This is a genomic window from Lentibacter sp. XHP0401, from assembly GCF_025751535.1.
Classification (GTDB): domain Bacteria; phylum Pseudomonadota; class Alphaproteobacteria; order Rhodobacterales; family Rhodobacteraceae; genus Lentibacter.
Genome location: NZ_JAOWLC010000008.1, coordinates 57,672 through 115,342, shown reverse-complemented (window position 1 = coordinate 115,342; position 57,671 = coordinate 57,672). Strand labels below are relative to the sequence as shown.

The following is a 57,671-nucleotide window of genomic DNA, read 5'->3' as shown; positions in this document are numbered from 1 at the left end:
CTTCCGAGCGCTTGAAGTAGGGCAGAACATCGTCCCAGCCCCAGCCCGTCAGGCCCATCTGCCGCCAGCCGTCATAGTCGGCCGCCTGACCGCGCACATAAAGCATCCCGTTGATCGAGGAGCACCCGCCAAGCACCTTGCCCCGTGGATACAGGAGCGAGCGCCCGTTCAGCCCCGCCTCTTCCTCGGTGCGAAAGCACCAGTCGGTGCGCGGATTGCCGATGCAGTAAAGATACCCCATCGGGATATGCACCCAGTGGTAATTGTCCTTACCGCCCGCCTCCAGCAGAAGCACCTTGCGCCCGCCGTCAGCCAGCCGCCGTGCCATAACACAGCCCGCACTGCCCGCCCCGATAACGATATGGTCCCAAGTCATTGGCGCCTCCCACCCTTGCTCCGGACGCTAACCCGCTTGCCGGGAACACGCAAACAGCGAGAGCGTTAAAGAGCAACCAGAGGGCTGGCCGCACGCACAGGGCGCATCTTGCCAAACAGCGTCAAGGCTTCTGCATAGCTCAAGACTGGGCGCGCCGCTTTGCACGAACACCCCGCCAGATGCGGCGGCGGTGTGACAAGCGCCCCCGCCTGTTCACCCATCAGCAAGGTCTCGCAATAGGCCCCGTCCGCCGTCACGATCCCGTGCTCGGCCAGAAGCAAATGGTAATACTGAACTTCAACACAAGGCGCGAGACGGATATCCCCGCCATTGACCAGCGCCTTTGCCGGCACAAAAACCTCGTCAGCCCCGAACAGAAGCTGCGCCGCCGCCGAAGCCACAAGCACCCGGTGCTGCTGGGAAAGGCGCAAAGGCGCATGATTGCCAATCGCACCGGGGCTAAACAAAACGGGCGCATTGCGCCCATATCCGCGCACCACTTTCGAACCGGTCCAAAGCACTGGCTGCTCCCCGTGATCCAGCGTCAAAAGCTTGTCTCCCGCCCAAATCTCGTCAACAGGGATCTCTCCCATCCGCGTGGCGATCCGCGTGCCGGCCTCAAAGCAGACAAACTTGTGATCATAGGTAGGCGAACTGTCGGTCACCCAAAAGTTCGGCTCCATCGACGGGTTGTAGTTGTCGCTATACCACTGCTCGAGGTTAAAGCCGGGCGTCCAGATAATGTGGGTCAGTTCGCCGTTTTCGTCGAGGCCCTCAAAGACAATGACTCCGCCGTCCCCACCGTCCGGCGCCACGTCCGAGCGCACAACAACGGCGTTGTCGATCGTTCCACCGCCGCCAAAGCCGCCCCAACTCAGATCATAGGTGTCGCCAAGCTCGAAAACACGCGGATCATCGTCGCCTTCATTCGAGGTGATGACCAGATCCATGAAGGCTCCGGGCGGGTTGTCAAAGCGGGTGCTGTCAGGCGTAACATAGACATTGCTGCCCGTTCCCGCGGCAAACTCCTCGTCTATGGCATAGAATGTAATTGGCATCCACACGGCCTCAGCTATCGGGCCGACCATAGAAAACGCGCTTTAAGAGAAGACTAAGTTTTCGCCGCTTCATGCGGATTTTTAGCTAAAATGGGAGAGAACGCTAAACAGGCAGCGCCGTTGTCTTGAACACAGTACGAAGCGCAAAACTGCTCTGCATCTGCGCAACGCCGGGCAAACGCGCCAGATGTTGACGGTGGATGCGCGCAAAATCATCGGTGTTTTCAGCCACAACCTTCAGCAAATAATCCGCAGAACCCGCCATCAAGTGGCACTCTAGCACATCAGGTATCCGCCCCACCGCCTTTTCAAAGGCGTCCAGCACTTCATCGGCTTGTGTTTGCAAGGTGATCTCGACAAACACTGTCGTCGGAACGCCCATCTTGCGCGCATTGAGAAGCGCGACATAATCCCGAATGTAGCCTTCTTTCTCAAGCCTCTGCACCCGCCTGTGGCAGGCACTCGGGCTTAAATTGGCCGCTTCGCTCAGCTCTGCATTCGAAATGCGCCCCTTGCGCTGAAGCACCTTCAGAATACGGCGATCTGTCTCATCAATCGACAATCTTGCACATCCCTTCGAATATTTAGGCAATTATGCGAAGATTCTCCCGATTAGTCCACATCTCGCGCTGCATTTCTCAAAGCACTTGCGCAGATGCTGCGACATTCTGGCACAATAGAGACTCAAAGCTCAGGGAGAGACGCTTATGAAGATCGGTTGCCCAACAGAAATCAAACCACAAGAATTCCGTGTCGGGATGACACCCAACGCCGCACGCGAAGCCATAGCGCGCGGCCATTCTGTCATCATCCAGAAAGGTGCAGGCCTCGGCGCGGGCTTCACCGATGAAGACTATACAGCCGCAGGCGCGGTTATCCTCGACACCGCCGAGGAGATCTTCGCCAAGGCCGATATGATCGTGAAGGTGAAAGAGCCTCAGGCCGTCGAGCGCAAGATGCTGCGCGAAGGCCAGTTGCTCTTTACCTACCTTCACCTCGCGCCCGACCCCGATCAAACGCACGATCTCCTCGCCTCAGGCTGCACAGCAATAGCCTATGAGACAGTAACAGACAGAAACGGCGGCCTGCCTCTGCTTGCCCCCATGTCGGAAGTTGCTGGCCGTCTTGCCCCGCAAAGCGGCGCATGGGCGTTGCAAAAGGCCAATGGCGGCAGCGGTGTTCTCATGGGCGGCGTGCCCGGTGTGCGCCCCGCGAACGTGGCAATCATCGGCGGTGGCGTTGTCGGCACAGCCGCAGCCCGTGTGGCTGTTGGTATGGGCGCAAATGTCACCGTGCTGGACCGCTCGGTCGCGCGTCTCAGCTACCTTGATGATATCTTCATGGGCCGCCTCACCACCCAGTATTCCGATGCAGGTGCCGTGCAAGAGCTGCTCCCACGCATGGATATGGTCGTTGGCGCGGTTCTCGTTCCGGGGGCCGCCGCACCCAAGCTCGTCAGCCGCGAACAGCTTGGCCTGATGAAGCCCGGCTCTGTGCTTGTCGATGTGGCAATCGACCAGGGCGGCTGCTTTGAAACCTCAAAAGCAACCACCCACCAAGACCCGATCTATGATGTCGACAGCATAATCCACTACTGCGTCGCCAACATGCCGGGTGCGGTTGCACGCACCTCGACAATCGCTCTTGGCAACGCGACCATGCCCTTCATGCTTGCCCTCGCAAGCAAAGGCTGGAAGCAAGCCTGTGCCGAAGATCCGCACCTGCTCGACGGCCTCAATGTCCATGCCGGTAAGCTCACCTACTACGCCGTCGGCGAAGCCCTCGGCCTTGATGTGATGTCGCCACAGCTGGCCATCAAATAAAAACCGACAGAAAGGCGGGCGCGCTGCGTATTAGGCTTATTCAAACCGGCCAATAAGGACGCTCCCGATGCTCTCCCGCCTTTCTCCCTATCTGCTCTGGCTCCTCCTCGCCCTTCCCGCCATCGGCATCATCAGCGATGTGCTCACTTCGGTTGACCCCAAAGCCTTAAAACATGCGCTGCACCCGTCAGGCGAGTTTGCCGCGCGGTTTATGATCATCTCGATGATGGCCACCCCGCTCGCCATGCTCTTCAAGGGCAAAAGCTTCCCGCGCTGGCTCAAGAAAAACCGCCGCTACTTCGGCGTTGCAGCCTTTGCCTATGCCACACTGCATCTTGTGTTTTATGTAATCTCCCGTGGTAGCCTCGAGAAAATTCTCGGCCAGATCACCCATTTTGACATTCTCACAGGCTGGCTCGCCTTCCTCATCTTCCTGCCGCTTGCCGCCACCTCGTTTGATGCCGCCGTGCGCGCGCTCGGCCCCCGCTGGAAAAGCGTGCAACGCTGGGTCTATGCCGCCGCAGTGCTCACACTTCTGCACTGGGCCGCCAAAGACGGATGGGAGGGCCTGCCCCCCGCTCTGGTGAACTTTGCCCCGCTGATAGCGCTGGAAGGCTACCGCATCTGGTATTGGTATATCCGCCCGCGTCCGGCCCGCGCCGCCTGACATACCCGCCCAAATCAAAAAGCCCCGAGCATCGCTCGGGGCTTTTTCGCATTGGTTTGTGGTAGCGTGAGGTGGACTTGAACCACCGACCCCAGCATTATGAGTGCTGTGCTCTAACCAACTGAGCTATCACGCCATTCACAACCAGTGTGGGCGAATTAGCCAAGCCGCGCGGCGGAGTCAAACACAAAACTCACCCCACCGCAGCTTGCGCCTGTTTTACCGCAGATATTTCTCAAAGGCCCAGCCTTTTGCGCCGCCTGAATGCTGCACGCGCACCCAACCGCCCTTGCGTTCAAGGATCCAGACACTCTCGCCGTTATACATTTCCTGCAGGATAGCAAAACTTGTGCCCGGCCCCGAGCGAAGGTTCAAAAAACCGTCACTTGGCGAGCTCACAATGCGCTCGGTGGTATAGGCAGGTATCGTGCGCATATGCTTGCGATAGGCCCAACCTGTCGCGCCGCTCTCATGGCGCACGCGCACCCAGTTGCCCGCGGTTTCAAGCGTATCAAGATAGCTGCCGTGGTCCATCTGCATAACGATGGCATAGCCCCCGCCCGGCCCTGTGCGCAGGTTCAGGAACCCGTCACCCGGCGCATGCACACGCAGCGTCTCGGCCTGTGCCGCAACGGCAAATCCGATCAACATAAAAGTTGCAATAAATCTCTTGAGCATCTCTCGCCCTCCCCAAAGCTTTCGCGCGCGAGTCAAGTTTACGCCCCCAAACGCAAAAGGCCCACTCAAAAGAGCGGGCCTTTCAACCGTCTGTCGCGAAAGCTTATTTCTTGGCAAGCGCGTCGCGAATTTCAGCCAGAAGCTCAAGCTCTGTTGGCCCCGCAGGCGCCTCTTCGACAACTTCGTCTTCTTTGTGGGCCGCATCCTTCACCTTGTTCACGTAGCGCACCAGCATAAACACCACAAAAGCGATGATCAAAAAGTTGATGATCGCCATGATGAAGCTACCATAGGCAAACACAGCCGCGCCGCTTTCGCGGGCCGCTTCAAGCGAGGCTCCCTCGGCAACCGTGCCTGACAGCACCGCATACATGTTGGTAAAGTCCACGCCACCCATGGCAAGCCCGATAATCGGGTTGATCAGATCAGCCACCAACGAGCTGACGATCGCGGTAAAGGCTGCACCGATGATGATACCAACAGCCATGTCCATAACATTGCCCTTGGCAATAAAATCTCTAAATTCGCTCAGCATAAATCTACTCGTCCCCATTTTCTTTTGACATTTGCGCTTTTCTGCGCAGCCAATAGTAACATAATATTGAAATACTCAATACTTCTTTAGCGGGAAACTGCGCGCTATCTTCCCCCCCCAATCAGGCCTTTAGCCTGGCAGTGTTCCTGTCAGCACATAACGCAGAATCTGCGCCACCTCTTCGGGTGCGCGTGCCACGGCCAGCGCCGCCGCATCCACCTCTTTCAAAGCGTGGTCATGCTCGAGCTGCTGCAAGACAATCAGGCTCTTGCCAAGCGCACTCGCATAGCCCGCATCAAACGCGGCGTTCCACTGCTTATATTGCTCGCCAAACCGCACAACAACAACATCCGCCGCGCCAATCGCATTCCGTGTGCGGATCGCGTTGACCATCGCACCCTTGCGATCATGCCAGAACTTGTCAGGCTCCGCCCCCAGAATAGCCACACCGCAATCATCACTCGCCGCATGGTCCGTCACAGGCGCACTGAATGTCACATCAAGCCCCTCACAAGCCGCAATGATCTGCTCGCGCCAATCAGTGTGAATTTCTCCTGAAAGGTAAACCTTCATATCGTTCTCCTAAGCCGTCTTGCGCGCCACAATGTAGCGCGAGATCGCAGGGAAGTTCCCCGCTTCAACCGTCTCAAAGCCCGCATCCGCAATCAGGCGGTCAACATGCTCAAGCCGCCAAAGCCGCACATCAGGCGCTTTGCCGATGAGCTTCATCAAAGGCAGGATAGCCTTCACCAAAAAGCGTTTCCAGCCAAAGGCCTTATCCGCCAGACAAGGTGTCTTGCTGATCAAAAGGCCACCGGGTTTCAGCCTTTTATAAACATCGTCAATCACGGCCTCAACATCAGGCACGAGATGGAACAGGTTATACCCCATCACCACATCAAACCCCTCGTCAAGCTGCGCACTCTCCGCCGCGCCAAGCACACGGAACTCGGCGTTGCCAATGCCCGCCTCCTCTGCCTTCTCGCGCGCAATGCGGATCATCTCGCTTGACTGGTCAGTGCCCACAAAAGCCAGCACATGCGGGGCAAGACGCAGCGCGGTTGTTCCCGTCCCACAGCCCATCTCAAGCACCCGCATATCAGGTGTAAGGTAGCTAAGCGTGCGCGCCAACGTGTGTTCGTAGTCTTCCACGCTGCGCATCTGGCTTGCCGCATATTTGGGCGCCATCTTGTCCCAAAACGTCTTGCTGTCCACCATCGCGCAACTCCAAAAGCTTACCCGCGCAGGCTCCCGCCTGTGGCCTTCGTGACTTTCTCGACAATCTTGGCCGCAACAGCCTCAATGTCTTCGTCCTTCAGCGTCTTGTCTTGAGGCTGCATCCGCACCGTAATCGCGAGGCTCTTCTTGCCCTCGCCAAGCGAGCCGCCGATGAACTCGTCAAAGACATGCACCTTTTCGATCAACGCCTTGTCAGCGCCTGCCGCCGCGTTGACCAGAGTCAAAGCTTCAACATTGGCATCCACAACAAAAGCAAAGTCACGCTCGACAGCCTGCAAATCACTCGCTTGCAGTGCTGGCCGCGTGGCACTCTTGTTGCGCGCTTCAGGCACCTCTTCGGGCCAAACCGTAAAGGCAACTGCCGGACCCTTCACACCCATTTCGCGCAGCACTTTCGGGTGCAGCTCGCCAAAAATCGCCAGGACCTTCTTTGGCCCAAGGCAAATCTTGCCGTGCCGCCCGGGATGCCACCAGCCCGGGCCGTCGCGCATCACCTGCACCTTGGCAGGCGCACCAATAGCAGCCAGCACGGCCTCGGCATCGGCCTTGGCGTCATACACATCAACCGCGCGGCTCTCGCCGTGCACATCTTTTGGCCCCGTCTTGCCCACAAGCAAACCGGACACTTGCAGCGCCTGCTCGCCCGGCTCGCCACCGCTAAACACAGGCCCGACCTCAAACAAGGCAAGGTCGGCAAACCCGCGCGCCTGATTGCGCGCAGCCGCCTGCAACAACCCGACCAAAAGATCGGGCCGCATATGGCTCATCTCGCTTGAAATCGGGTTCTCAAGCCGCGTGGTATCTTCCCCGCCACCAAACAAAGCCGCGCTCTTCTGGTCCACAAACGAATAGGTCACGCATTCGTTGTAGCCAAGGCCCGCCGCCATCCGCCGCGCCGCCTGCTCGCGCTTCTGGAGCGGCAGCAAGATCTGCTTCGGCACACCCGCGGTGGCCCGCGTCAAAGGCTTGCCCACAAGCTTTGTCAGGCTCGCAATCCGCGCCACTTCCTCAACTAAGTCAGCCTCGCCCAAAACATCGGGCCGCCAGCTTGGAACCTGCGCCATATTGCCCTCAAGCTTGAAGCCCAGCGCCGTCAGCGTCTGGCGCTGTTGGGTCTCGGGAATATCCATGCCCACAAGGCTCTGCACCCGCTTCGCATCCAGCTTGTAAGCGCGGCTCACGTCAGGCACTTCACCCGCTATCACCACATTGCTGGGCTCCCCGCCGCACAGTTCGAGTATCATCGCCGTCGCGTCTTCAATCGCCTGCATGTTGTAGCCCGGATCAATGCCGCGCTCGTTGCGATAACGCGCATCCGAGTTGATCTTGAGCGCCCGCCCCGTCATGGCAATCTGGATATGGTCCCAATACGCCGCCTCAAGAAACACATCTGTCGTCTCCATGGTGCAGCCCGTTTCCAGACCGCCCATGATCCCGGCAATGCTCTCGACGCCGTTCTCATCCGAGATCACAACCTGCCCCGCGCCGAGCGTATAGGTCTTCTCGTCAAGGCCCACAAATGCTTCACCGCCCTTGGCCCGATGCACCCGCAAATCACCGCTCACCTTGCCTGCGTCAAACACATGTAAAGGGCGGTTGCGATCGTAGGTGAAAAAATTGGTAATATCGACAAGCTTCGAAATCGGCCGCAAGCCAACAGCCTTGAGACGCTGCTGAAGCCACTCTGGGCTCGGCCCGTTTTCAACACCCTTGATGTAACAGCCCGCAAACACAAAACACCCGTTCTCGCGTGTGTCTTCGTCAATCGTCACCCCGATAGGCGAGCTGAATTTGCTCTCCGGCAGGTGCTTTTCCATCGGCTTGAGCTTGCCCAGCCCACGCGCCGCGAGGTCACGTGCAATGCCCCGCACGCCAAGCGCATCAGGGCGGTTCGGCGTAATGGCAATCTCGATGGTCGGGTCCACCTTCTCGGGCGCATTCTCGGCCAGCCAGTCAACAAACCGCTCACCAATCTCGCCCGAGGGCAGCTCGATAATCCCGTCATGCTCGTCGGACAGCTCAAGTTCGCGCTCGGAGGCCATCATCCCGTGGCTCTCCACCCCGCGAATTTTGCCAACAGACAGCGTCAAATCAATCCCCGGAACATAATCACCGGGTTTGCAGAGAACGATGGTAATCCCCGTTCGCGCATTCGGCGCGCCACAAACAATCTGCTTGCTGCCCTCATCGGTCTGCACCGTGCAGACACGCAAACGGTCCGCATCAGGATGCTGCTCCGCATGGGTCACCTTGCCCAGCGTAAACGCCTTGAGACGGTCGGCAGGGTTAAACACCTCCTCAACCTCAAGCCCGAGGTCTGTCAGTGCTTCGCAAATCTCGTCAACGCTGGCGCTGGTGTCGAGATGATCTTTCAGCCAAGAGAGTGTGAATTTCATGTGTTTAGGCCCTCGAATTCGTCTCCAGCGAGGTATCGGAATTGCGCGAGGTTGAAAAGGCCCATTAGAACCATGCCCGAGGCTCCAAGCCCGAAAATGGCCCGCACCCTCACGCAACCTCCTGTAGAAAGCGCTAGACGCTGATCCCTGTCTGCCCTTTCAGTCTCTCTTTCAAAAAGCCCAGCGCCAAAGACTTGACGATGCCCAGAGTAGCACCGCCGCCTGAAGCAACGACCGCCTTTTGCGTTTTCTCCCATGCAAGACCGTCGCGCACCGCTTCAAGATAGTCGTGCCCCTCCCAGGTAATCTCGAAGGTGGCAAGCCGCCGGGGGATCGCCAGATGGTCGATTGCCTCCGGGCGAAACTGATAAGGGCCGCTGGACGGGTTATCCAGATCAACCAAGCCAGCCTCCGCCATCATATTGATCTGGTAGCGATCCTGAATGCAGAAATCGGCCAGTATGTGTTTGGAAGCCGTTGCCGCTTCACATCTGAGCAAAATATGCCTTATCCGATCCAAATCGCGCCTCACCAATCCATCCCCCCAGTTGGAACCTCTCCCGCAGGCAGTGTTGCGCAAGCGCATGCACCTGTCGAGTTGACCAATTGGTATAGGTAACTGGGTTAGTTCTCTCGCCGCGCTATCCCGGCTTTGCCTTGTGTGGGTTTTGCCTTTCCCTGCCGCTTGTGAAGCCTGTTCGCGTTACCGCGACAAGCCCCCATGCAACGTCGGCACATCCAGGCTCGCAAACCCGTAATGCCGCAACCAGCGCAAATCCGAATCAAAGAACGCCCGCAAATCAGGGATGCCGTATTTCAACATGGCAATCCGGTCGATCCCCATGCCAAAGGCAAAGCCCTGATACTCGTTCGGGTCAATCCCGCCCGCTTTCAACACATTGGGGTGCACCATGCCCGACCCGAGAATCTCCAGCCAGTCGTCGCCCTCGCCAACCTTGAGCGTGCCGCCTTCCCATGAGCAGCGGATATCGACTTCGGCTGATGGCTCCGTAAACGGGAAGTGGCTCGCGCGGAAGCGCAGCTCTACGTTATCCACCTCAAAGAAAGCTTTCACAAACTCTTCCAGAACCCACTTGAGGTTCGCCATCGAGATATCCTTATCAAGCGCAAGTCCCTCGACCTGATGGAACATCGGCGTATGCGTCTGGTCATAATCCGCACGATAGACACCCCCCGGGCAGATCACGCGGATCGGCGCGCCCTGCTTTTCCATGCTTCGGATCTGCACAGGAGAGGTATGGGTGCGCAGCACATGCGGCGGGCGCTCGTCGCCCTCGGCGCGGTGCATATAAAACGTGTCCATTTCCGCGCGCGCCGGGTGGTGGCCGGGAATGTTCAGCGCGTCGAAATTATACCAGTCGGTGTCAATCCGCGGCCCCTCGGCCACAGCAAAGCCCATATCGGCGAAAATCGCAGTCACTTCTTCCGTCACCTGCGAAATCGGGTGAATACTCCCCTGCCCCCGCAAACGGCTCGGCAATGTCACATCAAGCCACTCGCTGCGCAGCCGCTCGTCCAGCGCCGCATCTTCCAAGCCGGCTTTCTTCGCCGCCAAGGCCGAGTTGATCTCGTCTTTCAGCGCGTTCAGCTTCGGGCCGGCAACCTGCCGCTCTTCCGCTGTCATCTTGCCAAGCTCGCGCATTTGCAGGCTCACTTCGCCCTTCTTGCCCACGGCCTGCAAGCGCAAGTCTTCCAGCGTGGCCTCGTCACTCGCCGCCGCAATCGCCGCGATGTATTTATCTCTTAGATCGTCCATGTCTCATACCTATCTGGCTCGCGCTTGACCTAGCGCGCCACGCGCCGTTTCGCAAGGCGCAAGCAATTTCTCTCAAAGCTTCACAAAAGGGCACTGTCCTGCCCTAATCGTGTCAAGTCTCTGCCCATAGCGCGGATCATCTTCATCCCAGATCAAATCTGGAGGATCTTGCCATGACCAACGCAACCAAATTTCTCGCCGCAGCCGCCCTTGCCGTGGCCTCAACCACAACTGTTACCGAAGCACAGACCCGCCCCTCGGCAGGCTATCAGGGCCAATGGTTCACAAGCTCCGATGGCTGCTCCTACTCGCGCACCCAAGCGCCGGGATATCCTGTCTCATGGGTTCTCATCCAGAACCCGCATCACATCAACAAGCCCGAAGTCAAAGATCACTGCGCGAATATGCTCTGAGTTTTCGAGGCTATCCAAAGCTCGGCAAACGAAGCCCGCCCGCGCACCCCTCCGCAGGCGGGCTTTTCCCATGCACAGGGCATTGACGGTGTCTGACGGGGCGCTCTCCCGCCGAACGGCGCATTTACTTAATTTCTGTTAACAAACAGCCGATTCACACGGTGCACGGGCTGTGCACGCAAGGTGCACGCATATCACCTCCCTGGAATCAGCAGATTTTGCCGCCGTTAACCCAGCGGTTCGCTGCCTTCACAAACACAGAAAAACGCCGCGAACCTTGCGGCTCACGGCGTCAATTCTTTAACTTTTCAAGCGTGGCTTAAGCAGCCAGCGCGCCTTGTGCTTGGGCAACAATCGCGCCAAACGCTTCAGGCTCGTGCACGGCCAGATCGGCGAGGACTTTACGGTCCACTTCGATACCTGCAAGGTTCAAGCCATTGATAAAGCGTGAATATGTCAGTGTCTCGTCGTGCGAGCGCACAGCCGCGTTGATCCGCTGGATCCAAAGCGCGCGGAAATTGCGCTTACGGTTCTTACGGTCACGGGTTGCATATTGGTTTGCTTTGTCCACCGCCTGGCGCGCAACCTTAAAGGTATTTTTACGACGGCCATAGTAACCTTTGGCTGCCTTAATAACCTTCTTGTGACGTGCGTGTGTGGTTGTTCCGCCTTTTACTCTCGACATATCTAACCCTCCTTATCGTGCGTATGGCATCATGGACTTGATGATTTTCGCATCAGGTTCAGACAGAGTTGTTGTGCCGCGAGCGTCGCGAATGAATTTGTTGGTGCGCTTGATCATGCCGTGCTGCTTGCCGGCCTGAGCTGCTTTGACTTTGCCAGAGGCTGTCATTTTGAACCGCTTTTTGCAGCTCGATTTGGTCTTCATCTTGGGCATTTCCGTCTCCTTGGTTTGGGTCGGTCTATAATGCGCGACTCGGCATGCCACTTCTGGCCGGTCCCGCAGACGAAAGCGGTGTTTAAGACGGCTTTGGCTTTATTGCAAGGGGTATTCGGCGCAAATTTCAGCCCAGATAACGGCCCACAACATTCACAATCACAGTGGGGATCTGATCAAGCGTGTAGCCCCCCGGTTTGGACGTCGCCGCCCAGGCCACAAGGCAGCCACTGATGATCAACACAACCGCCGCAACCCGCGGTGTGCGATTGTCAGACAAAGCCGACACAACCGCAGGCACCGAAAAAACAGCAATCACCAGTCCGATGGTGAGATAAAGATCATAGTCCAACGTCCGCACCTTTTATGAAATCACTAACTTTACCAAGTCTACTCTGGATCAGAAGCAAAAATCAAACGTTGGTCACAAGGCGCCACGCGCAGAATATTAGTGGTTCCGGGAACATTGAAAGGAACGCCCGCCGTCACAACAATCTGGTCTTCCGGTCCCGCATAGCCCGCGCTTTGGGCTGCGCGCGCCGCGTTGACCACAGCTTGCTTAAAGCGTTCCAGCTCGCCGGTCATAATACAGTTGGTCCCCCAGCTCAGCGCCAGCCGCCGCGCCGTGCCCCGCAGGCTGGTCATCGCAATAATAGGCACACGCGGACGCTCCCGCGCTGTCAGAAGCGCGGTTGTGCCCGATTGCGTGAAACAACAGATCGCCTTGATGTCGGTCGTCTCCGCAATCTCGCGCGCCGCCGCCACGATCCCGTCCGCCACGCTTTCACGCTTGGCCACGCGCGACGCTTCGATAATCTCGCGGTAGGTCGGGTCACTCTCAACTTCGATCGCCACATTATTCATCGTGGTCACAGCCTCAACAGGATACTGCCCCGCCGCGGATTCTGCCGAAAGCATGATCGCATCCGCGCCCTCGTAAATCGCCGTGGCAACATCGCTCACTTCCGCGCGTGTCGGCATCGGGCTTTCAATCATGCTCTCAAGCATCTGCGTCGCCACAATCACAGGCTTCGCCGCCGCACGGCAACGGCGCACTAGCCGCTTCTGGATGGGCGGCACGTTCTGCACAGGCAGTTCAACCCCAAGGTCGCCCCGCGCCACCATGATACCGTCCGAGGCCGCCAGAATTTCCTCAAAACTTGTCACAGCCGTGGGTTTTTCGATCTTGGAGAGCACCGCCGCCCTTCCGTCAATCAGCCCCTTGGCCTCCTCCACATCCGCTGCGCGCTGAACAAAAGACAAGGCAATCCAATCCACACCCAACTGGCAGACAAACTCCAGATCTTTGCGGTCTTTCTCGGAAAGCGCCGCCAACGGCAGCACCACTTCAGGCACGTTCACACCCTTACGGTTGGAAATCGTTCCTCCCGTGGTCACGACACAATCGGCAAAATCAGCACCGCATTTTTCAACTTTGAGGCGGATCTTGCCATCGTTCACCAGAAGCGAGGTGCCGTCTTCCAATGCTTTGAAAATTTCGGGGTGCGGCAGGCAAACCCGCGCGCTCGTGCCCTCGGTTTCATCCAGATCAAAGCGGAAGCTCTGGCCCTCAACGAGCTCTTCTTCCTCATTGGCAAACACGCCCACCCGCAGCTTCGGCCCCTGCAAATCAGCCAGAATAGCAATGGGGCTGTCAAGCTCGCGCTCGATTTCGCGGATGATCCTGTGGCGCTCGCGGATTTCTCCATGATCGCCGTGCGACATATTCAGACGAAACACATCCGCCCCCGCTTCATGCAGGCTCTTTATCATCTCGTAATCGTTTGAAGCAGGGCCCAGCGTGGCCACGATCTTTACATTTCTGAGCCGTCTCATATGTTCTGCCTCTTGATTGGGTCATGCACTTGCTGTCGCCTTTTTATCGCGCGTCTGTAACGCAGGCACAACAGGGCGTTTACCCGCAGAAAAGGAATTTCCAAGCAATGGATTATCAACCCTTCGAGGTTTCAGGCGCAGAGCGCAACGGCCCTTGGGTCATTGCCTGCGATCACGCAACCAACACGGTTCCGCCTTTCGTCAACGGCGGCAGCCTCGATCTGCCCGCAGGCGACATGGGCCGCCACATTGCCTACGATGTCGGCATCAAAGGCGTATCTCTCGCCTTGGGCGCGTTGCTGAACGCGCCGGTGATCTGTTCCAATTTCTCGCGGCTGGTGATTGATCCGAACCGCGGAGAGGATGATCCGACACTGCTCATGAAGCTCTATGATGGAACCATCATTCCCGCCAATCGCCACGCTGATGAGGCCGAGAAAACCCGCCGCCTTGAAGCTTGCTATCGCCCCTATCACGCCGCGTTGAAAGCCCTTATGGATGAGCGCACTGCCCCCGTTTTGCTCACCTTACACAGCTTCACGCCGCAGCTTGCAGGGCGGCCAAAGCGGCCTTGGCATGTGGGCGTTCTTCATGCAAGCGACACCCGCCTGAGCGACCCTCTGCTTGATTTGCTACGCCAGAATGAAGCCCTCTGCGTCGGCCGCAACCAACCCTACGGAGGCCACCTCCCCGGCGATACGATAGACAAACACGCCATCACCCAAGGCCGCCACAACACGCTGGTTGAAATCCGAAACGATCTTATCCAGACTGAAACGCAACAGAGCGAATGGGCCAAACGCCTTGCGCCCGTCTTGCAAGATGCCCTGCGCATCACCCTTCAAAAAGAGGCCTGAGACATGGATGACCAAACCAAACTCGAAGTCGAAGCCGCCGCCTTCCGAACCCTGCGCAAGCACCTGATGGAAGACCGGACCGATGTGCAAAACATCGACATGATGAACCTCACAGGCTTCTGCCGCAATTGTCTTGCCCGCTGGTATCAAGAGGCCGCCAACGAGCGCGGCATCGAGATGTCAAAAGACGAGGCGCGCGAAGCCTACTACGGGATGACTATGGCCGAATGGAAGGCCACCTACCAGACCGATGCCAGCCCCGAAAAGCAGGCCGAATTTGAGGTCGCCTTCAAAGAAAACGTCACTGACAAGCTCGCAGAAAAAGGCTAACTGCTCAGGGTCTTGCCCAACCCGCACCCGAATGCGCGGGCGTCATTCCGTTCTTTCTTATTGCTCGAAATATCCCGGGGGTCTTGGGGGCTGGCCCCCAGCTTGGTTGCGGTCTGGGGGCCAGCCCCCGGACGGGTCTGGTTTTGCTTTGCAAAACCAGAAGCTCGCTTCACGCCTCAGATCGCCTTTTTCAGGCTCTCATCAAGGTAAATCTCACGCAAGCGCTTGGCTACGGGGCCGGGTGTTCCCTTACCCATCATCACACCGTCAATCTCGACAACAGGCATCACAAAAGCACTGGCCGATGTGGTGAAAGCCTCATCCGCTGTCTGCGCTTCCTCAATGGTAAAGCTGCGCTCTTCCACGACCATTTGCGCCTCTTTCGCCATCCGCAAAACAGCAGCGCGGGTGATCCCGTGAAGAATGTCGTTTGACAGCCCGCGCGTGATGATTTTGTTGCCCTTCACGATATAGGCGTTGTTGGATGTGCCCTCGGTCACAAAACCGTCCTCAACCATCCACGCATCATCACAGCCCGCCTTCTTGGCCATCATCTTGCCCATCGACGGGTAAAGAAGCTGCACTGTCTTGATATCCCGACGGCCCCAGCGGATATCCTCGATCGAGATAACTTTCACCCCTTTTTTCGAGGCTTCACTGTTCATCATCCCGGGCTTGCTTTGGGTAAACATCACCAGCGTCGGCACTGTGGTTTCAGGGTCGGGAAACGCAAAGTCACGGTCGCCATCAGAGCCGCGGGTGATCTGCAAATAAACCAGCCCCTCGTCAATTTCATTTGCACGCACAAGCTCGCGGTGAATTTCCAGAAGCTCGTCCATCGTGCAAGGCATGCCCATGTCGAGCTCGTTCAATGAGCGCTCAAGGCGTACGGCATGGCCCTCAAAATCTATCAGCTTGCCGCCCAGAACCGACGTTACCTCGTAGACCCCATCCGCCATAAGAAATCCGCGATCAAAGATCGAAATTTGCGCTTCGTTCTCTGGCACATAGGCGCCGTTTACATAAACTGTGCGTGTCATGGCTGGTCTTATCCCCAAAGCTCTGGTTTCGGCGCGTGGACGCCTTGTTCGTCAAAATAAAGTGGCGTGTCGCGGTCTTCTGCCAGAAGCAGCGGACCGTCAAGGTCGGTCACTGTCGCACCTTGGGCAACCAGCGTTGCAGGCGCCATGGCAAGCGACGTGCCGACCATACAGCCCACCATCACGCCATACCCCTGCGCCAAAGCGGCCTCTTTCAAGCGTAAGGCTTCCGTCAAGCCACCGGTCTTGTCGAGCTTGATATTCACAATGTCATACTTGCCCTTAAGGTGCGGCAGGCTCGCACAATCATGCGCACTCTCGTCCGCACAAACAGGCACAAGCCGCTCAAGCCCGATCAGGCCCTCATCGTCACTCGCAGGCAAAGGCTGCTCCACAAGCGAAACCCCGAGGCGCTGCAAATGCGGCACCAGGTCGAGGTAAACCTCACGCGACCAGCCTTCATTGGCATCAATGATAATCCGCGATTTAGGCGCCCCCGCACGCACCGCCTCGAGGCGGGGCATATCATCGGGCGTGCCCAGCTTGATCTTCAGAAGCGGGCGAAACGCATTCTTCGCCGCCTGCTCCTGCATGCTCTCGGGCGTGCCCAGCGAAAGGGTATAAGCCGTAATCTCGGGCTGGGGCGCGGGCAGTCCCGCAAGCTCCCAAGCACGCTTTCCGGCAGCCTTGGCCTCCATGTCCCACAAGGCACAGTCAACCGCATTGCGCGCCGCCCCCGCAGGGAGCAGATCATACAGCGTCTCACGGTCAAACTGCTCTGGCAGGCCGTTGATTTCGGCGGTGACCGATTCAAGCGTTTCATCATAGCGCGCGTAGGGCACACACTCGCCCCAACCGTTGTTCTTGCCGTCAGACAAACGCACAGTCAGCACCTTGGCTTCGGTGCGCGACCCCCGCGAAATGGTGAAGACTTGCGCGAGTTTGAAGCTTTCGGGTGTGACTGTGATTTGCATATCTTGCCCCTAGCTCATGGCCGCAAGCGCATCAACCAGCTTACCAGCGCCATAGCGGTAAGGGTCTGTCGCCGGCAGGCCAAGCTTCACTTCAACATCCGCCAAATAGGCCCGCGCTGCGTCATCATCCATTTTCTGGGTGTTGATTGCGTAGCCGATCACTTCACAAGCCGGGTTCGCCACGCGAGCCAACTGAAGCGCCATGTCGCGCACGGCCTCGAGGCTGGGCAAGCTATAACCGGGCAGCCCGCGCATATGCTCTCGTGTTGGCTCGTGGCACACAACCAAAGCATCTGGCTGCCCGCCATGGATCAACGCCATTGTCACACCCGAGTAAGACACGTGAAACAGGCTGCCCTGCCCCTCGATGATATCCCAGTGATCTTCGTCATTGTCAGGCGTCAGCCACTCAATCGAGCCTGCCATAAAGTCGGCAATCACCGCATCCAGTGGCACGCCGCCACCGGTGATCAGAATACCGGTCTGGCCCGTGGCGCGGAAGGTTGATTTCATCCCGCGATCCTGCATCTCGCGGTCCACGCAAAGAGCGGTATACATCTTGCCCACTGAGCAATCTGTGCCGACAGCCAGCATTCGCTTGCCCTTGCGCGGCTCGCCGTTGGCGATGGGGTATTTCACTTCGGGAATACGCACATCATGCAGCGCACGGCCCGTGGCCTCGGCAACAGCCACAAGATCGGCCTCTTCGCGCAGAAGGTTGTGCAAGCCGGAGGCAAGGTCAAAGCCCTCTTCCAGCGCCGTCACCAAAACTTTCTTCCACTCCTGACTGATAATCCCGCCACGGTTGGCCACACCGATCACGAGTGTTTTCGCACCCGCGGCCTTGGCTTCTTCAAGCGTCATATCCGTGAGGCCCATATCGGCCTTGCAGCCCTCCATACGGAACTGGCCCACAGCGTTTTCGGGGCGCCAGTCTTTAATGCCCTGCGCCACTTTCGCAGCAAGAGGGTCTGGCGCGTCGCCGAGGAAGAGAAGGTAAGGTGTTTTGATCATGGCTAAGCCCTCATTGGTTTGGTGAAATACTAGCGAAGATCATGCGAAACGCTTCTCGTTTGCATTGCTCTTTGGTCATATTTTTCAAAATTCTCCCGATAATAAATATAATTTTCGAAGATTCTTCGAAACCCGCCCCAGAATCAATCCTATGTGCAGCGCAGCAAAGCTATGCCGCACCTGCAAACAGCCCTTGCAGCCAGGGCCGCAATTTAATATCCAATCGCCAAGCCCAAACGCAACATCATTACCTGAAAGGCCTCGATCATGAGTTTTCGCATCCAGCCCCAAGCCCCCAAACGGCCAAACCGCTGCCAGCTCTTCGGCCCGGGCTCAAACACCAAGCTGTTCGCCAAAATGGCCGCAAGCGATGCAGATGTAATCAACCTTGATCTGGAAGATTCCGTCGCCCCCTCCGATAAAGACGTGGCCCGCGCCAATGTGATCGAGGCCGTCAACACAATCGACTGGGGCAAAAAGCACCTCTCCGTGCGCATCAATGGCCTTGATACGCCCTACTGGTATCGCGATGTGGTCGATCTGATGGAGCAGGCAGGCGAGCGCCTCGACCAGATCATGATCCCCAAGGTTGGTTGCGCCGAAGATGTCTATGCAGTTGATGCTCTCGTCACAGCGATCGAGCGCGCCAAGGGCCGTAAAAAGCCTGTCGCCTTTGAAGTGATCATCGAGAGCGCCGCAGGCATTGCGCATGTCGAAGCCATCGCGGCCTCAAGCCCGCGCCTGCAAGCGATGAGCCTTGGTGCGGCCGATTTTGCCGCCTCGATGGGTATGCAAACAACAGGTATCGGCGGCACGCAGGAAAACTATTACATGCTCCGCGACGGCGCAAAGCACTGGTCCGATCCGTGGCACTGGGCGCAAGCCGCCATCGTTGCCGCCTGCCGCACTCATGGCGTTTTACCTGTCGATGGCCCCTTCGGTGACTTCTCCGATGATGAAGGCTACCGCGCTCAAGCCATGCGCTCTGCCACTCTGGGCATGGTTGGCAAATGGGCCATTCACCCCAAGCAAATCGCACTGGCCAACGAGGTCTTCACGCCCTCGGAAACTGCTGTGGCCGAAGCCCGCGAAATCCTCGCCGCTATGGAAGATGCGAAGGCCAAAGGCGAAGGCGCAACCGTCTACAAAGGCCGTCTGGTCGATATCGCCAGCATCAAACAGGCCGAAGTCGTCGTCGCCCAAGCCGAGCTCATCGCGGCAAGCTAACTCGAACCGATCCACACAAACACCACGGGCGCCCAATGGGCACCCAGAAAAACCATATTAGTGCGCAGCGTGTCCGGACGGTGAAGCGAATCAAAATAAAACAGCTAGACATCAACGTCTTACAGCCGGTCCGAAAAGTAGAAAACCATAAGCGTGCCCACGAAACCATAAACTTACGCAAATTGTTTAGATCCCAGACGATGGACCAAAGCCTAACTGGGCACAAAAAAACCGCGCCGAAGCGCGGTTCCTTATGAAGTTAGTTGTCGAAGAATTACAGGAGGGACACCTGGAAAGGTTTGTCCGGCCTGAACAACGTCTCGTATCCGTCCTGGGTGAAGGGCGTCGCGAGGACGTTGACGTTAGCTTTCTCAGCCCAGAAGTTCACATAGTGTTCCAGGGTCAAGCTAGTTGAGCCTGAATCGCGCGCCTTTCCGATCGAGGCGATTGTCATCTTAATAAGTGTTCCCCATCTCAAGGCAGCCGCTATCGCGAGACGCCTATAGAAATCTTCCGTCATCAGATCTTCGTCAACCTCCAGACCGTTTTCCATAGCATAGCTGCCGACGATCTCGTGGATCACACCCAAGTCCTCAGACAGGTCGATCCCCTCAAAATGGACATGGGTTACCTTGTTCTGGGTCTGGTCTAGAGAGCGGACATGATCTGCGAGTTCAGGAACTCCGGACATGATCAGCATCAAAGGCCATCCTCTTGATTTAAGGAGCGTCTTGAAGTTGTCGAGAACCATTTCCCGATCATTGTCAGACTTTCCGGCGAAAATATGCTGAACTTCATCGAAGTGGATACCAATGATACCCTGAGCCTTAGCCTGATACGTGACCCGCGACCAGATTTCATTCTGGGTGAGGCGGGCATTGTCGGAGAGTTCATACCCCATTGCATTCAGGGTTCTCCTCCCGAGGTCTTTCCATCCTCCTGCCCGGCTCAGATCGCACTGAACAATGCGCGCAGGGTCGCCATTCGGCAGCGGGACTTTCTCCGCGTGGAGCAGGTTTAGAACCTCGTTGGTTTCCCGCGTTTTCCCAGACTCGCTTTGACCAGTGATCAAAAGCAGTTCGCCCTCGAACCACACCTCACTATTCAGGTTCCCGATATGACGACTAAACAGTTCACTGAACGTGGTCCGGAGTTTCTCGCCGCGATGAAGGGGAAAATGCCGGGCGGTATTCCGAGCAGCCGTTTCGGCGATCTGTGGATTAAAGAGGGATTTCATAGCTTGCTCTTCTTTATTGGCTTGAAGGACATTCCGGCTGGCTGGGATTTACGAGAAGTTGATGTTGGCGGGGCAGTCGTATCGCTAACCTTGAAGACCGGAGCACCATCTTCGCGGTCCGTGACGTAGCCCGGCCGCGCAGTAGGTCCAGTCTCGCTATACGGACGCACCGAAACCTGCGCCAGCCCGTCTGCGCGGCGCCTCAGTTGATCGATGGTCTGGTAGTTGGATGGATCTCGCGTATCCGGGAAGTATCCAGAGCTCCGGGCCCGGCTTCTGCGCACGTCCCTCAAGTGAGCGTCGTGGAGCTCTGCTGCCTTCGGGTCGCGACTGCATGCCTCCTCCATCAGGCTGATTGCTTCTTCTAACGTCAAGTCGCTGAAAGCGGTCATGCTCAGATTAACCTCGATTTCCCCAGAACGACCGACAGCGGTCACGTATGCCGTTCGAAGATCATCCGGATCGAGGTGAACCGTCACCTTCCGAGAGCAGCCACCGGCAAACTTCTGAAGCTCGGTCGAGTTGAAGGGAATATTGAAGACCTTGACCCCTTCGGGGGTCGTGCTGACCTCGGTCTTGACCCCCAGGTGGAGGCAGCGTTCTTTCTGGGACGGAGGCTCGATTGTTCGGTAGGTCTCCCGAACTTCTTGATACTTTTCCCATGGCGTTGCAGAAAACATCCCGGTTCCCCGATGCGCCGTATGGGCATATTCGTCGACAAAGTATCGGGTGAGCGTCCCATAAATTTCGTCGTGGGTGACTTCCGTTGAGCCCTTGGGGTCATAGTCCTTCAGTTCGCCGGGGCGGCTACCAGTGTAACCCGGCAGGAAGTTCAGGACCTGCCACTGCATAGTCCCAAATAGGGTTTCTACGTGAGGCTTATCGGACGCGTGATACGTCCGCCCCGGAATAATTGTCATCCCCGCTCCGAGCTGTCTTCCATAGATCACGGCCGCCCGCGTCGCTGTTCCGTTATCCGCTTCGAATTTGCGGATCCGGACCGCTGGTGCAGGGTCCTTCTTGCAGCCGTAACGAATCTTTTCCCGTATCTTGTCGCGGGTCGCCATGCGCAGAAGGGCTTCTGTGTGGTCAGCATCAGCAGTTTTTGAGATAATCCAGGCAAGAGGAAGACGTGTCGCGATGTCAATCATAACATGGAGCCAAAGACGTCTTATCTCATCCTTTTCCAGATCTTCAGATACTTTCTTCGGGTCGATACGCTTGGCTTCAACGGTCCCATCGGTATTCGTGAAAATCGAAAGATAGACCTGATCAACCTGAACGTTTTCGCCATAAGAGAGCGCGCGAATGTCTGTCGAGCCTGCGTTTTTCCGGTTTCGCGCATGCCTGATTCCGTTTCGTCCAATCTCCAAGGCAACAGCTGACAGCGCTTTGATCCAGGCCCGGATGGTTGTGATCGATGGGAACTTAAATCCACTCGCCCGTTCGTGCGGAGGAACATGAAATTCAGCTTCAACAAGCCTCATAATTGGTGCCAACTTAGGTTTTCTTTTATCCTGCCACAGGGATACGACGTGCTCGATATAAGCCTCCTGACAGGCACTCATCCGCCTTGTCCGATTGCCTTTCATATGATCACGGTCCATTAGAACGATAGGATTTTCACCGTATTCGTGAAACGTGGCCTGATATTCCTTAAGCGTGCGCCCCTCTGGCACCGTGAAAACGAGCTTGACCCGCCCACCACGCGTAGGTCCCGAATAGTTTTCTTCTTTGTGGAACGTTGCGGCGCGCCTCAACAGGAGGCTGCGATACTCACCACCCTTACTGATATTTCGTTGAGTAATCTTGTACCCCTCTGCCTCAAGCGCGTCGATCGCAAGGACTATAGCCAAACGGAAACGGATGGTGTTCTGCTGCTCTTCAGAAAGCTGCTCCATCAGTTCAATGCCGCCAGTATAGCGAAGCAGCATATCGCGCTTCTCTGCATCCTTCGGTTTGATGACCTCGCAGTCCCGGTCCTTGATCGCCTGATCGACTCGATCGAACTTGAGGGTCATGCATTCGCTATCATCAACGCCCTCTACCGCATAGCCGTGCTCCTCACGCCCAGTGACAAGCCAGCTGCGCCCGTCAAGGACGAGCTGCGATCCGGTCATAACGTGATAGAGGGGCTCGTAATTCATGCTTTCAATTGCACCCGTGAGTGTATCCAGATGACCGAATACCAGTCGGCGGCGAGGTCGCCGCGACCGATCATGCGCAAGGCAGCGTCAAACCCACGAGGCGAAGGAAGCCCTGAATTTCTGATCAAATCTTTGAGCGACCAGAAGCTCGTCGAAAACGCCGCCCTTTCAATTGCCTTGTCGGCGTCGTTGTCGCTGATCTGAAATGCCTCATGAACTCGGAAAAGGTTATCCCGATACGCTCGAGTGTATAGGTCCCCATTCACGACTATTGCCTCATCGGCGAAGTCACAGGGAATTGCTGCGAAAATATCCTCAATTTCAGCCTTGGTCTCAGGCTTGGCCAAACTCGTGGCGTTCCGAACGAACACGGCGCGACGGAGGCCATCTTCGAAGGTGATACGCATGTCAAAATGATGTGGGAGCCATTCCTCTGTATAACGGCAGCGATACATTACCGGTGCAAGCTGGACCTCGATGCCATAAACTTTGGGATCAAGAAGCACATCGAGCGCGGTCGCATATTCAGCCAGGCTTTCGAAATGATATACTTCAGGGCTCCCTTTCGTGGCCCTCGTCCTGAAAGTTGTCGAAACCCGCCGGGCAACTTCGCTGCGAGTCAGGGGATTCCGAAAGCCGGAATAAGGCCGGACCCCGTGAATAGGCGGAACCGTGAGCGCAGGCTGCTTCTCGGTCGGTCTGCGTGCGAGTTCTTCCTCCAGGAAGATGGACATGACTTTCTCCTTTCCAGAAAGCTCCCCTTTCCGGATTATTAGGTTTTTTATTCTAAGCCTGGTGATCGCGCTTGCCGGGACCTTTGGCGGTCTCTATCGTGGCGGGTGTATTCGGGCGATCAGGCCCTCAACTAACGGGCGCGCCTCTGGCGTGCCCTTTTTTTCCGTTCTTCCGGTTTCGTTAAGCCTTTCATCAGCGATATTTTTTCTTTGAGGTGACCGCGCCTCTCCGTGGCAGACGGCCTAGCGGAAATAACGAGATTGAAGGGGCGGAGTCAAGCTATTGAAAAGTATGCGAAAAAATCTCTGATCTCTGCTTTCTAACAGCAATCAAAAGAGCTCAGCGAACCGACTTACATGACCTTCCTCCCATCTCAAGGTTGCACACAAAGCATAGCCTAGACTGGGGGTTGGAGGAACTACCGCAGGTGCGATAGTTGTGGACAGCCTGTAACGTTAAATAATCAGACAGCCTGTCACGGCCGTAATCAAAACACCGTTTGCGAAAACTTCGTAAACTATTCCTGAGGCGACCGATTCGGATCCCGAGATGAAGGACGCTCCTGCACGTATCGACACCGACCACAGTGTCATCGTGGACGTTGAAGGCACGCGGTCGATCCGACAGGCTGAAGTTGGGTCAGTGCGCACGATGCTGGATCGGATCAAGGTGCAGCATGGTATTGATCCGGAGCGATTGATCGCAGACAGCGCCTATGGATCAGGCCCAATGCTGGGATGGCTCGTGGGTCGCGACATCAAACCCCACATTCCTGTGCTTGATAAGGCAGGTCGAACAGACGGCACATGGTCCCGCACCGACTTTGAATGGGATCCAGAGAATAACCAATACATCTGCCCCGAAGGTGAACCGCTCAAGCAGTTCCGGCGCAACTACTCAGATCCGAACCGGAAACCCACAGGCAAGGGCGTTGCCAAATACCAGGCTCTGAAACACACCTGCCAAGCCTGCCCATCGAAGATGAAGTGCTGCCCGAAAGCCGATGCGCGAAAGATCACCCGTGAAGAACATGAAGATGCCCGACAGGTCGCCCGTGACATAGCCAAAACCAAACAGTACGTCATCTCGATGCGGCTGCGAAAGAAAGTCGAAATGCTCTTCGCGCATCTCAAACGCATCCTCAGGCTGGGACGATTGCGATTACGCTGTCCATGCGGCGCAAATGACGAATTCCTCCTCGCCGCAACCGCCCAAAACCTCCGCAAACTAGCCAAGATCTTTCCTGCACCGCAGCAATCGCGCAAAGCCTGAAAAGAAAGGCGCTCGTGTCCTGCTCAAGACGGGAATTTCTGCGCCAGCAACACGGTGTTTTTCCACAGAATCGGCAGGAAGCGGAAGTTCGCTGCAGCTGCAGCCGAACCTCTCACATGCAGAGAAAGCTGACGTAGCCAAGTCAGCAGCTTATTAACTCAAAGTTCCAAGTCTGTATGGAGCCGCCCGAAAAGGTTTCGCACGAACCAAAAATCCTCCCTTATTCAAATGCTCAAATCTGTCAAATGGGAGCTGACGTCAGACACTATTATTAAAGCAATTGAAAACGATACCTACAATATTGGGGTCGGGATTTCCCCCAAATTTATAATTGATTTCTGGGTGGCTAACGGTATCCGCATTCGGATATTTTTGTGCAGCTGAATCTCTTAATCTATTTTTAATCTCAGTAATTTGATCTTTTCTATCCCACTTACCAGATATATCTGCGTTAACTTCAACTCGCCCTAACATTTTGCATTGGCTCAAGTGTGTAGAGTCGAGGGGAACAATAAAGACTCTTTTCCCCTCTTGTAGTTCACCGGCGCACCCAGCTAGAAAAGTTACTCCCAAAAGCCCCGCAACTAACGATTTATGCATCTTATTCTCCCTTTTAATCTTTATTCATCTCTTACACTTAACGCGGTGTTTAACAACTCTCTATGCGACCAAACGCCGAGATTGCAAGGCCCCATTGAAATTCCTCAGGAGGCAATGAAACGATAAAGAAATCCTCAGATTGTCATGGTGGACAGTGGACAAGTTGCGATTCGACAGAGCTGCAAATAAAGTTACCGGTAACGCGGATATGGACCGCTGGCATCCAACTTCACATCACCTACAGATGACCTGTTTGCGTGCGGCAATCACGCCATTGTAACGCAAGCCAAGGTCCGCTCTAGGCCGTTCGCAACGCTTTGACAGTTCGGGCGGAGACCTGCCGTCGCTGCTCCTTGAAGAGATTTCCGTTCTGCGCAGGAGGCGGACCTTTCTGGAAGCTAGTATCTAACAGAGACTGGATGATCCTTGAGTGCCAATACTCCTGATTTCGAGATCATGTAAAAGCGTAGAGCCGACGTGAATACACCGCCCAAAAAGGGCGGCGTTTGGGTGTATTTAGGAGGGCTGGGTTGCAAGTCAGGCTCGGATTAACTTGACCTCATAGCAATACGGGGCGCACTCAAAAACCTCTACTGCGTCCCCTGCGCGAGCGGTATTACACTCGAAGAACGAACGCACCCAGGACCGATCACGGAAGATCTTCTTCGAGCCATCAATGTCCGTCATGACCGGCGTTGCTCCGCCATAAGAGATGGTAACATTGCGCGGGGCCGCAGTTGCCCTGTTGCCGCCGCCAATAACATCATCTGGGAAGGAAGACAGGAAACTCTTCAGGTAGAAATGGTTATTGTTCAAATTTCCCTGTGTCAGCGTGCTCCGTCCCAAAGGTTCGCCACGCGCGCGCCTGCAATTCAGGCAGTATTTCTTCGCTAGACCCTGATGGAGCATTCGCCAGGAATGGCCTGTCATCTTCGTCGTCGAGCACATCGAAACTATCGACCAAACCTTGAATTCCCTGTTCTGCAAACAATACTACCTGTGCTGCGGCGCGGGCATCCTCACCTGCATCATGGTGTTCAAACCGCAGCCCAAGATGCGTTTTCAGGGACGCCAGACCGTGACCACCGTTGCCCTTGAGCTCGGGCCACGCGGTTCGTGCGACACTCACGCTGTCCTGCCAGTGCCAATCCGGCTCAACGCGATCCAGCTCGTTACAAGCAGCACGGATGGCGCTACGATCAAAGCCGGAGTGTTGATAGATAGTGCGCTGTGTCAGCGCATCTTCCAGAAAAGTGATAACAGCACCGATAGTTGGAGCTCCTTCGACCATATCGCGAGTGATACCGTGGAGATCACTGAAAACCCAACGATCAGTCTTCGGGTCAACAAGTGTGACCCAAGTCTCGATGCTGTTGTCTTCGCGGACACATGCCAGACCCAACTGACAGATGCTGGAGCGGTCATAGTTTGCGGTCTCGACATCCAAAGCAAAGAACCGAAACGGCCCTTCAGGCAGAACCGGTAGGGAACCGGACGTGGCGCTAAGAGTCCTGTTAACGCTCGGAACCGAAATGACACCCCGAAAGCGGCTCTCCTGCCGTCCGATTGCAGCGCGCTCAAAGGGACTGAGCGACAAGCTCTCGATCAACGCGTCGACAAGTTCGACCGGCTCGTCATATGCGTCCATACCGCGCCTGTTCCAACCGATCATTTCGGCCGGCGCCAAGGCAATAACCTCAGCCTCGAGCTGTGCAATCGGGGCGTGATCCGGCAACGGAACCCAAACAGCTCCACAATAGCGCCCGATGAAGGCCTGCCTAAGGCGCCTTACGATCTTCATTTCCTGAACCGTATTGGGGTCTTTGCGATCCACCCACATCCTGCCTGTGTTGTACATACGCGCAAAATAATGACTGTGCGTTTCCGATCCCGTCCGATGGCGCTGATGGATCCGCTTGTAGAAGGTTTCGGCCTCTGAAGAAGTCGAACCAATATAGCGAAAGGCGCCGGTATGATCGAACAAGCCATAAATGCCACGGGCGTCACGCGGTGCGTCGGAAGTCGGGCGGGGCTTTGCCTGCTGCAACATCTGCAGGATCTCGGCGGCGGTAGGGATAATCATCTCTGTTCTCACTTCTTATCGATACGCTTCCAGTCGCGCTGGGAGACGATCCCCCAGTTTCCGGCTTCATTAGGACGCCGCCAACGCGGTGTCTCCATCTTGTTAAGTGCCAGCAACGCGGCATCGAAACTGTCATACTGAACTTCCTCGCCCTTAGCCCCGATCGTAAACTTGCCGTTCCGAACGAGATCAGGATTGAAGTAGCTGCCGTCAGATGCGACAGGAACAAAGGTGACATCACCCTCAAAATCAAGCGCTAGCGGTGCAGGGAGTTCTTCATCAGGCTGCTGCCAGATGGATGAAAAGTAGTCCTTCCGTCCCTTAAGCCATTCTGCAGCGCTGGTCGCTGTGATGCACTGTCCATTGCGCTCAGCCCAACCCGAGTGGTCCACTTTGAATGTTAGTGCATAATTAGCCTGGGTTCCATCGGGACGATGGTTTCCGGGGCCGGAGGGCGATAGCCTAGGGCACTATGTGGTCGTTTTGTGTTGTAGTGTTTCCTCCATTGTTCAATCAGGATTTGCGCTTTCCGTAAGCTATAGAAGATCTCTCCGTTCAGCTGCTCGTCCCTGAAGCGTGCATTGAAGCTTTCGCAGATCCGTTCTCCCAAGGTGATCCCAACTCGATGTAGGCCGTTTTGGCACCGACCGCTGCGATCCAATCGCGGACGGCCTGAGCAATGAACTCCGGACCGTAACACCTTCGGAATGACGCTGATTGAGAGGCTATGACCGAGATTGTTATCGCACAAGATGCACCAGTTTTGGTGGCCATCGACATCGCCAAAGCAGTCATTCATTTTGGCAAAAACAACAGATACATTAAGGGTGGCACATCTTCGTCGCCATAGCTCCCCTTGTTCGACAGCGGGTCATGCGCTCGATACCAGGCAGATAAGGGCTCTCCGCGCAGAAATTTGTCTGCGCGGCGCAGAAGGTCCCGATCGGACCGAATCTTGTGAATCTGCGTCAAAAGAACAACCCGCTTCGCCATATCTGATGCGGTTGCCCCCCCTAGTACTAGGGGTCTAGGCGCGTCGGGATATTGCTTTGATATGATCTTGTAAAATTGATGCCAGCGCTTCGGGTGGACTCGATCTTCCGAGATGACAAATTCAATCAATGCCTTTGCTTGATCATTCATAGTGAAACCTCCTGATAGCACGTCTGTTCAGTTCATCGGCACAGATGTATAGAGGCCACCCTCGCACATGCCGATCCAACGTTGATTGAGGGCATCAGCCAGTTTTCGGCAAGTCGTGACGACGGCCTCCCGATCATGGCTCGCTATTTGAATAAGCAACCTGGGAAGTTCTTTTCCTTCGATAACTCCTAGCGCAGGAAGTAATGTGAACGAAGAAAACAGTTCTCCTACGATTACTAATATCTGTTTTTCTTCGACTTCAGTGAAGGGTTTGAATGCGTTGTTACCAGCATAAATGGAATAAAGTGGTGCGTCGGTTAAGGGCATGTTCGTCACCTTAAGAAATAGCAGTTTCAGTCATGGTATTTAATGCGGGGTTCAGCGTCAGCGCAGCCTCCCAAGGAAACCCTCGCCGACCAAAATGCCCCAAGGCTGCGGTTTGTCGAAATATCGGGGTGCGCAATTGCAGCCTCTCGATGATAGAGGCAGGACGCAGTGCATCACTTACGTCAATTTCCAATTCACGATAACGATCTAACGGTGAAGCGCCGCACCCGGTGCCGAAGGTTTCGAAATCCACTGCCACAGGATGTGCTTGTCCGATGGCATAGGCAGCGCGAACTTCACAAGCTTCGGCCCAACCACGTGCGACGACATCGCGCGCCATCTGGCGCGCAGCATAAGCGGCAGAACGATCAACCTTCGTGGCATCTTTGCCAGAGAACGCACCACCACCGTGACGCGCCATGCCACCATAGGTGTCAACGATAATCTTGCGCCCTGTCAGTCCCGCATCGGCGACAGGCCCGCCCGATATGAATGTCCCCGCAGGGTTGATGTGTAAGATCACTTCCTGCTGGAAATACGGTCCAAGCACAGGTTTGACGACCTCCTCCATCAGGAGCACGCGTAGGTCTTCAAGCTTGACATCAAGGGAATGCTGACTTGAAAGCACGACGGCGGCAACGCCTTCAGGCTGACCGTTTGCATAGCGGACTGTCACCTGTGCCTTAGCGTCGGGACCGAGGAGATGTGCCCACGTCTGCATCTGCCGAAGCTGCCAGTGTCTCTCCATAATGGCATGCGCCAGCGTTACGGGAAGTGGCATCAAGGTAGGAGTTTCGTTGCAGGCATAACCAAACATAAGACCTTGGTCCCCCGCCCCTGTATCGAGGTCATCCACGCGTGCGCCGATTTCACAAGATTGTTTGGATAGTTCTTCAACGATCTTAATCTGATCAACATCGACGCCCCAGAGGCCGCTGGTATGACCAATATCGCGCAAAACCTGGCGTGCAATTGCAGTAGGATTGATGATTGCGTGAGTGGAAATTTCGCCCAGAATGCAGAGAAAATTACTCTTGATTGCCACTTCAACAGCTACCCGGGAGCTTGGATCTTCGGAAAGGCAGGCATCTAGGATTGCGTCGCTGATCTGATCGCATATCTTGTCCGGATGGCCATGCGAGACGCTTTCGGATGTAAACAGGCCGGTCTTGTTTTGCATTGGAGTAATGCCTCTCTTTAGTGCTTTTGGCAGGATGCCGCGGCGCACAAGCTGATTATCAAATGCCGCTGGTTAGTATTTGTGATTATGCGCAGAGCACCAGCTCTGCTACTTTTCCACGCTCGATCCACACGAACGCGTTCTGCTGGTATTTCTGTGCAAGACTGACGGCTTTGTCACGGCTGATGCCCAGAGCGAAAAGGCTCGGTTCAGGTGGCCAGTGGCCAATACGGCCCACACCTTCCCCAGACAAAACCACGATACTCTCTGCTGCGAGTTTTGCACCAAGAACTTCTTGAGCACGTGCATTCTCGAGATCAGTCAGCGGTTGACTAAATGGATTCCACGCGGTGAGATAGGCTGCGGTTGCAACTTTGTAGGCGTCCATCAGTGCATCGCATGCTGCACAAAACTCACCAATACGGAGGGTAAATGGCTTTGCGGCATGGACCTGATAATCGGTTGCTCGGTAAGCCTGAATAATGGCTTCGTCCAAAAAATTCCCTCCGTCGTAAATACGAGGGGAGCTGACAGAACGCTACGACCCCTTGGTTGCCACCATGGCCGCATCCCCTTTCAGGAACCACCTTGCCGGGTCACGGCAGGTTGGCGGAGGCGTCAGCCCCACTCATGATGCTCTGAACAAAATGATGATGGTGGTCGCAAGTGTCAAGCCCCTTCGCCCATTCCGTGCGGCGGATTAAATATCAACCACTCCGAACGAACCTCCCCCTTGTCGACTTTAAACACTCGGTCGTGTTCATTGCATACCCTTGGTGAACATACGACCTGCGTCGCCCTTCAGAGCAGCGCACCTCGCCTGTTACCCATGATGCCCGCAAAGGAGGAACTACCGCAGGTGCGATAGTTGTGGACAACCTGTAACGTTAAATAATCAGACAGCCTGTCACGGCCGTAATCAAAACACCGTTTGCGAAAACTTCGTAAACTATTCCTGAGGCGACCGATTCGGATCCCGAGATAAAGGACGCTCCTGCACGCATACGCTTGCCCCCATCAATCCACCGGCAGGCTGCTGAGACAGGTCCTTTATCAAAGCTGTTTTCAGCCGATGGGCGGCTGGGTAAGAAATCCCATATCGTTTTGCCATGGAATGTCCGTGCAACCGGACATCTTCGTTTCTGTTGGCGTGCGCCGATATGATCTCCTCAGCGGCGATGAACCACATCCGCAGATCAAGCCGGGATCGGTGCGCGACACTTCCGGCGGTTATTGAAAACTGCTTTCGGCATTTACGGCATTGGTAGAGGGTCCATTTCTCAAGAAACGCGACATCGCGCCCGCCGCACCTCACACACTCAATGCCGTCTGGCCAACGCACGGCGGTAAAACGCACTCTGCAGCTGTGAGTATTCGGAAATGCTGCTCTCACGCCACCCTCGGGCAACATGAGGAACATCTCCATCCAGCGAATGTATTCTAACTTATTCGCCTCTTTTCTCTGGATCCATTTCGGGATTCTGGTCATTTTTTGGTGCTTTCACCGAAAGTGATATGTCAGGGCCCCGGACCAGGAAAACAGCAAAACATTCTTTGCCCGAGTCCCGGCCACGTGAAGGAGCGATCGATACTGGATGACAATACCTTCTCTATCCGCCTCATCGACCACTGACTTTAGAGTGCCTGCCGGCGGGAATACACCATCGGACAATAACGGCAAGCCGCGGCAATAGACCTCCCGCTTTGAAATCGTGATGCCCAGCACCTTCCAAAAGGCGGAACGGAGGCTGATTACGGTGCCGCGGATTGGATGCGCTGACATTATTTTCAGCATTTGAGCTGATTTCACCTCGCAAAACTCCGAGTCTTATACCGAACAGCAGTAGGCTCTTTTCTCAAACGGTTTTGGTGAAACGCCACCAGAGAGCAATTCACTGGCCTGACGCGTTCCGGCTAATCTAGAAACATTTCTCTTAGTCATTCAATCCAGTTGAGGATAGTATTGACCGACAAGGATTGAACATTTGACGCGCGTTGGAAATTAGGGAAGCAGTTTCAGAAAAGTGGTCGCGCCCGCGTTGGTGAGCGAATTATCTACCGACAGGGCTCCGGACACTCAGCTGCGACAAAAGATTAGAACCTCGGAACCGATACACGATGCCAAATCCGCTTCCTTTGACTGTTTCGCTCTTGTGGCGAGAGACTGCAACGTCGTTCACGTCGCGTTTGGCGGCTCGCAACGGATTGTCTGCATCAGCGTTCTGCTCGGATTTTGGTGTTTCACTCCGATCCATCGTCGATGGAAACCCGGTCGCCATCTGCGCAATTGCGGAACTTGGTGGTGTTGACCCCGAAAAACTGGCCGCATGGTCGCCTGTTGCAATAGGTGAGCGGCGTCTCAACTTCCGTGGGCACGTGTTCCACGGAAAAACGCTACGGAACCCTGAAATCCGAGGATGCCCGATATGCTTGCAGGAGGATTCCCAGAGCGTCGACCTTCCGCCGGAACAAGCTATGGCCATACGAGGACACTGGAGTGTCCCCCATGTCGCAACATGCGTGCGCCATGGTCATCCTTTAGTTTTATTATATCGGGATCCCCACCCAACCGCACGATATGACAACGCGCAGCATCTGGCTGCGATTTCTACCGCGGTTTTAAATGGCGCACTTGACCAACCTTGTGAAGAAGATCTGACGGCGTTTGAGGACTGGCTGGACGAGCGTCTCTTAAACGGCCCCGGAACGGATTGGCTTTCAGGCCAACCGCTACATGCCGCATCGGTTTTCTGCCGGCTTCTCGGAACCTCACTATTGAGACTTGAAGGGCTCAGGCTCACTCACATCGCTGAAGACTCTCGACACGGTGTGTATGCTCAAGGGTTCGAAGTCGCACAACACGGCGACGAGGCCGTGCGCCGTGCGCTCATGCGCCTTCAAGAACTGGTAGAATCCCCGCAGGAAGGCCCGAAGACGATCTACCCAGCTTTATATGACCGCCTGTCTCATGATTACGTCGATAACCCAGATTTCGCGTCATTCCGGCGCGTTCTCCGTGACCACATGGCCGAGACCTGGCCCTTGGGGCCGGGAGATGAGTTACTCGGAGAACCCGTTCATGAACGGCGTCTGCACTCGGTAACCACGGCGTCCCATGAAACCGGCGTTGATACCCGCCGCCTGAGAAAGCAGTTGATCGCATCGGGTTTACTAAAAAGGGATTGCGCACTACCGGATTGCTGGGCTGTTTTTGACGCTAAAGCAGCTGCACCTATTTTGCGCGATCTGACTATCTTGGTTTCGGCCACGGATTTCCAAGATCTTATTGGTGCTACCCGGTCACAGTTCGACCTTCTGGTCGCCGACGGAATTATCAAGCCGGCGCTCGAAGCGTCTAGAACCAAATCCGTTTGGGATCCCCGGGCCGGGGTAGAGCTTCTGACTAAATTGTTAAGGGGAGCCGTGCAGCTCCGCCAGTCCCAGCACAGTTGGGAACATATTTCAAAGTCTGCGTGGCGCCTCAAGATCACACCGGGCACAATTATCCAAGCGATCATGGAGGGGCGGTTGCGCCGTATCGGCAACCTCGAGGGTAAAATCGGATACGCGGCCGTGTATGTCGATCATGACGAAGTTGCCCGATTACTTGCAAGCGACGCTCCCCCGGGGCACAGTATTGAGACCTTCGCAAAATCTGTGGGTGTCGGTCAGCCCGAAGGCCTGCGTCGCCTCATTGTCGATGGACACACTACGGCGACGCGAGCGATCAATCCGCGGACGAAAGCCAAGCAACTTTACATCACGACTGCTGATGCAGATGCGTTTCACGAGAAATTTTTCACACCCCGCACAATGGCAAACGCTTATCAAAGGAGTTGGCAGAGCCTCCGTGCGGAGCTGGACCGGAATGGGGTCTTGCCATTCGAACATGGCGATCGAAACTATGGCCGGATATTCCTCCGAGCCAAGGTAGCTCGCGTTCTCGATTTTGGATCAACTTAACAGAGAGCAATGTCGTCGCTGCTCTGACCACTGGAAGCGCTTCACTTTGCTGTTGAGCTTTGAGGCAACATGCTGATATCGGCTTATCGAACGCCCTCTCCCACAACATACTATTTGCACATTAGTTGGCGAGCAGACGCAGTAATGCTGAGTGTCGTAACCGCAATTCGCCGCAGTAGTGCAAGTCTGATGCAAGCAAGCCAGCACTGTGAAGTCAAAGCCAGCTTGATGCATACATAGTAGAACCCTCTACTTTTTCAGACGGTTTCTAACGCAACCTGCCCGCGAAGAAGGCTTTCAAAATCATTTGTTTTCTTTGGTATCGATTAGCTAATCGAATTTGATCGAAGGATTCCAATAAGTCGTCGGAACTCAATGTCATTAGAATTGCTTTTCCAGAAGTTTGCGAAGCGGCAAACAACTTGAAGATTACCGGGTTCATAGTGACTGTCGCTGTCGATTCGGTCCAAAGAAGCATACATCGCTGAGTCGCCATTCACTTCATCCAGTTCAAGTGGGAGACCGGTCAGTTCGCAGCAAAACTCCTGAGCCCCCATAAGCTCCGTGATGTAGTCTTGAAGAGCTGACGCGGAGGCAAACCCGAGATCCTTTCTTTTGACAATACGCTCTACCGTCTGACCATTCGCAGAATTTGTGGTGCTAATCGCGGTGCGGGCCATTCGTTCGGCAGCATCAGCTGCATCGAAGAGTTCCGAAGCTCGCTGGTACGCAATTTTGTCGGTCTGGGTCCCGTGTTTAATCGGAGCATACCCGTTCTTGGCGGTGTCACTTCGTTTCGCCCAAAATTGAGTGTCGTGCCATTGGCTCAGGTCTTCCCCCTCGATCAGAGCCAATGTATAATCTCGGTTTGAAGGACTAAGCGATTGTAGCGTGGCCTCTGTGGACAAAAAATCCTTGGCCTTGGGGTGAAGCTCATTCCACCTGAGCGGAACACCTGTCTTAGACCTGTTCGACCATTGCTCACAGGGCTTATGGCAGATCACCACCTCTCGCCCACGCTCGATGGGTTCCTTCTTCAATTCAAAAGATGGCGCCTCGCTGCGCGAAGTGGTCCACCAAAGCTCGTCTCCATCCTTGTGAACCCAAACATCGCCCACAGTTTCAGCGACAGTAGTCATCAAATTGAACCAGCGAGAAGCTGTCGCCTTGGTTGGCTTCTTTCCTGCCGCAGTGGTGTCATTTGCCATTCGGGTGGAAATATAGCCGTCTCGGTCATTCGCCTCCCAATATTTCTGGGCGTCGACTGCGTTCATGGTCGCGACTGTTCCGCGCTCCCGACAAATCGGCCATTCATAGTTCTGACGCCCGAAATTTGCGATGTAGACTTTCATAATTCTGCCCTCGTTGCCTATATGCCAGTAATACCTATTTCCTAGCCCAGTAAATAATCCTATTGGCGAAAGATGCCGACATTGGCCAACCTTAACTGCACGCCAGACAGTAACGTCGTTACCTAACGTTCAAAATCGGCCCATTGCTGCCGTTCAACTCTCGGTTCCAATGCTGCGGTCGCAGCCCGCATAGTGGACATTCAACGCATCAGCATCGTTTCTAAACTCTGGATGACTGCAACGCGGGACAAAGCTCCATTTCGCTGCGGCTGCGCCAAGGTCAGCTTTCGAGAAACCTAGCCGGTCAAAAACGGTGGTTTTTGGAATCAATTCAGTCTTTATGTTTTTCGTGCGCCATCCACACGCGCCCTGGCAACGCGGCAGTAACGAGAACACCAACGGCCTGCTGCGTGAGTACATGCCAAAGGGCAGTGACCTCAGCGGTGCCAGTCAAACGTGGCTCAACGACGTCGCTGTATTGAGGAACAATCGTCCGAGAAAAACACCCGGATGGAGAACTACCGCCGAAGCCATGGCCGACGAAATCCAAGCCTTCAGGTTAAGCGTTACGCTTGATCTTTGAATCAAAGTAGCATCTTCATGTTAGGCGATCTCGGATTATAGGGGCACCGATGAAAAGATTGGACAATACAGATCGACATAGTGCGGCACTTGAACTGTTGCTATTTCCGGGTCGGGCCATCCTTTGGGTTCGCTACATGTTTCCTGGTCACGGAAAATCCATTGCGCGACAAAACTCCAGACATGCCAGAAGTCCAATTATGACTGTTGTATACTCTCTGGGATTTTGGATTATACTTGCGACAATCGTATATAATGGTTTTGTAGATCAATCAAATTAGTGATTCAGTAGGGACTATCGAATGGAGAATGAAGTTAAAGATGTCGGTTGGGCCTTAGTGTTCATTTTATTTTTCGTTTTTGCGCTGCTTTTGGCCCTTCCACGTTACTTGAGACTTAAATCTCTTACCAAGAAATATGGAGATGGAGGTGTAGCTAAAAAGATATTGTCGAGGTCAATTTGGCAAGGAATGACAAAGGGAATGCTGCTTGACTCTAGGGGACGCCCCGCCGCCAAGGACGAACGGGTTATGAAATCGAAGACACGAGAAGTATTCAAATATGGTAAAACCGGAAAAAACAGATTCGACATGACCGTCACGTTAGAAAACGACTTTGTCGTGGGATGGACGCAAAAATAGGAAACTCGGTTTCTAAGGGTAAAAGAATCTAATTTCTCCTGCCCCTCACCACCCCACATCCATCCGCTGATGCAGCACCTGCACTACCGTCACTGGCCAGCGCGTCCTCCCAGAAGAACACCACATGGCTCCCCGCCAGCGCGTGGCGCAGGCCGAGTTCAACCTTCTCGGCTGCGCGGGACGCTGTTTGCTCCCAGACCACGACGATGGAGTTACGCGATCCGCATAGGCGTGGAGGACTGGTTCTGGTTCCAGTGCGGCTTCTACTGCCGCACATATGTCACATAAAACCCTTTCAGCATGCGATGTTCTTGAAGGCGGTCGCCAAGGTTGAAGCCCTCTCGACGCATTGGAGCTTGAAAAATATCCAAGCCACGATCCAGCACGATTTTCCAGCCGTTGTCGGTCACAATATCTCGCGCGTGACCCGTTCCGTTGGTGTCAAAAGCCCAAGTGAAATCTACCCCCGATCCGATGCAGGCATTCGTAATACTGTCCAGTAGATCGCCCTGTTTTTGAATCTCCCCATCGTCAGGACCAGTCACGAGATGGATAGACACTTGATCCTCTGGGGCTTTGCGCCGGATGACCATTTCGGCGAACTCCATCATGTTTTTTATCTGATAAAAGTAACGGATGTATGGATCGGTCACGATAATACGCGTTGCGCCATCAATGTATGAGCCGAACAACGTGTCATAGCTGATGCCTTTGCGGTTCTCAGCATAGACGTGATGCCCCTCTTCGAGCTTTGGCTCCTGAGGAGCTTGCGGCGAAGGTGACGTCAGAGAGCGCTCATCCTCATCTATTACCATAACCGCGTCACTGTTTTGCTCACCATCAGCTTGCTGCTTGGGATCCTGAGCTGGTTTGAGATGATAAAATTGTGGAAACTCCTGCTCTTCGACTGTTTGGATGTGCCGCTTTTCGCCATCGGGCGCAGAATAATAAAAATCGACATCCGGATATGTCGTGTCAATACGAAGCAGTTGATCCTTGACCCTCTTCCGGCTTTCAATGGCCAACTGGAAGAGTTCCTCGACATCTTCGGCACTTTCATCGCCGGCCGGGAAAATGACCTTCAGTAGCCCCGACATGGTCTTGTAGATGGCATCGCGGTCGCGGGTCGAGATCTTCTGGCTGACGCTGAAATGCTGATCCGGGCGGTTGGAGAAATCCTCCTGTCGAAGGTGGCGCAGGATCTCGGCGAGGTAGTCAACGATGAAACCGTATCCGCTGGTGAACATCTCGCCCCGGATTACATCGATCTCCCAGCCCGGCAGGTAGGCGTGCAGGCGATCGATGAAGGCAGAATCGTGGAACTGGGGTGGCAGGGCTTCGAACAGATCGCTGTTCTTCAGCATGTAGGGCACGTTGTGATCGGTATTGCCGACAAAGGCAAAGCTGGCCTCGGCCCCCATGGGATTGACCCCGCGCGAGAAGGTCTTGTTGGCCATGTAGTTCTTCATGATGTCGACCAGCGCCTTGTTCGCGGTCTTCTCGCGCCCGGCAAATTCGTCGAAAGCCACCACGTCCCAATATCCGACAAGGCCAATGCGGCCCGTCGAGTTGTTTACAAACAGCTTCGGCACGGTGACCTCACCACCGGAGATGAGTTGTCCGTGCGGGGAGAGTTCCGAATAGATGTGGGATTTCCCGGTGCCTTTCGGGCCCAGTTCGATGATGTTGTAATTGCGCTCAACGAAGGGGATCAGGCGCATCAATTGCAAAAGCTTGCTGCGCTGCCCGAACGCCTCGGGGTTGAAGCCGATGGACTGCATGAGCAGGTCGATCCATTCGTCCTTGGTGAACTGCGCTCGGGCTTCCTTGTAGCCCTCGTAGTCAACCTTGGCGATCTGGATCGGCTTGATGGTTTCCAGCCTCCATGGCGAGGTGCGCGCATCTTCGGCAAACTCGTATTGAACATCGGAAATGCACCAGACCCCCGTGACCAAAAGCTTGGGGTGGGCTTTCACAGTGCCGCTGTCGACGGCCACCTTCTTGATGCCGAGGTTCTCGAAAGTCGCCTCATAGCTGTCGGTTTTCTCGTTCAAAGCAACGCTGACCTGGTCGATGACCTTGTAATGTCCCTTTTCCTTGATTGTGGATTGGATCAGTCCAGCCTCATTGCGGTGAACGTAGTGCTTGCGCAGAATTTCCTTCACCGTCTCGATGCCGCTTTCGATCGAGGCCTCGTCGTCGGTCGCGCAATACTGCCCCAGAAGATATTCCAGAACGTAAGTCGGGACGATGGCATTGCCTTTGACCGCCTTCACCAGATCCTTTCGGACCACGTAGCCGGCGAAATGTTCGTTTATTTTGTCGTCGAGTGCGCTCATGTCCGCTCCTTAGAAATCGAAATCTGTCGAGATGCCACGGCGCAGCTGGAAACGGTGGCTCGTGTAATCGTCGAAGTGGCTGGTCTTGCCGACCCGCTCTCGCAACTTCAGAAAAACATCCTGATTGTTGAAGCTGTCGGCTGCGCGCGAGAGAAGGAAGGTGATGGGTAATTCCCTCTCGCGCGGATTTTGTGAGGTGAAGTCAAAGGTCAGCTGATGTTCATCGGAAATCAGTGTGCCGTCCTGAGCGTAGATCCCGGCCATAAGATTGCGCTGTTGTTGCTTCTCTGACACCGGTTGTGCCTGATACAAGGCAACAGCCGTCTGGCCTGAGGAAATGAGGCTGCGGCTGGGTGCGATGATCTGAACATCCACCTTGCCGACATCCGCCTCGCGGCGTTTACCCACTCGCAACACCGGGATGACGACCTCTTGCAGGGTCGCGCCACCATGAACAAAGCGGCTGCCTGCACCTTTCACGCGCATCCTATTAATCGAGTTGGGGATCAGCACGTCGAGATCACCGGCCAGGCCAAGCTCAGCCGATGAGAACTTCTTCATGCCTGCCGTCTCATTCAGCCCGCGACCAATGACAAAGCGGCGGTTCTTGAACAGGATTTCCGAGCCTGTGGGGTCGGCGACGGAAAAGTCGGTCTCGTCCAAGGCGCGGTGCTGATAAAGGAACCCGTGATCCGCAGTAATCAGGATGTTCGAGAAGTTCGCGGTGGTCAGCTTGCGGACAAGCTTTGTCAGGTCCTCGATGGCATCTTCCGCAGCCTCGGTGACACGATCCTCGGTTGCCAGCTTGTCACCGACGATGTCGATCCGGTTGTGGTAGAGATACAGGATGTCATGATCGCGAAAGAGCGCTTTGCCCTCATCGGCTTTCATGTTCATGAAATCTTCGGCCTTCATGGCCTTCGCTTGATCTCCGGCGCGGCCTTTGCCGAGGATTTTCTGCCGGTTCGCCGTGCCCTGTGTGGGTTCACCAAATGACAACACAGTGGCATCGCCGGACAGGGTCAACGCCTCGTTCGGCAGCAGAGCCGCCATGCCAAGCTGTGTGTAGCTGGGCAAAGCCGCAATCATCGGCTTCAGCTCCGCATCATAGCGGGGCAGCTTGCGGATCTCGCGCTGGCATTCCTCGGCCACCTCATAACGCAGCGCGTCCGAGATGATTACGACAACCTTCTGATCACGGCGCCGGAACTCGGCTGACTGATCGCGGTAAAAATCCGTTTGTTTCGGATAGCCCGGCACCGCCCAGTCGGACAGGTGTTCCATCTGGTCCTGCCAGGCATCGTTCACGGCCAGCAAGAAATTCGTCGTGTAGCGGTTCTCGACGCTCTCAAAAAGTGACCCCAACAGCGAAGCCTGGCCGCTTTTCTGCATGTGGTAGATAAACTTGCGATAGTGCTGATCGATTTTGAACCCGCTTGAGACATAGCGTTTCACGCCCTCAGCGGGTGATGTCATCCCCAGTGTTGCTTCGGCCAGGGCCTGCTGGAATTCAGTGGCGTAGCCGATGGCCTCATAGACATCGCGGTAGATGGGATACCAGTGGCTTTGGCGCCGTTCGCGCACGGTCTTCAGCACCTCTGCGGAGGTGACCGTCTGGCTCGACATCTCGGCCACCAGCAACCGAATGATTTGGCGGTCGATCTCTTCGAAATGGTCGATGGTGCGCAGGGCTTTGATGTCGCGGTCGCGCAGATCCTCGGGGATGCGTAGGATAACCTGGTATTTACGGCTAAGGGTCTCAAAAGCCTCGGCCCCAAGGCGGTTGTTCTTCCAGCGGCGGAAGACCAGCAGAGCCTCGCTGTTCAGCTTGCCGTCTTCGCCCAGGGCGCGGCAGTAGCAGGATTGGAACAGGGTGATGGCGAAATCCTCGAAGTCGGGCTCGTTCGAGACATATCCGTAGGCATTCGCCACCTGTTTCCAGAAGAATTCGGTCAGACCCGCGCGCTCCATCAGGCGCAGCGCATCATCGCGCTCCTCTGCCAACCCGCCCAGCAGCGCCTCGATCACCGTATCCATGGCGCCATCCGCATCGGCGCAGACGGCCAGCATCTTGCGTTGGACGGCAGAAACGGAATCCGAGGGCTGCTCTGCCTCCATCTCCTTCAGGCGTTCCAGCCGCCTGGCCGACCGGAAGAATTCCATGTGGTCGCGCACGGCAGGCTCATACTTGCCCGGCAGGCCCAGTTCGGCCAGCCAGATCGCGGTCTGGTCGGCCTTGAACACGGCTGTCGCCAGTTGCAGATCCAGCAGCCAATTGTCCTTCATCTCCGGTTCCGGCCCGTCCTTGAACAGCAGGAACTTCTGCTTCGGCTCCTGCCGCAGCATCCGGTATTTCAACCCAAACTCGTTGTTGGCGATCTCGATCTTTTCGACACCGGGCAGGTCCGCCGCGACGTAAGCCTCGCGCATCTCGCGCGCGGCGTCATACCAGAACACGATCCGATGCTCTTCGAACAGCCGTTCCAGCCCAGTCTGAATACGGTCAGACATCAGCTCAACCCCACAACATTCTTCAGGGCCGTGCCGAACTTCGGATAATTCGCCTTCACCCCGTCATCCAGATCAATCTCGATCTTTTGCTGTGCCAGCGGGAAGATCACGTCGCGTTCCCATTCGTTCAGCTCGTCGATCTGTTTGGCCACCGCCGCCACATCCTTCAACGCCTTGGTCTTCTGGCCCTGCGTCGCCGTCGGATCATCGGACAGCTTTTCCAGCCGCGCACGTTCGCCCTCCAGCTTGGTGATGAACTCGCGCAGGTAGTCGTTGAGCAGCACCGACACCGTGTCGCCGCGATAGCGGTGCATGTAGATCAGCGCGTTGAACGTCCCCTTGGGGGAGGAGACCATCCAGTAGATCGGACGCTTCTTATACCGCTTCACGTGGTCAGCGTAGAAATCCTTGGTGAAATACTTGCGAATGTCCTTGCCGAGGGCGTCCTCGATATACCGCAGGTTCTCGCGGAAATGCGCCTCGCCGAAACTCACGCGCAGGAACAGGCGGAAGCGTTCGGTGATGTCATCGGCGAACCAGTCCCCGTCGAGCACGGGAATGACGTTGTCGGCGTCGGGCATGAACGTCGGCTCGGGGATGCGGGCCAGATAATCCTCCAGCCGCTCGCCCTGATTGGCGAGGATCAGGCCCGGCGCGTCGAGGCTGTAGCGCCCGAACATGCAGCCCACGGCATAGCTGAGGAACTCGGCCATGGTCTCAGTTCGCAGGCGGACCTCGCGGTCTTCCTCGCTGCCCTTCACGCCATAGCGATAGGCGGGGTTGCAGGTGAGGGTGATCTCCTCGATCGGCACCTCGGGGGTCAGCTCATCTTGCAGACCATAGGCGTCGATGAAGATGCGGTTGTTCTCTTCCTCCAGCCGCTTCATCTCGTCCGTCATGGACTGCCAGTGGGTGCGCAGGCGGGCATAGGTGGCCTCCAGCGTGTCGGCCTGGTGATCGGGCGAGAGCAGCGGGAGCGTGGTGAAATCCCAGGAAGTTTCGTAGGCGTCCCAGTCGGATTTGGACAACGAAATCAGCGCCGACGCCGTGGTAATGCCGGCATCATCACCTCGAGGGCTTGAAACGATTGGCAAGCATGAGACGTTACCGACTTGGTAGTTCAGAGTGGGATTGAGCGCTGAAATGATTGTTCGGCAAGCTTTCGAGTTCAAGAATCCCATTGCTGGTTCAAGTTTTACTTGGCCCGTTTCAAACAAACCTGGGCACGCCGAGTCAAAGATTAAGCCCTCGGGCTGCAGACGCACACAGTAGGGGCTGGTGGTAATCTTGGACCAAGTTGCGCCCTTCTTGCCGTAGTTTGGTAAACCTTGGAAACCGGCCTTCCCTGATGCACGGAGGGCGCTCCCATTTTTTCCCCACTCTACGACCCAATTATAGTTTCCATACCATCGCCGAAACTCGCCCCCTTTTGAATGAGGCACCCATTTCGCAGCTTTGCTAAAGTGCCTTGTTCTTGATGCTGCGGGTTCATGCCAAAGTCGAATGAATTTCTCATTTTCGCCGGTCTTCAAACCTTCAGAAATTGAGAAATGGTCTCCAAGAGATTCACCGGAATCAAATGCTTGGATCGCGGCCTCAGAAAGCCAGTATGCAATCGGTGAACCTGGAATCTTGGCAAATTTGTCTGATGAGACAGCGTATTTTTCGTCGCTCGACTTTCTGCTTAGAAAGACGTCGTCCTTATTCGCGGATTGAGGAGCGTTATTTGCATTTATGTAAACGCCGACTTTGCCGTGTGCGGCTTTTTCAAGCACAAACGCTGCTGCCTGAACCACCTTCGAGTTCAGCTCCGGGAAGCTGTTAAAGCCAATTTGGAGCAGGTTGACGATACTTGAACGCTCAATAGTGGAAAGTCGAAGTTTCTCGAATGATCCGAGAAACATCCAATTTTGGATGGTGACCATTGCTGTCAACCCGTGGCGCACGGCAAGCGACAAAGACCGGTCGATGAACATGCCAAACAGATCCGTCTGGCTGGCTGGATAGAACCTTTCCGCGAAGACCTGAATCTGCTCGTTCAGACCACTCGCGCCCGCATAAGGCGGGTTGGCAACGACAACGTGATACTTCGGCGACAGCGCCTCTGCCATGCGCAGGACAGCTACGACGCGCGCCTGTACATCCTTCAACAGCAGGTCGCCGCCGAAATCCCGCGCCTCGACCACCCGCAGCGTCTCTGCCGGATCGCGCAGTTTCGGCACGATCAGCGAGCCGAAGTTCTTGGCCTGCTCGAACTGCCCCAGCGTCTCGCGCAGCTCATCGGTGAACAGATCTTTGCCCACCACGGCGGCCACGTCCTGCATCTCGGCGTCTGTAAAGGCCACGTTCTGCAAGACGCAGATGTCGGGCTTTGCCTCGATCCGCAGGAACCGCCGCCGCCCCAGCCGCGCCGCCGCCTTCATCGCCAGCGCAAAGGCGGCCAGCGCGCCCGCGCGGTCGTCGATCTCTACCCCGGTCAGGTTGTGCGTCAGGATCAGCGCGGGGATCTCGGTCGCGTCATAGCCCTCTTCCTCGTAGATGGCGTAGAGCAGGTCAAAGGCATAGGTCAGCATGTGCCCCGAGCCTGCAGCGGGATCGCAGATGCGGATCTCTTCGGGGCGGGTGATCTTCAGGAAGTCCGTCTCGGGCTCTTCGGGCGCGATGTAATAATCCATCCGCTCGGCCAAGCGGCTTTGAGGCCGGTTCAGCAGCCACAGCCGCCCCAGAGAGTTCTCCACCAGATAGCGGACGATCCAGTGCGGGGTGAACAGCTGCGTCGCGGCGGGGATGTTCTCGGCCGTGATTTTCTGGTTCTTCTTGAGGCCCGCGAAAACCTGATCCTTCTTCTCCGAGATGTAGAACTGGTAGAGCCAGCCGATGATCTCGACATCCTGACAGGCGACCTCGGTCATGACGTTGCGGAGTTCGGCGAGGATGGAGGCCTGGGACAGCAAATCCTCGGGCATCAGCAGTTCGGTGTAGTCGTCGATCTCCTCGAAGAGGAAAGGCATGGGGCCGTGCCACTGGTTGCAGGTATGGACAAGCAGGAGGCGGTAGGCCTCGGCCTGCGGATCGTTGGAGGGCGTGCGCCCGTCGAGGAGGGCAGGTATGGTTGCGGGAGCTCCTTCGGGGAGGTTGCCGTTCATCGCCTCGGTCAGGATCTCGGGCCGGGTGCCGCCCTCGGGAGGCGATACGACGCGCACCTGTGTGTAGTTGTTGGCATCCATGAAGCGCAGGGCGGTGAAGCGGTTGAACCAGGTGTAGGCGACCTGCTCGATGACCTGTTGCTGGCCGTTCCGGGCGATGGCGCTTTCCAGATCCTTGATGGCCTGCGGGTGTTCGCGCCGCGCCGGGGCGGCATCATCCAGCACCAAATCCAGCTTGGCCGTGACCTGATCAATCAGCAGGTTGCGCGCCCCTTGGGCGAATTTCTTGAGCACGTTGGTATCCATGTCAGACAATCACTTTCTTGCCCGCGTGGATCTGCTCCAGCAGGGTCTTTTTGTATTCATCGAGGTAATCGGAGACGTCGCCTTCGTTCAGCAAGACGGTCTTGGACGACGTGACTTTCAACTGGGAAGCAAGAACCGTCGTTGGCTCCATCGGAGCCGCACCCGGCGCTTCATTCCAGCCGGGATTTTTATCGGCTAGCGATGGGGCAGGACGGGCAAGGTGATCCACCTTGTTGATGATCTCGGCCAGCAACTGCGTGCGCGCGCTGTTAGCCTTGTTTTGAAGCAGAGGGATCAGGGTAATGTTGTCGAGACCGGATTTCTGGCTGTCGAGGCAGTTGGTGATCTGCGCCTGCTTGTCAGCATCAAGGTCTTGGAAATCCGCCATCTGCGCGACCTTGTCCGCCACCTCATCAATTGCAGCGAGGACGGCCTTGCGTTCTTCCACTACCTTCAGCTCGACCTTATCTTTCAACGCGTAGATCGAAGATTTCAGATCTTGGATTGCATTGCCCGTGTGGCAAGCCGGATCGGCCAGCGTGTCGCGGATCTGTCGCCCCGCCTCGGGGTCGACATAGTCGATGTTGGCCTGGCTCTGCGCGAGAGACTTCCGCGCCTCGTCATAGATCGCGCGCTGCGCGCCGCCCATGAAGGATTTTATCTTGTCGAGTATGTCTTCCTTGGGGTTCAGCAGCTCATCCTCGTGCAGCGGGGCGTCGGTGATGAACCAAGGTGCCGGTTTGGCCTTCATGCCGCGCAGCTGATCACGGAAAGGCTCCAGCGCTGCAAGGAACGGATAGTCACGCGCCTGTCGGGTCAGGTCATCGACCTCCGCCTCAAGCTCACCCAAGCTTTCCAGCCACTCCGCCCCGAGGCTGCGGGCATCACCGCCTGAGGCCGGGCGCGAGAAAAGCTCTTGGTAGAGCTCTTTCGACCGGCGGATTTCGGCGGCAGAGAATTCCTGCTGGGGGGTCAGCAGGATGTTGGGCAAGGCATGGCTGTTGTTGAGCGCCTTGGCAAGATCGTGCCCTTCGGTCGGGGTGCTATCGACACGGGCTTCGATCTTGCCCTTGGCAGAGAGGCTGCCGGCAATGCACAACACGGCGGTTGTCGGCCAGCCGTAGGACTTTGTCGTAAACTTCTCTATTAGGTATTTGACCGAGACCTTCACACCATTGCGAGCCTGACCATTGATGAAGCTGAGCACATCCTGTTCGGCCTCACTGAGACCGGCGCCGCCTGTGCCGAACAAGCTGCTGTCCGGCTGAACCGATTTGTTGATGTCCGCTTCTGAGTAGCTGACACCGCGCAGCATGGGCAGGTTGGTGTAAACCTTGTCGACGAGGGTCTGGAACGCTTTGATGATGCGGTCCTGCGCATCTTCGCCCCCGATGTCGAGTTCATCGCCACGCACGAACAGGCGTGCTTCGCCCATCAGGCGCCGGAGACGCAACTCAAGATCCTTGGCACGGCGGCCGTTTTGTTCGCCCTTCTCGGCAATGATGCGGTCGCGACCGGGTTGCGGTGACCCTGTGCGCGATTGGCGAATGAACTTATCTGTCTGTTTGTAAAGGATCAGGTCGCGGACAAAATTCGCATCCGCCTTCAAGGTGACCGCCAGTTCCTCGCGGGACATGGTTTTCATCCGCACGGCTTCCGGGCTGTCGGCGTCTTCGCTGACCGGCGAGATGATGTTGATGGCCAACTCGTGCTCGCGCCCGAGGGCGTGATCATCGAGTTTTCGGGTGAAGGCGTATTCGTTGTTCGTTGCCGCGTGCTTCAGTTTGCGGTGCCGAAGGATGGTGTCGAAAGCAAGGGTCTCAAGCTCTTTGGAGAGCTCGGACGGATCGATATCGAGCGCCTTGATCTCTGCTTCGACGTCTTTTTCCTCATCGGTAAGGAATTCGTAAACCTCACCATTGCGCTGGATCAGCGTGTTGCGTTCCAGCAGACTGAGCGCCTCCTCGATCTTGCGCCGCTGCACTGTCTGATCTGCATCCAGTTCCGAGAGCAGCAGGATTGAGATGTTGCGCACCGAAGGTTTGAAACCCTTGACGTATTTCACCAGGAAGAGGGCCTTCAGAACCCGGACGGCGAAGTCATCCAGATCCTGGATCTGACGTTCAGCCAGATGGATGGACTGCTGGACATTCGATTTCAGGGCTGTTCGGATTCCCTCAAACATCAGGTCAAACGTGCCCAGTCCGCCAACCGGCTGGTCCATAAGCTTTTTTGAGACTTCCTGGAAAACGCCGAGCATCGAGCGTTCGCCCACAGAGCTGTGCTTGCCTTCAAAGGCGTTGTGCTGGGACAGGGACCGGATCGCCATTTGGAACAGAGTGAACTGGTATGGCGGAAACGGGTAACTGGAGACGAAGTGGTCGCGATCCGTGTAATTCTTCAACTTGATCGACCCGTCCGCAAAATCGAACAGTGTCTTGAGGTTGTTTTCCTCGTGGTCATGCAGATTGCCCAGAGTGACCTCTGCTTCTGGCGTCTTTGCAAGCAAGCGTTTCTGAATCACTTCGGCGACGTTCTGCGAGTCCAGCGGCATCCGGATGGAGAACCGGGCCATGATTTTTGAGAAGTCCTGGCTCTGGAACGCTTTTGTGTCACCAACGATGGCTTCCATGTCCTGCTGGGACGTTACGATGAGCCAGGCCTGTCCCTTGCAGCGGGTATTCAGAGACTCGGCTATCGTCTGAAGGTTCGTCATCAGCTTGACGTTGTCAGCGATATACTGGCCGACCTCATCGACAAAGAAATTCAACCGGAAGCCCTTTGGCTGTTCATCGATCCAGGCTTTGACCGTGTCCGCAAAATCCTCGATCGAGACTCGGGTGTCCTTGCGATATTGCGTGAGAATATCCTTGGCGTCCGTCGGATCACCGCCTGTCGCTGCCGCAAAGGCCGTTGCGACGTTGCGCGCCTCCAGAAGCGCCTGTTCGCGGCCGTGCTCCCAAGGCTTGCCGGCCGCCTTATGGAAAGCCGCACGAAAGGCGTCGAATTGCCCGCGCTGGTGAAGGTCCCGTTCGAATTGGGCGATGTGGGGTTGTTTGCCGTAGAAACCACAGGACTCGTCGAACACTTTCTGGAAAACCGAGAGTAGCGCATCCACATCCGATTTCGAGATGACATCGGCTTTCTGGTCGATGTTGAACAGGATAGATTTCGAGGGGATCGAGACGGCCTTGTCCAGCGCGCCCTTCAGCATCGGATCATCTTTCAGCTTGCCGGCAAAGATCTTGTGGGCTGACACTCCGCCGACGTCACGATCTTCGAGCAACAGGGCAAGCATTTTCAACAGGTGGGATTTACCCGACCCGAAAAAGCCTGAAATCCAGACCCCATTCGATTTATCGTAATTGTTGTATGCATCCAGAAACTGCCCGAGCTTCTGACCAATTTCACCCGTTATGACGTATTCGTCCAATTCAACCCGGAGGCTCGCCTCGTCGTCAGCTTTGATAACGCCATCGATGGCGCGGTCGACCGGTTTTTCGAAAATATCTTTTAGCAACTGGGCCATCAGTTCAGACCTCGTAATTCAGGATGTTGAAGGCTCGGTAGTATTTGTCGTCATGAAGCAGACCAAATAGATCTAATGACGCGCCCGTAGCCAATGCGTGTGTGTAGTTTCCCGGAAAGAACAGCACTGTCGGAGCGACCTTTGCGGTGCTTTGAAGATTGTTCAAGACGTTGTGGGAGCGGATGAACGGGTAGACCTCTCCGACGCCGGACAGAAAAATCACATCGTGTGGCTGTGCCTCAATCGCGGTGCCGATCTTGGGGATCAGATGGGATTCAGGGTCAAGCACGCCCTGAAGCAGTTCCTTGATTTCGGATTTTTCGCTGTCGGCTTCGATTTCTAAAACCTGTTCGAGAATGTCACGCTCTTCAAGGATCTCCAGCGCAATATCGTAAAGGCTCAGATCCAGCACACGCACGCCGGAATGGCCAACACGGGATACCAGATCTTTTCGGTCATCGATGATCGACTGGCCTTCTTCGGCGGGAAACGGACAGATGAAGAACGGCACTTCATTTCCAAGGCCCTCTTTTCTCAGAAAACGGTCGCTTGCAATGACGCGATAGAGGTGCTCAGCACGTTCTTTACGGCTCAATTCGGGCTTCAAGCTCATACTCCGTCCATCACTATGCCGGGAAAGAGGGCAAGCTCTCCCGGATTTTGATCCTCAAGCATCGCTTTCAATCGCGGCGAAAGAATGGCCGTTTGAATTCGATTTTCGCTCGTTATAATCCCTGCTTCACGCATCATGCGAAACAAGACCTGCCGTAGTTTCTTGCGGGTGGATGTGCTGAGTTTTGCCAGATTTTCATCCCATTCCGCCTTCGCCTCAAATAGAATGTCAAAAGACTCCAAAGGCAAATCGAACTGATAGGACAGATGACGCTCGCGGATGACCTCGAGGGCAAATTCACGGACAAACCGATATGCGCGACATGTCGTCAACCAAAGCAATGCCTGCTGGTCTGTGCGATCAGCTTCACTCAGTAGAAAATGGCGCTCTTCAGATGTCAGCGTTCGAAGTCGGTTTGTGATTTCGCGCAGGGTGCGGCGATTGGAGGCAGCTTTGGGCAACGATGTCGCACTTTGTTCCATGGCGCGCAGCATTGTTTGCTCCCAAGCCTCGCCGTCAACGTGAAGTCGCGCCACCGCCACGCTTTCGTTCAGGAAAAGCCCTCCCGTAGTGAATGACATTCGATATTCTTGCGGGCGTTTCATGCTCATGACTCGCGTCTTTCAAGTGCGGATTGAACTTCTGGTGCGTTGATCAGGACAATATGTTGATCCTGCGGACGACGCGCGTCAGGATCAGTATCCAAGCCAAGTCTTTTTAGGTTGTAAAACAGGAGGCATTTCCGGACGACGACCTCGGCTATGCCGTCAATCATACCGTAATCCAGTTCGACCACACGCCGCTGATTATCGGAGAGTGCAGGATGCGCTGCAATCTGAAGGGTGATTGTGTCCACCCAATCGGTATCCAATGCGGGATCTATCTCGGACGCGCCGGATAGATTGCTGGTCAGCATACGACTTAGAACGAAATCCTTGAAGACACCGTCCCTGAAACAATAGGCCCTTGCGTGCCAGCGAAACCCGTCATGGGCCAACCCATGAGGTGCAATGCCACGCTCGGTTGGCTCCGGCGACGACATCGATTGATAAGTGATGGACAGCTGGCGTCGCTGAGCGCACGCCAACAATACGTTGCGCACCGTCGTGGGCTCGAGCCCCCGCGCGGGAATTGTCGGAGTCAGAATGCTGGGGTGATCGATGATCCAATCCGATTTCGGCACCTGCGCGCCTTGAGCGACTGCAGCGAGATCCGCCAGATACTCAGCGGGATCAATCGACAGGTAGTGCGCTTCAAAGTCTTCTCCCATCACGTAGGTCCGAGCGCTCTTGTCATAGAAAAGATGCCCAGGATGATCGGCGATGTAGCCATTCAGATCTTTCGATGCCTGAGCCCGGCTGATCTCCATGACATCCAACAAGTCAGCCAGTCCGATTGAGCCATGCCAAAAAATGCGATGCTCTATGAACTCGCGTCGCTCGCGTTGCCATCTGTTGGGTTGTTGAGTATCACGGTTGGCCATATTTCTAGGGTAGTGTGTATTTACAGAAGGGTCTACTAAAAAGAACCATGGGCGGGCGCAGGATGAAATACGATCCCGAGAAGATCAAATCGGTCTCAGGTTCGCACTGCGGAAAAGGTCAACGAAAATGTCAACGCAAGACGCCACATTGCTTTCCCGCATTGAGGGACGATAACGTGGTGAGAGGAATGAAGATAGAGGAATAGAAATGGCTTTCATTGCGAAGATCGCTCCTATCGAAATGGTAGTTGGGCAGAATATCCGCATCGATGAAAGAACGATGTATGGCGGCAGCCAAATATTGGTTGGCGAGCGGATATTCATCTGGACCTCCGAGCGCCAAGGTGGCCAAGGGCTCGCCGCAGCAGGAAGAGTCATTAACCTCGAAAATACAGGTTCACGTGTGACCGCTGATATCGTCGTAGAGGCAAGCGTTCTGCGCCCGCTTGGCCTTACAGAAATAGCACCCTTTAGAGATATAGCGGATGGCTTACCGGTATCAGAATTAGCGCGGATGCTGTTCCGACATGCCCACAATAAGGTAGCGATGCTCGACCAACAGACAACGACTTTTTTGGAAACGCATTTCCACTAACGAGTTCGGCCCATGTGTATGTACCGACTGCTGTTCGCAAATGATTTTCTGGCATGTTCTCGGAAGTCGCTCATATGTATTCGGCCTGTTTATCGACACGCGGGTCGTGGCCTTGTTGGGGTTACGCACGCGCCGTGATCTCATTAGCGGACAGGTCGATTATGACCTTAAGGGCCGTCAGACTCTGGGGGCGTAGTATTTCCGTTCCATGCTTTGCTATCTATCGCGAACTCCTTTGGATTGCTGCCGGTCTATCAGACGCCGATAGCAACCTCGTCTCTTGGTGCGTCAAACGCCGTTTTATGTCTCAAGATGCTCCACGCCATCCGCGCGAGCTTGTTGGCCAATGCGACAGCTGCTTTGTTGCGGTGCATACGTTCGGAAGCACTTATCAACCACTCACCAAAGCTAAAGTCGGGCCACCGATGTGGCCGCATCATGATGACTTTTGCCGCTTGGACGAACAGCATCCGCAGATATCGGCTACCTCGTTTTGAGATACGACCCAAGATCGTTCGCCCACCAGTGCTGTATTGTCGGGGCACCAACCCGACCCAAGCTGCAAAGTCCCGCCCACGATCAAAAGCCTCGCCCTCACCAACCGCCGCTACCATCGCCGTGGAAATCATCGGGCCAACACCAGGGATCGTCATGACATTCACGCAGTTCTCCTCGGTTCGACTAATCTCTTCGATCTCTCTTGAGACCTTATCGATGCGGTCATCCATCCACATCCAGTCGCCGTAAAGGCCGATCAAGATCGAACGCATCCGGCGTGATATCTCGTCTTTGCGCTCCTCCAGGATCGTCTCAAAGGAATTCTTCAAAGCGCGCAGGCCTTTGCGGACCGTGATCCCTTGTTCTATCAGAAAGGCGCGGATCTGATTGATGGTTGCCGTCCGACGCGACACCAGACGTGACCGCACGCGATGCAATGCCTGTAAGTCGAGCTGGTCCTGAGTCTTCTCGGAAACGGCCTTCAAATTCGGTCGCAGCGCAGCCTCGGCGATGGCCTCAGCATCGTTGTAGTCGTTCTTCTGTCCCTTGTTGAACGGCTTCACGTAAATCGCAGGGATGATACGAGGCTCAAAACCCATCTTACGCAGGGTGCGGCTAACAAAATGGGCGCTAAGGCAAGCCTCCATTCCCACGATACAGCGCGGTAGCTGTTCAAACGTTGCGACCAACGCCAGCCGCTTGATCTGCTTGCGCAGGACCCGCTGACCAGTCGGATCGAAACCAACCAAATGAAACGTGTCTTTGCCGATATCGACGCCAATCGACATCAGCTCATCAAAATCATTCTTCGCCATGCTACTTCTCCTATATGCAGGTGAAACTAGGCTCAGTCTAACCTGCTGGGTGAAGCAGCCGGTACATCCCATTAGCGGACATTCGAACTGGCTACGGCTTTCTGCCGTCATAGCAAGCATCCCAGACACTCACCGCGAGAGTAATATCTGGGTTCGTTCGCACTGACGAGCCGCAGACAAAACCGCTATACCTTTATGCTCACGATCACTGCAATGACTGGGCCATCAGGGAAATTTGCGACCCTAGGCAACCACAGCCCAGCACCAGCGGGCATATGTCGACTACAACTGCCCGCTCTAGATCGACGAGGCCGTAAAGAAGGATGTTTAAAACGCATCCAGGGCGGCATACGAACGGGTGTGCCTCCGCGGTTGACGATGATCATGCTGGCTGCAAAAGCTTCAACGGCGAGCCTCAAAAACGGTGGGGTAAGACTTTTTTACTATTCCCCCTTAGAAAATCCTACTTCACACTCTACTTCATATGCTATAAGGGGGGGGTGAAAATGATGGGAAGACACATGTCACAGCGTTCCGATGACCCACTTTTTGGTGAGGTCCCTGCAAGCGTGCCGCTGGCAGATGCGCCTTTGGTTCGCGTCCTCGCCCAAGTCAGGTTCTCCAAGGTCTCCAAAATCAGCAATGAAAGCTACATCGCTGATTTCCAAGAAGCCTTGCGCTCCCAATATCCTCATGTCCAGGCTGACACGGTTCAGTCTGTAGAGTTGCGTGTTTCCGACAAAGAAATCCAACATCAGGCCATCGAAACAACGGTATGGAGATTCTTTGATCCTGAGAGGGTTATGCGCATATCTCTGGCCACAGACTTCGTAGCACTGGAAACCGCCAAGTATGTTTCAAGAGAGGATTTCCTCGAAAGGATGCGCGTTATCCTTGGGGCGTTGGCAAGCAGCATCTCGCCGCCTCTGGTTGAACGCGTCGGTTTTCGGTATGTAGACCGACTTGTGGGGCAGGATTTTCTTAGCGAGCTCTCAGTCCTCATCCGATCTGATCTTCTCAATGTGCTGCAACCTAATTTGGCCGAGCACATCGAGATTTCGATGAGTGAAGTTGTCGGAAAGACTGCCGAAGGCAAACTGATAGCGCGCTATGGCTTAGCCCCAAAAGGCTTCAGTCATGATCCGGAGGTGGCGCCTCCTGTGGATGAAGCAAGCTGGGTGTTGGACGTTGACTCCTTCAGCACCGGCTGTGCTTCGACTCAACTTGAGCCAGATTTCCTTTGCGCAGAGCTCGACAAAGTTGCGGCAAGGTCTTACGCTTTTTTCCGGTGGAGCATCACCGAAGAATTTATGAATCGCTTTAAGGGCAAGTAGTTATGAGAGTGCAAGGTTCTATCACTGCTATGGCGTTGTGCCTTCCAGTTGGTGCCGTGGGTCACACTGGTCTTCCGGAGGTGATCCCGCATGAAAATCAGCCGGGAATAGCTGCTCCATTTGTCGAGAAGACGAGAATTTCGATTTCGGCAAAAGACGCAATTCAGATGCTCAAATGGCAGGAGTTCCGTTTGGGAACTTCATCTGAAGGTATTCGCGTTTCTATAGCTGCCGACGAAGGCGACGCAGAAACCAGCGCGGAGTCGAGGACAAGTGAGTTAATTGTCGAACTCAAGCGCCTCAGCGACCTTACATGGGCGCAAATTTCTGACGTTTTCGGGGTCAAGCAACGAGCTCTCCATTATTGGAAGGCTGGGAAGCCTGTTACGGGTGAACACCATGAGAAATTGGGCGCAGTTGTTGCCATGCTTCGCTTCATTGACCGCGGAACAAAGGAGGAGAACAAGCGGCTGCTTCTGAGTGAAGCAGTTGATGGCAAAACGTTCTTCGAACTCATGAAGGACGGAGCGCTCCAAGCGATTAGGGATCGCGCAGGAGAAGGCATTGGCCGTGTTTCGTTTGGAGCCATCCTCACCGAAGAGGCGCGGGCCAAAAACGCACCGCTCGAATATTCACCGTCTGAAGAGCTTAGCGATGAAGCTGAGGTCGAGCTCATGGCGCGTCCCAAAACCCGACGCAAGAGCATTCGCCGAGCTAAAGTATAAAGGAATTCCCTGTTGCTCGATGAGGCCGCTGAGGAGACGAGCGTTGCTGATCGCCTTGCTGAATGGCAGCAAGGCGATTTCACGACTGACTGTGATGAATTTCTTTTCTGCACTTCGCCCTTTGATGACGATGAAGATGGGAATGTCTTTTCCGCTGACGTAGAGACGGAACACAAGGGGATCTGCGTTATTTCGCAAACGTGTGATATCGTCCGGGACCCTGTTGAGACTACCGTATCCTATGTAACCGTATGCCCACTCGTCGAGCTCAATGCCGCCCATCTTTCCGCTGTTGAGAAGGGCGAAGTTCCAAGATTTGGCATGCTTGCCGGTGCGCCAGAGAGTATTGTCGTCGACTTCACACGCGCCATGAGTGTAAAGAAAGATCTCCTTGTAGAGTGGTCTAGGCAACGGGGTTGTCCCGAGGAATTAGATTTGCAGTGTTTTGCAAGAGCTCTTGAGCGTTTCTATGGGCGCTTCGGCTTTCCTGACAAATTCAACGCGTGCATGGACACCTTCCGGATTGCTGTGAACAAAAGGTATGGCAAGGGTTCCGACTTCGGTAAATCTCTGCGTTCGATATCAGAGTTCCGTATTTTTCCGCATACGTCCTGGGAAAACACTGAAAGAGTGCCGATCACATTATTGGCGATTCTCAAAGATCCAGAAAACCGTGAAGTGAAAGATGTTGAGGTGATCAGGAAGGAGTTAAACGAGCAGGCAGACAAGATTACCTGGTCAGAGCCGTTTTCTCCGTTTGATCCGGTGCTGAGAATTGCAACGCTGCACGAGCTCTCGGCGGCAGAATACCTCAATACCTATCCTCTTGAGCTGAACGCTCTCTCTTTTGCTAAAAGATATCATAAAGAAGACTGACGTATTTCGTAGTATATTGGGGCCGATCATTCTCCTCGAATAGCGACGAAGTGAGATGATTGATGCCATGCCAGTCTAAATGCAATCTTTTAGTGGGAGGAGCCGCACTTTCGAAAGTGCAGCAAACTTCCGCTTTCCTCACTCTTTTTCGAATGCTGCTCAAGTGAGTTTAGGGATCGCTCACTTTCGGCGAAGAACCAGAAGGTCCGCACAACCGACCACGAGGCAATGCGGAGTGAAGCCTGGCTCAAACCCATTTTTGCCGATCTTCCGTGATTTGACAGAGATGATCAGTGCTGTCTGAGGCCGGTCCAATAAAACTCATAATGATATGCATTTGTCTCCCTCCAGCTCGTCGGAGGGCGACTAAAACAGCAGTTTTCCCGACGGCTGAGTTTAGGTCATTTTTCTAATCACTGCGTCGAGAAGAACTACTTGACAGCCATTGCGCAGACTTATGGTTTCGTTTGCGCACTAATATGGTTTTTCTGGGTTGGGCGCCCGTTCCCGTTTTCAGATCAGCCGCATTTGCTATGGCCGCAGCTTGCGCAGGTCATGCAGCCTTCCACCATGCGCATGTCATACTGCCCGCAGCTCGGGCACGCTTTGCCGCGCGGCGCGCCAAGGTTCACCACAGCCGCTGTCGGGTCTGTTTTCAGGCCCATGCCCTCGCCTTCGATAAAGCCGATCGAGATCATGTGCTTTTCAATCACACCACCAATCGCCGCAAGAATTGAGGGAATATACTTCCCACCCATCCACGCGCCGCCGCGTGGATCAAACACGGCCTTCAGCTCTTCCACAACAAAGCTCACATCGCCACCGCGACGGAACACCGCCGAAATCATCCGCGTCAGCGCCACGGTCCAGGCAAAATGCTCCATGTTTTTGGAGTTGATAAACACCTCGAATGGCCTGCGGTGCCCACCAATCACAATGTCATTCACCGTCAGATAAATCGCATGCTCGCTGTCGGGCCACTTCAGTTTATAGGTCGCGCCCTCAAGCTCTTTGGGGCGGTCCAGCGGCTCGGTCATATAGACCACATCGCCATGCGGCGTGAGCGGCTCGGCGTCTGTGTTGGCGATAACTTCGGGGGCAACTCCCTTTTCTTCGCTCACGGACAAAACCGACCCTGTCACATCATTGGGCCTGTAGGTGGTGCAGCCTTTACAGCCAGTGTCCCACGCCTGCATGTAGACGTTTTTGAACTCCTCAAACCCGATGTCCTCGGGGCAGTTGATCGTTTTGGAAATGCTGGAATCAACCCACTTCTGCGCCGCTGCCTGCATCTTCACATGCTCGGCAGGTGCAAGCGTCTGGGCGTTCACAAAGTAATCGGGCAAAGCGGTGTCGCCAAACTTCTCGCGCCACAGGGCCACGGCATAATCCACCACTTCCTCTTCCGTCCGCGAGCCGTCTTTTTGCAAAACCTTGCGCTTGTATGCATAGGCAAACACCGGCTCGATCCCCGAGCTGACATTGCCCGCATAAAGGCTGATTGTGCCTGTCGGAGCAATCGACGTAAGCAATGCGTTGCGGATGCCATGCTCCGCAATCTCGGCGCGCACGTCTTCGTCCATCTGCTGCATCGCACCGCTGGCAAGATACTTCTCCGCATCAAACAGCGGGAAAGCCCCCTTCTCCTTCGCGAGTTGAACAGATGCCCGATAAGCCGCACGCGCAACACGGTGCAGCCACTCCTCGGTCTGTAGCGCCGCCTCATCCGAACCATAACGCAACCCGACCATAAGCAAAGCATCCGCAAGCCCTGTTACCCCAAGGCCGATCCGCCGCTTCGCATGGGCTTCCTGCCGTTGCGCCTCAAGCGGAAATTTCGAGGCATCGACCACATTGTCCATCATCCGCACAGCTGCGGCGACAAGCTCTTCCAGCTGACTCTCGTCAAGATCGGCCCCCGCTTCAAACGGTTTCGCCACCAGCTTCGCAAGGTTGATCGAGCCTAGCAAACACGCGCCATAGGGCGGCAAAGGCTGCTCGCCGCAGGGGTTTGTCGCCGCGATCTGCTCACAATAGTTCAGGTTGTTCATCTGGTTGATACGGTCGATAAAAATAACACCCGGCTCGGCGTATTCATATGTTGCCTGCATGATCTTGTTCCACAGATCGCGCGCCTCAACCGTGTGGTAAACCTTGTCACCAAACTTCAGGTCCCAGCTTTCACCCGCCTTCACCGCGTCCATAAACGGGTCGGTCACCAGCACGCTCATATTAAACATCCGCAAGCGCGCCGCGTCGGATTTGGCCGTGATAAACGCCTCGATATCAGGGTGATCACAGCGCATTGTCGCCATCATGGCGCCACGGCGGCTACCCGCAGACATAATCGTGCGGCACATGGCGTCCCACACATCCATAAAGCTCAACGGCCCCGAGGCATCGGCCGCAACGCCAAGCACATCCGCACCCTTGGGGCGAATGGTAGAGAAGTCATAGCCAATGCCGCCGCCCTGCTGCATGGTCAGCGCGGCCTCTTTGAG

The 57,671-nt window shown here is 55.4% G+C and carries 50 protein-coding genes, 1 tRNA gene, 4 pseudogenes and 1 riboswitch (2 of these 56 cut by a window edge); of the genes and pseudogenes, 15 read left to right on the top strand and 40 right to left on the bottom strand.

The window, feature by feature from the left end:
- The 3 genes from OE750_RS11660 to OE750_RS11650 all read right to left on the bottom strand — a co-directional run.
- Positions 1-376 carry the start of a GMC family oxidoreductase gene (locus OE750_RS11660; protein WP_263764395.1) on the bottom strand. Its footprint begins 1,214 nt before the window's first position, so the window shows 376 of its 1,590 coding nt (coding positions 1-376); its start codon is at positions 374-376; its stop codon lies beyond the left edge, outside the window.
- 65 nt (positions 377-441) lie between these two features.
- On the bottom strand, positions 442-1,434 hold the full coding sequence (locus OE750_RS11655) for a Hint domain-containing protein (RefSeq protein ID WP_263764394.1): 993 nt from the start codon (positions 1,432-1,434) through the stop codon (positions 442-444).
- A gap of 103 nt (positions 1,435-1,537) precedes the next feature.
- Positions 1,538-1,996 carry an Lrp/AsnC family transcriptional regulator gene (locus OE750_RS11650; protein WP_263764393.1) on the bottom strand — a complete coding sequence of 153 codons (459 nt, stop codon included), beginning with the start codon at positions 1,994-1,996 and terminating at the stop codon, positions 1,538-1,540.
- A 145-nt stretch (positions 1,997-2,141) separates the two neighbouring features.
- On the opposite strand from OE750_RS11650, the gene ald reads away from it, so the two are divergent.
- On the top strand, positions 2,142-3,257 hold the full coding sequence (ald, locus tag OE750_RS11645; RefSeq protein ID WP_263764392.1) for an alanine dehydrogenase: 1,116 nt from the start codon (positions 2,142-2,144) through the stop codon (positions 3,255-3,257).
- A gap of 67 nt (positions 3,258-3,324) precedes the next feature.
- Entirely contained in the window at positions 3,325-3,924 is a 600-nt protein-coding gene (locus OE750_RS11640) for a sulfite oxidase heme-binding subunit YedZ (RefSeq protein WP_263764391.1), read from the top strand.
- 59 nt (positions 3,925-3,983) lie between these two features.
- Here OE750_RS11640 and OE750_RS11635 read toward each other — a convergent pair.
- The 8 genes from OE750_RS11635 to pheS form a co-directional block, all read right to left on the bottom strand.
- Positions 3,984-4,060, bottom strand: a tRNA-Met gene (locus tag OE750_RS11635).
- Positions 4,061-4,143: 83 nt separating this feature from the next.
- Positions 4,144-4,602, bottom strand: a complete 459-nt coding sequence (locus OE750_RS11630; protein WP_263764390.1) for an SH3 domain-containing protein — start codon at positions 4,600-4,602, stop codon at positions 4,144-4,146.
- A 103-nt stretch (positions 4,603-4,705) separates the two neighbouring features.
- Complete coding sequence (mscL, locus tag OE750_RS11625) at positions 4,706-5,137, bottom strand: large conductance mechanosensitive channel protein MscL (protein ID WP_263764388.1); 432 nt, start codon at positions 5,135-5,137, stop codon at positions 4,706-4,708.
- A gap of 129 nt (positions 5,138-5,266) precedes the next feature.
- Entirely contained in the window at positions 5,267-5,710 is a 444-nt protein-coding gene (locus tag OE750_RS11620) for a YtoQ family protein (RefSeq protein ID WP_263764387.1), read from the bottom strand.
- Positions 5,711-5,719: 9 nt separating this feature from the next.
- Positions 5,720-6,355, bottom strand: a complete 636-nt coding sequence (locus tag OE750_RS11615; RefSeq protein ID WP_263764385.1) for a class I SAM-dependent methyltransferase — start codon at positions 6,353-6,355, stop codon at positions 5,720-5,722.
- A 17-nt stretch (positions 6,356-6,372) separates the two neighbouring features.
- A complete protein-coding gene (pheT, locus tag OE750_RS11610; RefSeq protein ID WP_263764384.1) occupies positions 6,373-8,772 on the bottom strand; it encodes a phenylalanine--tRNA ligase subunit beta in 2,400 nt (799 codons plus the stop codon).
- A gap of 133 nt (positions 8,773-8,905) precedes the next feature.
- Entirely contained in the window at positions 8,906-9,352 is a 447-nt protein-coding gene (locus OE750_RS11605) for a DUF2513 domain-containing protein (protein WP_263764383.1), read from the bottom strand.
- 123 nt (positions 9,353-9,475) lie between these two features.
- On the bottom strand, positions 9,476-10,549 hold the full coding sequence (pheS, locus tag OE750_RS11600; RefSeq protein WP_263764382.1) for a phenylalanine--tRNA ligase subunit alpha: 1,074 nt from the start codon (positions 10,547-10,549) through the stop codon (positions 9,476-9,478).
- 173 nt (positions 10,550-10,722) lie between these two features.
- On the opposite strand from pheS, the gene OE750_RS11595 reads away from it, so the two are divergent.
- Entirely contained in the window at positions 10,723-10,962 is a 240-nt protein-coding gene (locus OE750_RS11595; protein WP_263764381.1) for a hypothetical protein, read from the top strand.
- 319 nt (positions 10,963-11,281) lie between these two features.
- On the opposite strand, the gene rplT is transcribed toward OE750_RS11595, so the two are convergent.
- The 4 genes from rplT to pyk form a co-directional block, all read right to left on the bottom strand.
- Positions 11,282-11,647, bottom strand: a complete 366-nt coding sequence (rplT, locus tag OE750_RS11590) for a 50S ribosomal protein L20 (protein ID WP_263764380.1) — start codon at positions 11,645-11,647, stop codon at positions 11,282-11,284.
- Positions 11,648-11,659: 12 nt separating this feature from the next.
- The gene (gene rpmI, locus OE750_RS11585) at positions 11,660-11,860 is read right to left on the bottom strand and encodes a 50S ribosomal protein L35 (protein WP_263764379.1); all 201 of its coding nucleotides are present in this window, start codon (positions 11,858-11,860) and stop codon (positions 11,660-11,662) included.
- Positions 11,861-11,987: 127 nt separating this feature from the next.
- Positions 11,988-12,221 (bottom strand): hypothetical protein, encoded by a 234-nt coding sequence (locus OE750_RS11580; protein WP_318527999.1) that lies wholly within the window; start codon positions 12,219-12,221, stop codon positions 11,988-11,990.
- Between the two features lie 29 nt (positions 12,222-12,250).
- A complete protein-coding gene (pyk, locus tag OE750_RS11575; protein WP_263764377.1) occupies positions 12,251-13,696 on the bottom strand; it encodes a pyruvate kinase in 1,446 nt (481 codons plus the stop codon).
- Positions 13,697-13,803: 107 nt separating this feature from the next.
- On the opposite strand from pyk, the gene OE750_RS11570 reads away from it, so the two are divergent.
- Both OE750_RS11570 and OE750_RS11565 read left to right on the top strand, forming a co-directional pair.
- Entirely contained in the window at positions 13,804-14,553 is a 750-nt protein-coding gene (locus OE750_RS11570) for an N-formylglutamate amidohydrolase (protein ID WP_263764376.1), read from the top strand.
- A 3-nt stretch (positions 14,554-14,556) separates the two neighbouring features.
- The gene (locus OE750_RS11565) at positions 14,557-14,883 is read left to right on the top strand and encodes a DUF1244 domain-containing protein (RefSeq protein ID WP_263764375.1); all 327 of its coding nucleotides are present in this window, start codon (positions 14,557-14,559) and stop codon (positions 14,881-14,883) included.
- Between the two features lie 176 nt (positions 14,884-15,059).
- Here the strand turns inward: OE750_RS11565 and OE750_RS11560 are convergent, their stop codons facing one another.
- Genes OE750_RS11560 through dgcN form a run of 3 tightly spaced genes read right to left on the bottom strand, consistent with a single transcriptional unit; the run spans position 15,060 to position 17,911 of the window.
- Positions 15,060-15,923, bottom strand: coding sequence for a D-amino-acid transaminase (locus OE750_RS11560; protein ID WP_412176224.1), 864 nt, complete (start codon positions 15,921-15,923; stop codon positions 15,060-15,062).
- A gap of 8 nt (positions 15,924-15,931) precedes the next feature.
- Positions 15,932-16,897, bottom strand: coding sequence for an N-acetyl-D-Glu racemase DgcA (gene dgcA / locus OE750_RS11555; RefSeq protein WP_263764374.1), 966 nt, complete (start codon positions 16,895-16,897; stop codon positions 15,932-15,934).
- Positions 16,898-16,906: 9 nt separating this feature from the next.
- Positions 16,907-17,911, bottom strand: a complete 1,005-nt coding sequence (gene dgcN, locus OE750_RS11550; RefSeq protein ID WP_263764372.1) for an N-acetyltransferase DgcN — start codon at positions 17,909-17,911, stop codon at positions 16,907-16,909.
- Between the two features lie 267 nt (positions 17,912-18,178).
- Between dgcN and OE750_RS11545 the strand changes: the two genes are divergently transcribed.
- A complete protein-coding gene (locus OE750_RS11545; protein ID WP_263764370.1) occupies positions 18,179-19,138 on the top strand; it encodes an L-malyl-CoA/beta-methylmalyl-CoA lyase in 960 nt (319 codons plus the stop codon).
- 274 nt (positions 19,139-19,412) lie between these two features.
- On the opposite strand, the gene OE750_RS11540 is transcribed toward OE750_RS11545, so the two are convergent.
- Genes OE750_RS11540 through OE750_RS11530 form a run of 3 tightly spaced genes read right to left on the bottom strand, consistent with a single transcriptional unit; the run spans position 19,413 to position 23,256 of the window.
- Entirely contained in the window at positions 19,413-20,375 is a 963-nt protein-coding gene (locus OE750_RS11540; protein ID WP_263764369.1) for an ATP-binding protein, read from the bottom strand.
- Positions 20,372-22,495, bottom strand: coding sequence for a transposase family protein (locus OE750_RS11535; RefSeq protein WP_263764367.1), 2,124 nt, complete (start codon positions 22,493-22,495; stop codon positions 20,372-20,374). Before OE750_RS11535 ends, OE750_RS11540 begins: the two co-directional genes overlap by 4 nt.
- A gap of 23 nt (positions 22,496-22,518) precedes the next feature.
- On the bottom strand, positions 22,519-23,256 hold the full coding sequence (locus tag OE750_RS11530; RefSeq protein WP_263764366.1) for a hypothetical protein: 738 nt from the start codon (positions 23,254-23,256) through the stop codon (positions 22,519-22,521).
- A gap of 571 nt (positions 23,257-23,827) precedes the next feature.
- On the opposite strand from OE750_RS11530, the pseudogene OE750_RS11525 reads away from it, so the two are divergent.
- Positions 23,828-24,529: pseudogene (locus tag OE750_RS11525) on the top strand (transposase); the annotation flags it as partial.
- Between the two features lie 258 nt (positions 24,530-24,787).
- Here the strand turns inward: OE750_RS11525 and OE750_RS11520 are convergent.
- From OE750_RS11520 to OE750_RS18205, 9 genes and pseudogenes are all read right to left on the bottom strand, one after another.
- The gene (locus tag OE750_RS11520; protein ID WP_263764365.1) at positions 24,788-25,129 is read right to left on the bottom strand and encodes a hypothetical protein; all 342 of its coding nucleotides are present in this window, start codon (positions 25,127-25,129) and stop codon (positions 24,788-24,790) included.
- Between the two features lie 805 nt (positions 25,130-25,934).
- Entirely contained in the window at positions 25,935-27,212 is a 1,278-nt protein-coding gene (locus tag OE750_RS11515) for an exonuclease domain-containing protein (RefSeq protein WP_263764363.1), read from the bottom strand.
- An 8-nt stretch (positions 27,213-27,220) separates the two neighbouring features.
- The gene (locus OE750_RS11510) at positions 27,221-27,604 is read right to left on the bottom strand and encodes a hypothetical protein (protein ID WP_263764362.1); all 384 of its coding nucleotides are present in this window, start codon (positions 27,602-27,604) and stop codon (positions 27,221-27,223) included.
- 8 nt (positions 27,605-27,612) lie between these two features.
- A pseudogene (locus OE750_RS11505) lies at positions 27,613-27,905 on the bottom strand (integrase core domain-containing protein); the annotation flags it as partial.
- Positions 27,906-28,007: 102 nt separating this feature from the next.
- Positions 28,008-28,355 carry a hypothetical protein gene (locus OE750_RS11500; protein WP_263764361.1) on the bottom strand — a complete coding sequence of 116 codons (348 nt, stop codon included), beginning with the start codon at positions 28,353-28,355 and terminating at the stop codon, positions 28,008-28,010.
- 27 nt (positions 28,356-28,382) lie between these two features.
- Entirely contained in the window at positions 28,383-28,682 is a 300-nt protein-coding gene (locus OE750_RS11495) for a hypothetical protein (RefSeq protein WP_263764360.1), read from the bottom strand.
- Between the two features lie 10 nt (positions 28,683-28,692).
- Positions 28,693-29,862 (bottom strand): methionine adenosyltransferase, encoded by a 1,170-nt coding sequence (gene metK / locus OE750_RS11490; RefSeq protein ID WP_263764358.1) that lies wholly within the window; start codon positions 29,860-29,862, stop codon positions 28,693-28,695.
- An 85-nt stretch (positions 29,863-29,947) separates the two neighbouring features.
- Positions 29,948-30,358 (bottom strand): DUF3293 domain-containing protein, encoded by a 411-nt coding sequence (locus tag OE750_RS11485; protein WP_263764356.1) that lies wholly within the window; start codon positions 30,356-30,358, stop codon positions 29,948-29,950.
- Positions 30,359-30,400: 42 nt separating this feature from the next.
- Positions 30,401-30,504, bottom strand: a riboswitch (SAM-I-IV-variant riboswitch).
- 610 nt (positions 30,505-31,114) lie between these two features.
- Positions 31,115-31,273 (bottom strand): annotated as a pseudogene (locus OE750_RS18205) (transposase); the annotation flags it as partial.
- A 707-nt stretch (positions 31,274-31,980) separates the two neighbouring features.
- Between OE750_RS18205 and OE750_RS11480 the strand changes: the two are divergent.
- Positions 31,981-33,825, top strand: coding sequence for a TniQ family protein (locus OE750_RS11480; RefSeq protein WP_263764354.1), 1,845 nt, complete (start codon positions 31,981-31,983; stop codon positions 33,823-33,825).
- A gap of 326 nt (positions 33,826-34,151) precedes the next feature.
- Here OE750_RS11480 and OE750_RS11475 read toward each other — a convergent pair whose 3' ends face one another.
- Complete coding sequence (locus tag OE750_RS11475; protein WP_263764352.1) at positions 34,152-35,177, bottom strand: hypothetical protein; 1,026 nt, start codon at positions 35,175-35,177, stop codon at positions 34,152-34,154.
- Positions 35,178-35,535: 358 nt separating this feature from the next.
- Between OE750_RS11475 and OE750_RS11470 the strand changes: the two are divergent.
- Together OE750_RS11470 and OE750_RS11465 are read left to right on the top strand one after the other, a co-directional pair.
- Positions 35,536-35,760, top strand: a pseudogene (locus OE750_RS11470) (transposase); the annotation flags it as partial.
- 301 nt (positions 35,761-36,061) lie between these two features.
- Complete coding sequence (locus OE750_RS11465) at positions 36,062-36,400, top strand: hypothetical protein (RefSeq protein ID WP_263764351.1); 339 nt, start codon at positions 36,062-36,064, stop codon at positions 36,398-36,400.
- A gap of 263 nt (positions 36,401-36,663) precedes the next feature.
- On the opposite strand, the gene brxL is transcribed toward OE750_RS11465, so the two are convergent.
- From brxL to OE750_RS11430, 7 genes are read right to left on the bottom strand one after another with little or no spacing between them, the layout of a single operon-like run.
- Complete coding sequence (brxL, locus tag OE750_RS11460; protein WP_263764350.1) at positions 36,664-38,739, bottom strand: BREX system Lon protease-like protein BrxL; 2,076 nt, start codon at positions 38,737-38,739, stop codon at positions 36,664-36,666.
- Positions 38,740-38,748: 9 nt separating this feature from the next.
- Entirely contained in the window at positions 38,749-41,250 is a 2,502-nt protein-coding gene (gene pglZ / locus OE750_RS11455; RefSeq protein WP_263764348.1) for a BREX-1 system phosphatase PglZ type A, read from the bottom strand.
- The gene (gene pglX / locus OE750_RS11450; RefSeq protein WP_263764346.1) at positions 41,250-44,702 is read right to left on the bottom strand and encodes a BREX-1 system adenine-specific DNA-methyltransferase PglX; all 3,453 of its coding nucleotides are present in this window, start codon (positions 44,700-44,702) and stop codon (positions 41,250-41,252) included. Before pglX ends, pglZ begins: the two co-directional genes overlap by 1 nt.
- 1 nt (position 44,703) lies before the next feature.
- The gene (brxC, locus tag OE750_RS11445) at positions 44,704-48,231 is read right to left on the bottom strand and encodes a BREX system P-loop protein BrxC (RefSeq protein WP_263764345.1); all 3,528 of its coding nucleotides are present in this window, start codon (positions 48,229-48,231) and stop codon (positions 44,704-44,706) included.
- A gap of 4 nt (positions 48,232-48,235) precedes the next feature.
- Positions 48,236-48,844 (bottom strand): DUF1788 domain-containing protein, encoded by a 609-nt coding sequence (locus OE750_RS11440; RefSeq protein ID WP_263764344.1) that lies wholly within the window; start codon positions 48,842-48,844, stop codon positions 48,236-48,238.
- Entirely contained in the window at positions 48,841-49,425 is a 585-nt protein-coding gene (locus OE750_RS11435) for a DUF1819 family protein (RefSeq protein ID WP_263764487.1), read from the bottom strand. Before OE750_RS11435 ends, OE750_RS11440 begins: the two co-directional genes overlap by 4 nt.
- Positions 49,426-49,451: 26 nt before the next feature.
- Positions 49,452-50,327, bottom strand: a complete 876-nt coding sequence (locus tag OE750_RS11430) for a WYL domain-containing protein (RefSeq protein WP_263764343.1) — start codon at positions 50,325-50,327, stop codon at positions 49,452-49,454.
- A gap of 208 nt (positions 50,328-50,535) precedes the next feature.
- Here OE750_RS11430 and OE750_RS11425 point away from each other — a divergent pair, with 208 nt between their 5' ends.
- Complete coding sequence (locus OE750_RS11425) at positions 50,536-50,922, top strand: hypothetical protein (RefSeq protein WP_263764342.1); 387 nt, start codon at positions 50,536-50,538, stop codon at positions 50,920-50,922.
- A gap of 40 nt (positions 50,923-50,962) precedes the next feature.
- Positions 50,963-51,118 (top strand): hypothetical protein, encoded by a 156-nt coding sequence (locus tag OE750_RS11420; RefSeq protein ID WP_263764341.1) that lies wholly within the window; start codon positions 50,963-50,965, stop codon positions 51,116-51,118.
- A 58-nt stretch (positions 51,119-51,176) separates the two neighbouring features.
- Here the strand turns inward: OE750_RS11420 and OE750_RS11415 are convergent, their stop codons facing one another.
- On the bottom strand, positions 51,177-52,235 hold the full coding sequence (locus OE750_RS11415; protein WP_263764340.1) for an IS110 family transposase: 1,059 nt from the start codon (positions 52,233-52,235) through the stop codon (positions 51,177-51,179).
- Positions 52,236-52,756: 521 nt separating this feature from the next.
- Here OE750_RS11415 and OE750_RS11410 point away from each other — a divergent pair.
- From OE750_RS11410 to OE750_RS11400, 3 genes are read left to right on the top strand one after another with little or no spacing between them, the layout of a single operon-like run.
- Entirely contained in the window at positions 52,757-53,569 is an 813-nt protein-coding gene (locus tag OE750_RS11410) for a TIGR04255 family protein (protein WP_263764339.1), read from the top strand.
- Positions 53,570-53,571: 2 nt separating this feature from the next.
- Positions 53,572-54,294, top strand: coding sequence for a hypothetical protein (locus OE750_RS11405; RefSeq protein ID WP_263764338.1), 723 nt, complete (start codon positions 53,572-53,574; stop codon positions 54,292-54,294).
- A 12-nt stretch (positions 54,295-54,306) separates the two neighbouring features.
- Complete coding sequence (locus OE750_RS11400; RefSeq protein ID WP_263764337.1) at positions 54,307-55,170, top strand: hypothetical protein; 864 nt, start codon at positions 54,307-54,309, stop codon at positions 55,168-55,170.
- A gap of 518 nt (positions 55,171-55,688) precedes the next feature.
- On the opposite strand, the gene OE750_RS11395 is transcribed toward OE750_RS11400, so the two are convergent.
- Positions 55,689-57,671 carry the 3' portion of an adenosylcobalamin-dependent ribonucleoside-diphosphate reductase gene (locus tag OE750_RS11395; RefSeq protein ID WP_263764336.1) on the bottom strand. 306 nt of this gene lie beyond the right edge of the window, so only the last 1,983 of its 2,289 coding nucleotides appear in the window; its start codon lies off the right edge, out of view; its stop codon occupies positions 55,689-55,691.

What these genes read in the sequence shown, in the direction of transcription:
- OE750_RS11415 (WP_263764340.1), bottom strand. Translation starts at nt 52,235, where the DNA reads ATGGCGAAGAATGATTTTGATGAGCTGATGTCGATTGGCGTCGATATC.
- OE750_RS11515 (WP_263764363.1), bottom strand. Translation starts at nt 27,212, where the DNA reads ATGATTATCCCTACCGCCGCCGAGATCCTGCAGATGTTGCAGCAGGCA.
- ald (WP_263764392.1), top strand. Translation starts at nt 2,142, where the DNA reads ATGAAGATCGGTTGCCCAACAGAAATCAAACCACAAGAATTCCGTGTC.
- OE750_RS11655 (WP_263764394.1), bottom strand. Translation starts at nt 1,434, where the DNA reads ATGCCAATTACATTCTATGCCATAGACGAGGAGTTTGCCGCGGGAACG.
- pheS (WP_263764382.1), bottom strand. Translation starts at nt 10,549, where the DNA reads ATGGACGATCTAAGAGATAAATACATCGCGGCGATTGCGGCGGCGAGT.
- OE750_RS11565 (WP_263764375.1), top strand. Translation starts at nt 14,557, where the DNA reads ATGGATGACCAAACCAAACTCGAAGTCGAAGCCGCCGCCTTCCGAACC.
- dgcN (WP_263764372.1), bottom strand. Translation starts at nt 17,911, where the DNA reads ATGATCAAAACACCTTACCTTCTCTTCCTCGGCGACGCGCCAGACCCT.
- OE750_RS11425 (WP_263764342.1), top strand. Translation starts at nt 50,536, where the DNA reads ATGGCTTTCATTGCGAAGATCGCTCCTATCGAAATGGTAGTTGGGCAG.
- OE750_RS11495 (WP_263764360.1), bottom strand. Translation starts at nt 28,682, where the DNA reads ATGCCCTTAACCGACGCACCACTTTATTCCATTTATGCTGGTAACAAC.
- OE750_RS11440 (WP_263764344.1), bottom strand. Translation starts at nt 48,844, where the DNA reads ATGAGCTTGAAGCCCGAATTGAGCCGTAAAGAACGTGCTGAGCACCTC.
- OE750_RS11620 (WP_263764387.1), bottom strand. Translation starts at nt 5,710, where the DNA reads ATGAAGGTTTACCTTTCAGGAGAAATTCACACTGATTGGCGCGAGCAG.
- OE750_RS11430 (WP_263764343.1), bottom strand. Translation starts at nt 50,327, where the DNA reads ATGGCCAACCGTGATACTCAACAACCCAACAGATGGCAACGCGAGCGA.
- OE750_RS11520 (WP_263764365.1), bottom strand. Translation starts at nt 25,129, where the DNA reads ATGCATAAATCGTTAGTTGCGGGGCTTTTGGGAGTAACTTTTCTAGCT.
- OE750_RS11570 (WP_263764376.1), top strand. Translation starts at nt 13,804, where the DNA reads ATGGATTATCAACCCTTCGAGGTTTCAGGCGCAGAGCGCAACGGCCCT.
- OE750_RS11435 (WP_263764487.1), bottom strand. Translation starts at nt 49,425, where the DNA reads ATGTCATTCACTACGGGAGGGCTTTTCCTGAACGAAAGCGTGGCGGTG.
- OE750_RS11640 (WP_263764391.1), top strand. Translation starts at nt 3,325, where the DNA reads ATGCTCTCCCGCCTTTCTCCCTATCTGCTCTGGCTCCTCCTCGCCCTT.
- mscL (WP_263764388.1), bottom strand. Translation starts at nt 5,137, where the DNA reads ATGCTGAGCGAATTTAGAGATTTTATTGCCAAGGGCAATGTTATGGAC.
- pglX (WP_263764346.1), bottom strand. Translation starts at nt 44,702, where the DNA reads ATGGATACCAACGTGCTCAAGAAATTCGCCCAAGGGGCGCGCAACCTG.
- OE750_RS11630 (WP_263764390.1), bottom strand. Translation starts at nt 4,602, where the DNA reads ATGCTCAAGAGATTTATTGCAACTTTTATGTTGATCGGATTTGCCGTT.
- pglZ (WP_263764348.1), bottom strand. Translation starts at nt 41,250, where the DNA reads ATGTCTGACCGTATTCAGACTGGGCTGGAACGGCTGTTCGAAGAGCAT.
- brxL (WP_263764350.1), bottom strand. Translation starts at nt 38,739, where the DNA reads ATGAGCGCACTCGACGACAAAATAAACGAACATTTCGCCGGCTACGTG.
- pyk (WP_263764377.1), bottom strand. Translation starts at nt 13,696, where the DNA reads ATGAGACGGCTCAGAAATGTAAAGATCGTGGCCACGCTGGGCCCTGCT.
- OE750_RS11475 (WP_263764352.1), bottom strand. Translation starts at nt 35,177, where the DNA reads ATGAAAGTCTACATCGCAAATTTCGGGCGTCAGAACTATGAATGGCCG.
- OE750_RS11530 (WP_263764366.1), bottom strand. Translation starts at nt 23,256, where the DNA reads ATGTCCATCTTCCTGGAGGAAGAACTCGCACGCAGACCGACCGAGAAG.
- brxC (WP_263764345.1), bottom strand. Translation starts at nt 48,231, where the DNA reads ATGGCCCAGTTGCTAAAAGATATTTTCGAAAAACCGGTCGACCGCGCC.
- OE750_RS11560 (WP_412176224.1), bottom strand. Translation starts at nt 15,923, where the DNA reads ATGACACGCACAGTTTATGTAAACGGCGCCTATGTGCCAGAGAACGAA.
- OE750_RS11540 (WP_263764369.1), bottom strand. Translation starts at nt 20,375, where the DNA reads ATGAAATCCCTCTTTAATCCACAGATCGCCGAAACGGCTGCTCGGAAT.
- dgcA (WP_263764374.1), bottom strand. Translation starts at nt 16,897, where the DNA reads ATGCAAATCACAGTCACACCCGAAAGCTTCAAACTCGCGCAAGTCTTC.
- OE750_RS11535 (WP_263764367.1), bottom strand. Translation starts at nt 22,495, where the DNA reads ATGACCGGATCGCAGCTCGTCCTTGACGGGCGCAGCTGGCTTGTCACT.
- OE750_RS11545 (WP_263764370.1), top strand. Translation starts at nt 18,179, where the DNA reads ATGAGTTTTCGCATCCAGCCCCAAGCCCCCAAACGGCCAAACCGCTGC.
- OE750_RS11420 (WP_263764341.1), top strand. Translation starts at nt 50,963, where the DNA reads ATGATTTTCTGGCATGTTCTCGGAAGTCGCTCATATGTATTCGGCCTG.
- rplT (WP_263764380.1), bottom strand. Translation starts at nt 11,647, where the DNA reads ATGTCGAGAGTAAAAGGCGGAACAACCACACACGCACGTCACAAGAAG.
- OE750_RS11465 (WP_263764351.1), top strand. Translation starts at nt 36,062, where the DNA reads ATGGAGAATGAAGTTAAAGATGTCGGTTGGGCCTTAGTGTTCATTTTA.
- pheT (WP_263764384.1), bottom strand. Translation starts at nt 8,772, where the DNA reads ATGAAATTCACACTCTCTTGGCTGAAAGATCATCTCGACACCAGCGCC.
- OE750_RS11410 (WP_263764339.1), top strand. Translation starts at nt 52,757, where the DNA reads ATGTCACAGCGTTCCGATGACCCACTTTTTGGTGAGGTCCCTGCAAGC.
- OE750_RS11500 (WP_263764361.1), bottom strand. Translation starts at nt 28,355, where the DNA reads ATGAATGATCAAGCAAAGGCATTGATTGAATTTGTCATCTCGGAAGAT.
- rpmI (WP_263764379.1), bottom strand. Translation starts at nt 11,860, where the DNA reads ATGCCCAAGATGAAGACCAAATCGAGCTGCAAAAAGCGGTTCAAAATG.
- metK (WP_263764358.1), bottom strand. Translation starts at nt 29,862, where the DNA reads ATGCAAAACAAGACCGGCCTGTTTACATCCGAAAGCGTCTCGCATGGC.
- OE750_RS11405 (WP_263764338.1), top strand. Translation starts at nt 53,572, where the DNA reads ATGAGAGTGCAAGGTTCTATCACTGCTATGGCGTTGTGCCTTCCAGTT.
- OE750_RS11480 (WP_263764354.1), top strand. Translation starts at nt 31,981, where the DNA reads ATGCCAAATCCGCTTCCTTTGACTGTTTCGCTCTTGTGGCGAGAGACT.
- OE750_RS11595 (WP_263764381.1), top strand. Translation starts at nt 10,723, where the DNA reads ATGACCAACGCAACCAAATTTCTCGCCGCAGCCGCCCTTGCCGTGGCC.
- OE750_RS11615 (WP_263764385.1), bottom strand. Translation starts at nt 6,355, where the DNA reads ATGGTGGACAGCAAGACGTTTTGGGACAAGATGGCGCCCAAATATGCG.